Source organism: Alistipes sp. AF48-12, from assembly GCF_003477565.1.
GTDB lineage: Bacteria > Bacteroidota > Bacteroidia > Bacteroidales > Rikenellaceae > Alistipes_A > Alistipes_A hominis.
Window position 1 is genome coordinate 57,672 of record NZ_QUDJ01000014.1, and the last position, 47,125, is coordinate 104,796.

At 57.6% G+C, this 47,125-nt stretch carries 43 protein-coding genes and 2 pseudogenes (1 of these 45 running past the window's edge); 19 read left to right on the top strand and 26 right to left on the bottom strand.

The window, feature by feature from the left end:
* The 5 genes and pseudogenes from DW082_RS09805 to DW082_RS14725 form a co-directional block, all read right to left on the bottom strand.
* Window positions 1–1,027: the 5' portion of an L-rhamnose isomerase gene (locus tag DW082_RS09805; RefSeq protein WP_055201813.1), read on the bottom strand. 227 nt of this gene lie to the left of the window's left edge; only the first 1,027 of its 1,254 coding nucleotides appear in the window; it begins with the start codon at window positions 1,025–1,027; its stop codon lies beyond the left edge, outside the window.
* A gap of 72 nt (window positions 1,028–1,099) precedes the next feature.
* Window positions 1,100–2,575, bottom strand: a complete 1,476-nt coding sequence (locus DW082_RS09810) for a rhamnulokinase family protein (protein WP_055201811.1) — start codon at window positions 2,573–2,575, stop codon at window positions 1,100–1,102.
* Window positions 2,576–3,053: 478 nt separating this feature from the next.
* Window positions 3,054–4,762: pseudogene (locus tag DW082_RS09815) on the bottom strand (alpha-L-rhamnosidase C-terminal domain-containing protein).
* Window positions 4,763–4,851: 89 nt separating this feature from the next.
* Window positions 4,852–6,474, bottom strand: coding sequence for an alpha-L-rhamnosidase C-terminal domain-containing protein (locus DW082_RS09820; protein WP_220452654.1), 1,623 nt, complete (start codon window positions 6,472–6,474; stop codon window positions 4,852–4,854).
* Window positions 6,420–7,136 (bottom strand): hypothetical protein, encoded by a 717-nt coding sequence (locus tag DW082_RS14725; protein ID WP_220452655.1) that lies wholly within the window; start codon window positions 7,134–7,136, stop codon window positions 6,420–6,422. Before DW082_RS14725 ends, DW082_RS09820 begins: the two co-directional genes overlap by 55 nt.
* Before the next feature lie 208 nt (window positions 7,137–7,344).
* Here DW082_RS14725 and DW082_RS09825 point away from each other — a divergent pair, with 208 nt between their 5' ends.
* The 4 genes from DW082_RS09825 to DW082_RS14545 all read left to right on the top strand — a co-directional run bounded on the left by DW082_RS09825 (window position 7,345) and on the right by DW082_RS14545 (window position 10,200).
* Window positions 7,345–8,157, top strand: a complete 813-nt coding sequence (locus DW082_RS09825) for an SDR family oxidoreductase (RefSeq protein ID WP_055203440.1) — start codon at window positions 7,345–7,347, stop codon at window positions 8,155–8,157.
* A 50-nt stretch (window positions 8,158–8,207) separates the two neighbouring features.
* Window positions 8,208–9,383, top strand: a complete 1,176-nt coding sequence (gene uxuA, locus DW082_RS09830) for a mannonate dehydratase (protein ID WP_101571188.1) — start codon at window positions 8,208–8,210, stop codon at window positions 9,381–9,383.
* 65 nt (window positions 9,384–9,448) lie between these two features.
* Window positions 9,449–10,057 carry a polysaccharide deacetylase family protein gene (locus DW082_RS09835; protein ID WP_118458432.1) on the top strand — a complete coding sequence of 203 codons (609 nt, stop codon included), beginning with the start codon at window positions 9,449–9,451 and terminating at the stop codon, window positions 10,055–10,057.
* The gene (locus DW082_RS14545) at window positions 10,054–10,200 is read left to right on the top strand and encodes a hypothetical protein (RefSeq protein ID WP_182424144.1); all 147 of its coding nucleotides are present in this window, start codon (window positions 10,054–10,056) and stop codon (window positions 10,198–10,200) included. The genes DW082_RS09835 and DW082_RS14545 overlap by 4 nt, the downstream gene beginning before the upstream one ends.
* An 8-nt stretch (window positions 10,201–10,208) precedes the next feature.
* Here DW082_RS14545 and dinB read toward each other — a convergent pair whose 3' ends face one another.
* The 5 genes from dinB to DW082_RS09860 all read right to left on the bottom strand — a co-directional run bounded on the left by dinB (window position 10,209) and on the right by DW082_RS09860 (window position 15,493).
* Window positions 10,209–11,282, bottom strand: coding sequence for a DNA polymerase IV (gene dinB, locus DW082_RS09840; protein WP_118458434.1), 1,074 nt, complete (start codon window positions 11,280–11,282; stop codon window positions 10,209–10,211).
* A 31-nt stretch (window positions 11,283–11,313) separates the two neighbouring features.
* Window positions 11,314–11,910, bottom strand: a complete 597-nt coding sequence (locus DW082_RS09845; protein ID WP_118458436.1) for a hypothetical protein — start codon at window positions 11,908–11,910, stop codon at window positions 11,314–11,316.
* Window positions 11,911–11,924: 14 nt separating this feature from the next.
* Entirely contained in the window at window positions 11,925–12,818 is an 894-nt protein-coding gene (locus DW082_RS09850; RefSeq protein WP_182424145.1) for a BF3164 family lipoprotein, read from the bottom strand.
* 580 nt (window positions 12,819–13,398) lie between these two features.
* A complete protein-coding gene (locus DW082_RS09855; protein WP_055201797.1) occupies window positions 13,399–14,163 on the bottom strand; it encodes an exodeoxyribonuclease III in 765 nt (254 codons plus the stop codon).
* Between the two features lie 4 nt (window positions 14,164–14,167).
* A complete protein-coding gene (locus DW082_RS09860; protein WP_101571177.1) occupies window positions 14,168–15,493 on the bottom strand; it encodes an MATE family efflux transporter in 1,326 nt (441 codons plus the stop codon).
* Window positions 15,494–16,051: 558 nt separating this feature from the next.
* On the opposite strand from DW082_RS09860, the gene DW082_RS09870 reads away from it, so the two are divergent.
* The 3 genes from DW082_RS09870 to DW082_RS09875 all read left to right on the top strand — a co-directional run bounded on the left by DW082_RS09870 (window position 16,052) and on the right by DW082_RS09875 (window position 19,299).
* Entirely contained in the window at window positions 16,052–16,993 is a 942-nt protein-coding gene (locus DW082_RS09870; RefSeq protein ID WP_101571623.1) for a DMT family transporter, read from the top strand.
* Between the two features lie 87 nt (window positions 16,994–17,080).
* Window positions 17,081–17,353, top strand: coding sequence for a hypothetical protein (locus DW082_RS15105; protein ID WP_259335590.1), 273 nt, complete (start codon window positions 17,081–17,083; stop codon window positions 17,351–17,353).
* Window positions 17,350–19,299, top strand: coding sequence for a cation:proton antiporter (locus DW082_RS09875; RefSeq protein WP_259335591.1), 1,950 nt, complete (start codon window positions 17,350–17,352; stop codon window positions 19,297–19,299). Before DW082_RS15105 ends, DW082_RS09875 begins: the two co-directional genes overlap by 4 nt.
* Window positions 19,300–19,342: 43 nt before the next feature.
* Here the strand turns inward: DW082_RS09875 and tpx are convergent, their stop codons facing one another.
* Window positions 19,343–19,852 (bottom strand): thiol peroxidase, encoded by a 510-nt coding sequence (gene tpx, locus DW082_RS09880; protein WP_055201787.1) that lies wholly within the window; start codon window positions 19,850–19,852, stop codon window positions 19,343–19,345.
* A gap of 131 nt (window positions 19,853–19,983) precedes the next feature.
* Here tpx and ybaK point away from each other — a divergent pair, with 131 nt between their 5' ends.
* Genes ybaK through DW082_RS09895 form a run of 3 tightly spaced genes read left to right on the top strand, consistent with a single transcriptional unit; the run spans window position 19,984 to window position 22,314 of the window.
* Entirely contained in the window at window positions 19,984–20,466 is a 483-nt protein-coding gene (gene ybaK, locus DW082_RS09885; RefSeq protein WP_118458439.1) for a Cys-tRNA(Pro) deacylase, read from the top strand.
* Window positions 20,463–21,560, top strand: coding sequence for an A/G-specific adenine glycosylase (gene mutY, locus DW082_RS09890; RefSeq protein WP_055201783.1), 1,098 nt, complete (start codon window positions 20,463–20,465; stop codon window positions 21,558–21,560). The genes ybaK and mutY overlap by 4 nt, the downstream gene beginning before the upstream one ends.
* A gap of 34 nt (window positions 21,561–21,594) precedes the next feature.
* Window positions 21,595–22,314, top strand: a complete 720-nt coding sequence (locus DW082_RS09895; protein ID WP_055201781.1) for a pirin family protein — start codon at window positions 21,595–21,597, stop codon at window positions 22,312–22,314.
* 72 nt (window positions 22,315–22,386) lie between these two features.
* Here the strand turns inward: DW082_RS09895 and DW082_RS09900 are convergent, their stop codons facing one another.
* The 3 genes from DW082_RS09900 to DW082_RS09910 are packed head-to-tail and all read right to left on the bottom strand — an operon-like array spanning window position 22,387 to window position 24,486.
* Window positions 22,387–23,067: an RNA methyltransferase gene (locus DW082_RS09900; protein WP_101571169.1), complete on the bottom strand. Its 681-nt coding sequence runs from the start codon at window positions 23,065–23,067 to the stop codon at window positions 22,387–22,389.
* Window positions 23,045–23,983 carry a ribosome small subunit-dependent GTPase A gene (rsgA, locus tag DW082_RS09905; RefSeq protein ID WP_101571167.1) on the bottom strand — a complete coding sequence of 313 codons (939 nt, stop codon included), beginning with the start codon at window positions 23,981–23,983 and terminating at the stop codon, window positions 23,045–23,047. The genes DW082_RS09900 and rsgA overlap by 23 nt, the downstream gene beginning before the upstream one ends.
* A 5-nt stretch (window positions 23,984–23,988) precedes the next feature.
* Window positions 23,989–24,486: a CvpA family protein gene (locus DW082_RS09910; protein ID WP_101571165.1), complete on the bottom strand. Its 498-nt coding sequence runs from the start codon at window positions 24,484–24,486 to the stop codon at window positions 23,989–23,991.
* Window positions 24,487–24,653: 167 nt separating this feature from the next.
* On the opposite strand from DW082_RS09910, the gene DW082_RS09915 reads away from it, so the two are divergent.
* Window positions 24,654–26,657 carry a glycoside hydrolase family 2 protein gene (locus tag DW082_RS09915; protein WP_118458441.1) on the top strand — a complete coding sequence of 668 codons (2,004 nt, stop codon included), beginning with the start codon at window positions 24,654–24,656 and terminating at the stop codon, window positions 26,655–26,657.
* A 19-nt stretch (window positions 26,658–26,676) separates the two neighbouring features.
* Here DW082_RS09915 and DW082_RS09920 read toward each other — a convergent pair whose 3' ends face one another.
* The 4 genes from DW082_RS09920 to murB all read right to left on the bottom strand — a co-directional run bounded on the left by DW082_RS09920 (window position 26,677) and on the right by murB (window position 30,472).
* On the bottom strand, window positions 26,677–27,300 hold the full coding sequence (locus tag DW082_RS09920; RefSeq protein WP_259335592.1) for a WbqC family protein: 624 nt from the start codon (window positions 27,298–27,300) through the stop codon (window positions 26,677–26,679).
* A gap of 17 nt (window positions 27,301–27,317) precedes the next feature.
* On the bottom strand, window positions 27,318–27,878 hold the full coding sequence (locus DW082_RS09925; protein WP_055201769.1) for a DUF4924 family protein: 561 nt from the start codon (window positions 27,876–27,878) through the stop codon (window positions 27,318–27,320).
* Window positions 27,879–28,118: 240 nt separating this feature from the next.
* Window positions 28,119–29,468, bottom strand: coding sequence for a tRNA lysidine(34) synthetase TilS (tilS, locus tag DW082_RS09930; protein WP_101571161.1), 1,350 nt, complete (start codon window positions 29,466–29,468; stop codon window positions 28,119–28,121).
* 2 nt (window positions 29,469–29,470) lie between these two features.
* On the bottom strand, window positions 29,471–30,472 hold the full coding sequence (gene murB / locus DW082_RS09935) for a UDP-N-acetylmuramate dehydrogenase (protein WP_118458462.1): 1,002 nt from the start codon (window positions 30,470–30,472) through the stop codon (window positions 29,471–29,473).
* Between the two features lie 164 nt (window positions 30,473–30,636).
* Between murB and DW082_RS09940 the strand changes: the two genes are divergently transcribed.
* The 4 genes and pseudogenes from DW082_RS09940 (at window position 30,637) to DW082_RS09955 (ending at window position 34,681) form a co-directional block, all read left to right on the top strand.
* Entirely contained in the window at window positions 30,637–32,103 is a 1,467-nt protein-coding gene (locus DW082_RS09940) for a DUF4301 family protein (RefSeq protein WP_118458443.1), read from the top strand.
* A gap of 65 nt (window positions 32,104–32,168) precedes the next feature.
* Window positions 32,169–33,242, top strand: a complete 1,074-nt coding sequence (gene holA / locus DW082_RS09945) for a DNA polymerase III subunit delta (RefSeq protein WP_055201763.1) — start codon at window positions 32,169–32,171, stop codon at window positions 33,240–33,242.
* A pseudogene (locus DW082_RS09950) lies at window positions 33,239–33,858 on the top strand (rhomboid family intramembrane serine protease). Before holA ends, DW082_RS09950 begins: the two are co-directional and overlap by 4 nt.
* 7 nt (window positions 33,859–33,865) lie before the next feature.
* Complete coding sequence (locus DW082_RS09955; protein ID WP_101571155.1) at window positions 33,866–34,681, top strand: aminotransferase class IV; 816 nt, start codon at window positions 33,866–33,868, stop codon at window positions 34,679–34,681.
* 20 nt (window positions 34,682–34,701) lie between these two features.
* Here DW082_RS09955 and DW082_RS09960 read toward each other — a convergent pair whose 3' ends face one another.
* Window positions 34,702–34,968, bottom strand: a complete 267-nt coding sequence (locus DW082_RS09960; protein ID WP_055201758.1) for a DUF2007 domain-containing protein — start codon at window positions 34,966–34,968, stop codon at window positions 34,702–34,704.
* 176 nt (window positions 34,969–35,144) lie between these two features.
* Here DW082_RS09960 and dnaE point away from each other — a divergent pair, with 176 nt between their 5' ends.
* Complete coding sequence (gene dnaE / locus DW082_RS09965; RefSeq protein ID WP_101571153.1) at window positions 35,145–38,765, top strand: DNA polymerase III subunit alpha; 3,621 nt, start codon at window positions 35,145–35,147, stop codon at window positions 38,763–38,765.
* A gap of 149 nt (window positions 38,766–38,914) precedes the next feature.
* The gene (gene trxA / locus DW082_RS09970) at window positions 38,915–39,229 is read left to right on the top strand and encodes a thioredoxin (protein WP_101571152.1); all 315 of its coding nucleotides are present in this window, start codon (window positions 38,915–38,917) and stop codon (window positions 39,227–39,229) included.
* A 65-nt stretch (window positions 39,230–39,294) separates the two neighbouring features.
* On the opposite strand, the gene DW082_RS14550 is transcribed toward trxA, so the two are convergent.
* From DW082_RS14550 to DW082_RS10000, 6 genes are all read right to left on the bottom strand, one after another.
* The gene (locus tag DW082_RS14550; RefSeq protein ID WP_182424147.1) at window positions 39,295–39,462 is read right to left on the bottom strand and encodes a hypothetical protein; all 168 of its coding nucleotides are present in this window, start codon (window positions 39,460–39,462) and stop codon (window positions 39,295–39,297) included.
* A gap of 416 nt (window positions 39,463–39,878) precedes the next feature.
* Window positions 39,879–40,853, bottom strand: coding sequence for a deoxyhypusine synthase family protein (locus DW082_RS09980; RefSeq protein ID WP_055201750.1), 975 nt, complete (start codon window positions 40,851–40,853; stop codon window positions 39,879–39,881).
* Window positions 40,854–40,989: 136 nt separating this feature from the next.
* Window positions 40,990–41,526, bottom strand: coding sequence for an alpha/beta hydrolase (locus DW082_RS09985; RefSeq protein ID WP_118458447.1), 537 nt, complete (start codon window positions 41,524–41,526; stop codon window positions 40,990–40,992).
* 23 nt (window positions 41,527–41,549) lie between these two features.
* A complete protein-coding gene (locus tag DW082_RS09990; protein ID WP_118458449.1) occupies window positions 41,550–41,864 on the bottom strand; it encodes a hypothetical protein in 315 nt (104 codons plus the stop codon).
* A gap of 36 nt (window positions 41,865–41,900) precedes the next feature.
* Window positions 41,901–42,767 (bottom strand): alpha/beta hydrolase, encoded by an 867-nt coding sequence (locus tag DW082_RS09995; RefSeq protein WP_055201748.1) that lies wholly within the window; start codon window positions 42,765–42,767, stop codon window positions 41,901–41,903.
* A 72-nt stretch (window positions 42,768–42,839) separates the two neighbouring features.
* A complete protein-coding gene (locus tag DW082_RS10000; protein ID WP_182424148.1) occupies window positions 42,840–45,200 on the bottom strand; it encodes a TonB-dependent receptor in 2,361 nt (786 codons plus the stop codon).
* 110 nt (window positions 45,201–45,310) lie between these two features.
* Here DW082_RS10000 and DW082_RS10005 point away from each other — a divergent pair, with 110 nt between their 5' ends.
* Together DW082_RS10005 and DW082_RS10010 are read left to right on the top strand one after the other, a co-directional pair.
* A complete protein-coding gene (locus tag DW082_RS10005; RefSeq protein WP_259335594.1) occupies window positions 45,311–45,763 on the top strand; it encodes a pyrimidine dimer DNA glycosylase/endonuclease V in 453 nt (150 codons plus the stop codon).
* Entirely contained in the window at window positions 45,760–46,623 is an 864-nt protein-coding gene (locus DW082_RS10010; protein WP_118458455.1) for a TIGR01777 family oxidoreductase, read from the top strand. The genes DW082_RS10005 and DW082_RS10010 overlap by 4 nt, the downstream gene beginning before the upstream one ends.
* 91 nt (window positions 46,624–46,714) lie before the next feature.
* On the opposite strand, the gene DW082_RS10015 is transcribed toward DW082_RS10010, so the two are convergent.
* Window positions 46,715–46,891 (bottom strand): histone H1, encoded by a 177-nt coding sequence (locus DW082_RS10015; protein ID WP_055201742.1) that lies wholly within the window; start codon window positions 46,889–46,891, stop codon window positions 46,715–46,717.
* Window positions 46,892–47,125: the final 234 nt, after the last annotated feature.

Here is a 47,125-nt window from a genome sequence, read left to right on the forward strand (position 1 = left end):
CGCGGCTACCTACCACGTATGCGCCGATCCGGTTGATCGAAGCGTCGAAGTAGTCGAGACCGATATTGGTCTTGTTCAGTGCGTTGGCCCATACGATTTCCTGTGCCAGCAATTGTACGCTGTCGTTCAGGATAACCACGTGGTCGCTGTCCCAACGTACCGGACGGCTTACGTGCAGCATGATTTCCGGCGTGAAGAGCAGCAGCGACGAGATCTTGTCGTAAGTCTCTTCGGTCGGGTGGAAGTGACCCATGTCGAGCGTGCACATGATGCCGTTCTGTACGGCGTAACCCATGTAGAACTCGTGCGAACCTACCGTGTAGCTTTCGAGGCCCACGCCGAATACTTTGCTCTCGACGGCGTCTTTCACGTTTGCGAATTTGTGGGCGAAGATCTGATCGAGCGAGTCTTTCAGCAGCGAACGGTACAGGTAGCGATCGACGGTCATATCTTTCGAACCGTCGTGGATCCACAGGTTGTGGCAGGCTTTGTCGCCGAGTTGTTTACCCATTTCGTCGGCGATCTTACGGCTGCGGATGGTGTGTTCGATCCAGAAGTCGCGGATGCCTTTGTCGCGGTTCGACAGCGACTGGTCGCCGCTCTTCGGGTGCGAGAAGCTGGTGCTGTTGAAGTCCAGTTTCATGTTGTTGGCTTTCGCCCAGTCGATCCAACTCTGGAAGTGTTTCGGTTCGATCTGATCGCGGTCTACCTTTTGACCGCCGAAGTCGCCGTAGATGGCGTGGATGTTCAGACGGTGATTACCCGGCAGCAGGCTTTTCACCTTTTCGATGTCTTTGCGCACTTCTTCGATATTGCGGGCTTTGCCGGGATAGTTGCCGGTAGCCTGAATACCGCCCGAAAGCTGTCCGTCCGGGTTTTCGAAACCGGTTACGTCGTCCGTCTGCCAGCAGTGCAGCGACAGGGATACTTTGGCGATCTGTTCCAGTACGGCGTCGGTATCGACACCGATTTCGGCATAGCGTGCTTTGGCGGCCTCGTAGGCTTGCTGGATTTTTGCGTCTTTCATGGTTTTTGTTTTAAGTTAAAGAGTATTGAATGATTGTTGTTTTCTGTCGTTACCGAATCCGGCGGAACGGAATTATTTGATCAGCGATTTGATGCGTTCGTAAGCGGCGTTCCATGCGTCGGTATCTTCCGGCGTGAACGTTTCGATCTCGATGGCTTCGCCGATCATGTCGCGCATCTCCTGCAGCGAATTGACGCAACCTGCGGCGCGCGCCTGCAGCATGATGTTGCCGATGGCCGTGCCTTCCGACGGGCCGGCGACGACGGTTACGCCGGTCGCGTTGGCCGTGAACTGGTTTAGCAGGCGGTTCTTTGCGCCCCCGCCGATAATGTGCAGCCGTTCGATCGGGAACGGAGCCAGCGAACGGAACTTATCGAGCACGTTCTTGTATTTCAGCGCGAGGCTTTCGAAGATGCAGCGGATCAGTTCGGAGTGGTTGCGCGGAACTTTCTGGCCGGTTCTGAGGCAGAAGTCCTTGATCGCCTTGATCATGCTGGGAGGATTGGCAAACGATTCGTCGTCCGGGTCGATGAACGACTGGAACGGAGCGGCGTCGCGCGCCATTTTGACGATTTCGGGGTAAGTGTATTCGATAGCTTCCTTACGCCACTCTTTGATGCACTGTTCGAGAATCCACATGCCGGTGATGTTCTTCAGCAGTCGGGTAGTGCCTTCGACGCCGCCTTCGTTGGTGATGTTCAGGCGCGAAGTTTCTTCGGTGATGATCGGGTCTTTGACTTCGATCCCCATCAACGACCAGGTGCCGGAGCTCAGATAAGCGAATTTTTCGTTTTTGGCCGGAACGGCTGCCACGGCCGAAGCGGTGTCATGACCGGCAACGGCTACCACCGGCAGTTTGCCCAGTCCGGTTTCTGCGGCCAGCGCATCGGTCAGCGTACCGATCACGTAACCCGGCATCACGATGTCGCCGAACAGGTTGGCCTTCACGCCCATTTTTTCGAGCAGGCAAGTTTCGAACTTCTTGGTGCGCGGGTTCAGTATCTGCGACGTGGATGCGATCGTATATTCGACCACTTTCTTGCCGGTCAGCATGTAGCTCAGCGCGTCCGGAATGAACAGCGCTTCTTTAGCGGCGTTCAGCAGCGACGAGTTGTCGCGCTTCATCGCGTAGAGCTGGTACAGGCTGTTGAAGTTCATGATCTGGATGCCGGTGATATCGTATACCTCTTTGCGGGGCAATACCTTCTCGAAATATTCTTCCGGCGCTCCTGCCGTGTGCTGGTCGCGGTAAGCGTGCGGAATACCCAGAATCTGACCGTCTTCGCCGAGGAATACGAAATCGACGCCCCAGGTGTCGATGCCGATCGAGGTGATCTCCACGTCTTCCTTGGCGGCGGCGATCATGCCGGCCTTCAGGTGTTCGTACAGCGAGAAGATGTTCCAGTAAGCGTGTCCGTTCAGTTCGAGGATCTGGTTCGGGAAACGAGTCAGTTCCTTCATCTGGAGTTTGCCTTCGTTCAGCGTCCCCAGAATGGTACGGCCGCTGGTTGCTCCAAGGTCGAACGCCAGAAATGAAATTTGTTTCATCGGTTTTCGGTTTTTAAGTTTATTTAATTTGTTTGGCTTAATAAGCTGTCCGAACAGCCGTCGCAAATCAAATTTCCGAAAACCGAACACGCTGAGATCGTTTTTCGGAGTTTGCAGATTGTGCGGGGGGATCCCCGCGTCCTCGTTGCTCCGGCTTTTCGCGCCGTCCCGACCGTCCCGGTTTCAGCCCCGGTTGCTCGTTCCGTCTGCGATACGATTTCTTTCGTGTCTCTCTGTCGCGTTGCCTCTTTGTAACCTCCATAGTCTTTCGGCGCGCCGTCGTTTTCCGCCGCATGTCCGAAAGCTGCATCCGTATCTTATTGTCCGGCTGTTGCCGACGGATGCCGTGTTTTTGTGAAAGCAAATGTACCTAAAACAAGGGATATGCCTGTGAAAATAATGATATAAAAAATATATTTTTGATACCCTTATTTTCACAGGCTGCCTCCCTGGCGGCCGAATCGCTTCCCGCGGTTCGTTATTTTACCACTTTCACGCCTTTCGGGACTTCGATCTTCGATTTGATCTTCCCGTCGGCCTGTTTCTCATGACGTACCTTGATCACTCCGTACGGCGTCGGAACGGTTCCTTCGACCCATTCGAGACCGCCGAGGTTCGGTTCGATCTTCACGGCTTTGCAACCCGGTTCGACGATCTTCACGCCGAGCACGTATTCGCTGAGCCATGCCGTCGGCCCCGATGCCCATCCGTGCGCCAGGCTGTGACGGTAGCCTTTGTAGCAGTAGTCGCCGTAAGTGCGGTGAACGTCCACTTTGCCGGCCGGGGTCAGCTCGTCGATCCGTGCGGCGTTTTTCTTCCAGTTGATGTCGAAGTCTTCCCAGAAAGTCGTAGCGCCGAGGTCGAGCATACCGCCCCAGTAGTCCTTCATGTTCTGGATCGCATCGGTATAGTCTCCGGCCAGGGCTTGGGCTTTCAGCATGTAATAGCCGTAGAAGGTCGAGAAACCGTGGGCGCCGCCCACTTCGAGCACTTCCTTGTTGGCCGTTTCGGCCGGAACGATGCCGGCCAGGGCGATCAGTGCGGCAGACTGTTTCGACGTTTTGTAGTCGGGCGTTACTTTTTTCATCCGGTCGGCGGTTGTGGTGCATTGTGCGGCCAGTTCTTTGTCGCCCAATGCGTTCAGCATTTCGGCTCCGGCCTCGAAAGTCATCAGCATCAGCGCGTGCAGGCCGGCGTTGACGGCCAACGTGTCTTCGCTGGTCGGCCAGTCGAGGAAGCGTCCGCCGCCGTCGAGGTGTTCACGGCCTTCGGCGTCCACCTTGCTCATCAGGATCTTCATCAGGTCGCTGAGGTATTGTTGCTGCTGTTTCAGGTAATTCAGGTCGCCGCGGTACATGTAGTAGTCGCGGTGGATCAGCACCCACCACAGCGAATAGGAGCACATGCCGTTCATCCAGCCCGGTAGCGGGGTTTCGTCGCGGGCGAAGTCCAGGCCGCGCGAAAGCGCCTCGTTGTCGCCGAATACGGCCAGCGCGGTACGCACTTCGGGATGCAGGTCGCCGAGCCATACCAGGCGGTCGCGCTTTGGGGCCTCTACGAGATATTCCTGCAGGTTCAGGTGCAGCGTGTAGGCGCCGGTCGCCCAGATGCTGTCCACGCGCGGATCGTTCGAACGGAACGAGCGAGGTACGGGATGTCGCGGTATAACAGGCTGGCGCGGATCTCCTTGATCGGTAGTTCGACATCGTCTTCGAGCATGTCGATCCGGACGAAACGGAAGCCGGAGTTCCCGACTTCGCAGACGCCCAGCCACGGCAGTTCGATCGTGTAGTCGCGCATCGCGTGGTCGTTCGTCGCGCCGTTTTCCTTCGTGATCTCGCACATCGCTTCGCCGACCGATTCGCCGAGGCGCACGCGTACCTTGACGGGTTTGGTCGATGCGCGAATGCAGGTTACGAACTGCAGTCCCCCGTGGATTTCACGACCGAAATCCAGCAGGATCGACGGACGCTTACCCTCTTTGGATACGAAAACGGTTTTCGGGGTATTGGCCGTCGTAGCCTGCCCGTTGCCTTGCAACAACAGGTTCTCGGAGCCGGTGATCAGGTCGCCGTTCTGCGTCCACATCACGCGCACGGGCGAAATATACGCACGCGTACGGGTATCGAATTGTGTCTTTTCGGCCACTTCTTTCGGGAATACGGGGGGCAGGTTGCCCTTGCCCATCGGTTGCGCCTGAAGCGAAGCGGCATACACGAGGAATGCACAGATAAAAAGTTTTTTCATTTCGGTTGTTTGTGTTTGGTTTGATTAAGTTATTTAGTGTTCAGAATATATGCGTTTTTTCCGGAACCCTGATCCGCGATCTTTATAAAATTTCCTTCGCGGACGGTCTGTCCTGCAGGCTTCCCGTTGACGGTCACGTCGTAATTTTTGGTGCCGGCGGGCAGCGGCAGGTAGACATCGGCTTTCACGTTGGCCGGTACGACGGTCGTCAGCGTGAAACGGTCGGGCGTGTTTTCGAACGCCGTTTCCACGTCGCCCCGTATCGTGGGTATCCGCAGCGAGGCTTTTTCGAGTCCGGCCGGCTGCGGGCGGATTTCGATGCGCGAAAAACCCGGTTCGGTCGGTACGACGCCCATCAGCCTGCGCGGGATGATGTTGGCTGGGGCCGCGCCCCAAGCGTGGTTCCAGTCCTGATTCGGTTTGTATTTGTCGTCCCAGGCTTCCAGCGAAATGGTCGAGCCGACGCGGATCATGTTGTACCAACTGCGTTCGGCGTCCGACGTGAGCAGTTGCAGCGCATAATCGGCTTCGCCCGCTTCGTACAGCCCGTCCATCAAGAATTGCGAACCGTAGACGCTGCAGGCCATGCCCCGCGTCTTGACGAAATCCGCAACGGACTGCGCCCGTTTTACGTCGGCGAGTCCGAAGCAGAGCGGGAACATGTTGGCGTGCAGCGAGCAGTGGTCGGTGCCGATGCCGTCGCGGTAAGCGCCGGTTTTTTTATTGAACAGTTGTTTGTTGAAATTGTCCGCCAGACGGCCGGCCGCCCGGGCGTATGCGGCGGAATCTTCCGACTCTCCGGCGGCTCCTGCCATGCGGGCCATCAGTTCCAGCGCGCAGTAGTGGTAAGCGTTGACCACCGTGTTGACGTCGCGGAATACGAAACCGTCGGTTTCGCCCCCTTCCGCCTTGCCGAGTCCCAGGATCCCCGTGTGCGGCCAGTCGACGATATTTTTCAGCGTTTGTCCCCGCAGGTTGATCGACGCGTACAGTTCGGGCGTCAGTTTCTCCGGCGTGAGGCTGACGAATCCGTCCGTGCCGGACAGTGCGGTCAGCGTCTTGTTTTTCAGCGTCTCGTAATGCGTTTTTACGGCCCGCAGGTCGCCGGTGTACAGGTAGTCGTACCAGGCGATCAGCACCGATTGCAGGATCCATTCGGTCGGCCAAGTGGCGTTCCCGAGCAGGTATTCGTGGCTACGCCGCGCCATCGTGTATTCGCGGTCGACGCAGTAGTGCGACAGTTGGTTGATCAGCGCGTCGGCTTCGTAAGGGATGCGTTCGCGGTCGCCGTCCACATATAATCCGGCGAAAGAGGTCGCTTTGATCGAGTATTTGCACAGTTCCCATACTTGGTTCAGCGTCGTGTCGGAACTGGCGAATTCCGCCGCGAGATCGTCGAACGGGTAGTTTACGACCTGCCGGCTGATGATACCCGTGCCGTTGCCGATCGCATCGCCTTCGATCTCGCAGTAGCGGAATGGATAGACTTCCCCGATATAGTCCGGCATCCGAACGGCCTGGGGGCCGGTGTTGCGCGCGTCCGCCGGTATTTTTACGGTGTAAGTGCGTATGCCCGGCAGCAGTGCGAGGCGCTGGCTCAGGAAACGGCGGGAGCTCCCGGAGCCGGGTCGATGCGTCCGTCTTTCAGGCATTCGCCGAGGCGGACGGTCACCGTGTCGCCGCCGGCGTGCGAGCAAAGCGTCAGCCGGAGCTGTCCGAACGCGTCGTAACCGAAGTCGGCGAAAACGAGCCGATCGGAGAGTTTTTGGGTCGTTTTCGGTAAGCCGTTGTCCGTTTTTTCGAGCGGGTAGGCCGGCGTGGCGTATTCGGTCAGCGAATCTGCCGTGCGGAACGCCTTGACGGCCGACCACGGCTGCGGATTGCCGTTGTTGAAAGTCATCACTTTCCAGTAGTAGATTTTGCCGGGCTCCAGTGCCTTGCCGGCATACGGGACGGCTACGCTGCGGTCTCCCGGAATTACGCCGCTGTCCCACAGGTCGGCCGAGTCGGTTGCGAGCGTTCCGGGCGACGAAGCCAGCAGGATGCGGCAAGCGGTCTGCATTACGTCGCTGCGCGAATCGTTGACCTGCCAGCCGAACGACGGCCGCCGGCTGCCGATCGTAACGAACCGGGGCGGTTCGACGATCTTGTCCGCCTGTTCCAGCGTCACTTGCGACGGATAACCGCCGATCCAGACTCGGTCGGTATGTTCCGCGAGGTCGGTCGTTAGCCGCGAAGGGGCTTCTCCCCGCAACGACAGGCACAACAATACGCCGACACACAGCGCCGGGACCGGCAACAGGATCTTTTTCATGATACGAAGTCTGGATGAAACGTCACAATTCACAATGTACAAAATAAACAATCATTTGCCAATATTGCAAATCCGGACGGGAAAAGTGTCCGGAAAAACGTTTCGGACAAGGCGTGCGGGTGTCGCGGATACGGAAATTTTGGTATCTTTACCCCTCGGAATATCCGATCATGAAATTCATGCGGTTCATTTTTTAAGGTATTCGATGATGAAAAATTTGTTTTGCGTAAAAGACCGGGTCGTGGCGATTACCGGGGCTACCGGGGTGTTGGGACGCTCGATGGTGCTCCATTTCGCCGAACAGGGCGCCCGGGTCGTGCTGATGGGCCGCAAGGCCGAAACCGGGCTTGCCCTTCAGCGGGAAGCCGCGGCGGCCGGCGGGGACGCGTTGTTCGTGGCGGCCGACGTGCTGAATAAGGAGGACATCGAACGGGCGTATTCGGAAATCATGGAACGTTACGGCCGGATCGACGTGCTGATCAACGGGGCCGGCGGCAATATGCCCGGGGCCACGATCGCGCCGGATAAGACGATCTTCGACCTGGATATGAAGGCATTCCGGGACGTGGTCGATCTGAACCTGTTCGGGACGGTGCTGCCGACGATGGCGTTCGCCCGCGCGATGGTTGCGGCCCGCGGCGGTTCGATCATCAACATCGCGTCCGAATCGGCGATCCGCCCGCTGAGCCGGGTAGCCGGGTACGGAGTGGCTAAGGCGGCGGTAGTCAACTTTACGAAGTACCTGTGCGGCGAACTGGCGCTGAAGTACGGCGACGGCTTCCGGGTGAATGCGATCGCTCCGGGCTTTTTCCTGACCGAACAGAACCGTGCGCTGCTGACCAATCCGGACGGCAGCTTGACGCCGCGTTCCGAGGCGATCCTCGGCCATACGCCGTTCCGCCGCTTCGGCGAACCCGAAGAGTTGCTCGGTACGCTGCAGTGGCTCGCCAGCGATGCCTCGCGTTTCGTCTCGGGCACGGTCACGGTTATCGACGGCGGTTTCGACGCTTTTTCGATTTAGAACGGAAATCGTATTTTTGCGATAGGGAATCCATAAAACGGATAAAGAATATGTATTTGTGTAAACAGGCATGGCGCTGGTACGGGCCGGACGATCCGGTCGGCCTTTGGGATATCCGGCAGGCCGGGGCTACGGACGTGGTAACGGCGTTGCATCATATTCCCAACGGGGAGACATGGAGCGTCGATGAGATCCGCAAACGACAGCGGACGGTTGCCGATGCCGGGTTGGTATGGAGCGTCGTCGAGAGCGTTCCGGTCCATGAGCGGATCAAAACCCGCACCGGGGAATTTCAGCGGTATATCGAAAATTACAAGCAGAGCCTGCGCAACCTGGCCGCCTGCGGCATTCGTACCGTTACCTATAATTTTATGCCGGTGCTGGACTGGACGCGCACCGACCTGGCCTATACGCTGCCGGACGGCTCGAAAGCGCTTCGTTTCGAACGGGCGGCGTTCGTGGCGTTCGACCTGTTTATTCTGCAGCGTCCGGGGGCGGAGGCGGAATATACGTCGCAGGAGCGCGCGAAGGCGAAAGCACGCTTCGACCGGATGGATGCGGTCGAACGCGAGCGGCTGACCCGGAACATGATCGCCGGATTGCCCGGCGCCGAGGAAAGTTTTACGATCGAACAATTCCGCGGGGCGCTCGGCCAGTACAAGGGGATCGACGCCGCCCGGCTGCGCGAACACCTGGTCGCTTTTCTGCGCGAGATCGCTCCGGTGGCCGATGAAGCGGGCGTCGAACTGGTGATCCATCCGGACGATCCGCCTTATCCTATTCTCGGCTTGCCGCGTATTCTGAGCACGGCGGACGATTTTCGTGCATTGATTGCGGCCGTTCCGAACCGTTCGAACGGACTTTGCCTTTGTACCGGATCGTTCGGCGTCCGCAGCGACAACGAACTGGCCGCCATGATGGAAGAGTTCGGCGATCGCGTCGGGTTCGTCCATCTGCGCAGTACCTGCCGCGACGACGAAGGTAATTTTTACGAGGCGAACCATCTCGAAGGCGACGTGGATATGTACGGCGTGATGAAGGCGTTGTTGGCGTTGCAGCAACGTCGCGGCGTATCGATTCCGGTGCGTCCCGATCACGGGCATCAGATGTGCGACGACCTGCGCAAGAAGACCAATCCGGGCTATTCTTGCATCGGCCGCCTGCGCGGCCTGGCCGAACTGAGAGGGCTCGAAATGGGAATCGCGCGCAGCCTGTACGGGAAGTAAGTTCAGAGTAAGGTTCTGGGAAACGGCGGCGCGTTACGTGCCGGGTTTTCCAAAAAATAGCATGGATGATGAAACGATTTTTTTTACTGTTGTTATCGGCAGCCGTCGCACTGACGGCGGTCGCCGAAAAACCGGTCAAACGCCTGAAACCGCTGAAGGGCCGGATCGTCGTGCTGACGTTCGACGACGCGACGGCGGGCCAGCGAGAGGTGGTCGCTCCGTTGCTGCATAAATACGGATTCGGCGCGACGTTCTACGTTTGCGAATTTCCGGGTTTCGAGGACAAAACCAAGTATATGAGCTGGGATCAAATCCGGGAGTTGGACGAAATGGGCTTCGAGATCGGGAACCACAGCCGCAGTCACGGGCAGATGAGTCAAATGACCCGTAAGCAGATCGGTTCGGAAACGGCCTACATCGAAGAGAAATGCGCGTTGTACGGCATTCCGCGCCCGGTGACTTACGCTTATCCCGGTTACGACAACAGTCCGGAGGGGATCGCCGTCCTGAAAGAGCGAGGCTATAAGCTGGCCCGTCACGGCGGGGATAAGCCTTATGTGAAAGGAGTGTCGGATAAAATGCTGATGCCGAGTTACGGCGTGGTCGACGCGCGGTTCGAGACGCCCGAATTTTCGAAAAAGCGCTGGACGAGGCCCGCGACGGGCAGGTCGTGATTTTCTGCCTGCACGGGGTGCCCGACCTCGCGCACGATTTCGTCAGCACTTCGCTCGAGAATTTCGAAAAATTATTGAGCATGTTGAAGGAGCGCAAATGTAAAGTGATTTCGATGCGCGACTTGCTGAAATACGACCTGTAACATGACAGTCAGAGGTCGAGGCTCAACTGCCGGTACAGTTCGTGCTGCACCGGGTGGGTCGGGTTTCCGACCGACAGGCCGAGCAGCCGTACCGGATGTCCTTCGATGCCGGCATCGCGCAGCAGCGCAGTCGCCAGCGGGAAAATTTCGGCCGATGCGAACAGCTCGTATCCCGGGCTCAGGCTACGGGTTTGCAGCCGGAAATCGGCGAATTTGATTTTCAACGTCAGCGTATTGCCGCGAAATCCGGCCCGGTCGAGACGCCCGTTCAGTTTGGCGGCGAGTTTATACAGTTCGTCCGTCATCGCGTCGAACGAGGTCAGGTCGTACGGGAAGGTGGTTTCGCATCCGACCGATTTGCGGACGCGGCTCGCTTCTACCGGTCGCAGGTCGATGCCGTGGGCGAATTCGTAATAAAGGCGTCCTGCTTTTCCGAACCGTCCGGTCAGAAAATCCGGCGGGCACTCTCGCAGCGCAGCGCCGTCGTGGATTCCCATTTCGTGCATCTTGCGCGCCGTGACGCGGCCGATCCCCCAGAACGCTTCGATCGGCAGGCGCGCGATGAAAGCGACGGCGCGGTCGGGATGGATCGTGCAGAGTCCGTCCGGTTTCCGGTAGTCCGAAGCGATCTTGGCGAGAAATTTATTGTAGGATACTCCGGCCGATGCGACCAGTCCCAGTTCGTCGCGGATTTGTCGTTTGACGGCCCGGGCGACGTCCACCGCTAGCGGGATTCCCTTTTTGTTCCGGGTAACGTCCAGAAAAGCTTCGTCGAATGCGATCGGCTCGACCAGGTCGGTGTATTCGCGGAAAATCCGGTGAATCTGCCGCGATACTTCGCGGTAGACTTCCAGCCGTCCGGGAATGAAAATCAATTCGGGACACAGCCTTCGGGCCGTAACGGACGGCATGGCCGAACGGATGCCGTAGCGCCGCGCCTCGTAGCTGGCCGCGGCGACCACGCCGCGGCCTTCGGGACGGCCGACCGCCAACGGACGGCCCCGGTATTCGGGGTGGTCGCGCTGTTCGACCGACGCGTAGAACGCATCCATGTCGATGTGTATGATCTTCCGCTGCTCCATTCAGCGGTAAAAATAGGAAATATATGATTCATTATTCCGCCCGTCCCGGCAGTTGGGTGAAATAGTCGTCGTGCATGTAATCGTTGTGTTTGGAGCAAACCAGCAGATTCTCTGCGCGGAAGTCCGGCGATAATGTGAACATATACGAGCCGATAAAGTTTTTCAGGTCGAGACACAGTTCCAACTCCGGGATATTGAACAAACGGAACCCGCCGAGGTCGTACCTCCGAACGAATTCGGCGACCTCGTCGTCGTCGTGGAATTCGGTGACCAGAATTATATTTGTCGTACCCAACCGGTTTTCGTTTCTTTTCAGGCTTCGGACGAGTTGTGATATGCAGCGTTCGCAGGAAGGGAATTGTATGCGCACGAACAGTTTCGACGAGTCGGCCGAATAGGGGGCCAGCAACGCCCGCGCGTTGTCCGAAATGAAAAACGGGCGGCCTGCATACCGAACGCTCGACAGCGTACTCTCCCTGATGTCCCATTTTTCCATCGCACAGACCGAGGTGTCCGGCAGGGCTGCGCCGGCGATCATCCGTTGTTTTGCGGCCGATCCGGTCCGGATCAATGCATAAAGCAAAAAGCCATTCAGCAATATCATGCCTACGATGAATGCGTTCTTCATGGCGTGTTCGGCATTTAGTAAGAAAACCGGTAAAGTTGCGTATGCTCGATGTCCGGCATATCGAGCAAGCCGTATATTTTTTTACCGGTTTCGTCTACGCAAAACTGCGTGATCGAGCGCGGGCAGTCGTAAGCGGCGGTCAGGCGGCCGTCCCAGTCGAAAGCGAGGATCGTCGGCGTGGCGGTTCCGTTTTTAATATCGTTGTAAGGATTGGCGTAATGCAGCGTATAGATACGTTCCGGCGTGGCGAACATTTCAAGATGATATAGGTTGTGCTCCGGTTCGAGGCAATTTTTTTGAGGATCGAACGGTGGGCATTCGGGTTTCGACAAACAAATGTTTTTAACCAGGCGGCCGTCGAATCCGAAAAGTTGAATCATGTCAATATTTCGGTACGATCGAACAATGATCTGTTTCTTGGTATTGGCGCACAGGGAACCGTAGGTGATCAAATAAGACAACATTTCGCTGCGTTGAGGCATGGTGAATCCCCAATCGGATTCGCTCCAGACGGTTTGATCGTTTTTCGTGTCGTAAATCGCAAGGGGCCCTTGGGGAGCGTCTGCCAAGATCCCGGTATATAACGTATCGTTCAGGCGGTTGATATCTTTGTTGTATCGTAAGGCTTTGTAGGTATGTTCTCCTTGGATATTGAGAACAGCCGTGTCGCGCAGCAGAGAGCGCATATTGATCTCTTTTGTGACGACCAGATGCGCATCGTAGATCCTGAGAACGGAATCTTCGGCGGAACCTGTCGAACGGTCGCGTTGCGGCATCTGGAATTCGTTCGGGCCTTTTCCTTTCGTTCCGAATGAGCATATCGGTTTCAACGACCCCGTTTCGAAAAGACTGAAGAATTTCCGTCCGCAATAATTGACGAGGACGATCGCCGAATCGTATAAAGCCATGTCGTAGGCGCAATTGTTTTCGATTCGTACGGAATCTTCGACCCGTAGTAGTTCTGGTTTTTCGATCGGCAGAATAACGTGTCGATGCCGGTTATTGCATCCGCATAAAAGAACCATCCCCATTATGCCGATAATCGTTTTGAATGATTTCATGGATGAGGCGTAATGTGACAAAGTACTTTAATAAGGTACTTTGTCTTGAATTAAGATTGAAATATTATTGTTTTTTGCAAAGGCCGTCTCCGCCTCTGCTTACGTGGTACATATCACAAGTTCCACAATACAACTACGTATTCAGGTGCCTCCGATCCCCCTCCTACAACACATCCTGTATAACTATCGCCGCTTTCGATTTGTGTCATAGCTTCAGGATTCGAAGCGAAAATAGTTTTTACGTCCGCATTTTTTGTAAAGGTTACAGCGCTGATAGCGACAATACCTGCGAATAATGGAATAAATAATAAAGTCTTTTTTCATGACGATATAGTTCATGGTTTAAAACAAAGCGTATTTTTAAATGTAATAATAAATATAATTAAATGCAAATAATATGAGTTTTTTGGGGATGGTGCTGGGATTTTCAGATCGTAATCTCCAGTACGGCCGGGCAGTGGTCCGAATGGCGCACGTCGGGCAGCAGCCAGGCGTTTTTCAGCAGCGGGCGCGCCGCTTCGGACGCCATCGCGTAGTCGATCCGCCAGCCTTTGTTGTTCGCCCGCGCGTTGGCGCGGAAACTCCACCAGGTGTACTGATTCGGTTCGTGGTTGAACAGCCGGAACGTGTCGATGAAGCCGCTGTCCAGGAAGCGGCTCATCCATTCGCGTTCTTCGGGCAGGAAACCGCTGCTCGAGGCATTGCGCACCGGGTCGTGGATGTCGATCGGCCGGTGGCAGATGTTGTAGTCGCCGCACAGGATCAACTGCGGCCGCTCTTTTACGAGTTCCGATACGTATCGCTGAAAATCTTCGAGCCACTGCATTTTGAACGCCTGGCGTTCGTCGCCTGAAGTTCCGGACGGGTGATAGACGCTGACGACCGACAGCTCGCCGTAGTCGGCGCGCAGGAAACGCCCTTCCGCATCGTATTTTTCGATACCCATGCCCGCCGCCACGCGGTCGGGTTCCCGGCGGGTCAGGATCGCCACGCCGCTGTACCCTTTTTTGACGGCCGAGAAGAAATAGCAACGGTATCCCAGCGCTTCCAGTTCGAGGGTCGGGATCTGCTCCGGCTGCGCCTTGGTCTCCTGCAGGCACAGGATGTCGGGCCGTTCGGCGGCGATCCAGTCGGTCAGTCCTTTCGACAGCGCGCTGCGCAGTCCGTTGACGTTGTAGGTGACGATTTTCATGGCTTTATATTTTTTTGTGCTGCCAGTCGGCTTTTTTCAGGTATCGGCAGGCCAGCAACAACATTACGATCGCGTATACGTGCTCCGTCGTCCAACAGACCGCGACGTCGGCCCGCAGGTAGATCACTACGTAGAGCGTATAGAGGATATAGATCAGCAGCGTCGTCATTTCCAGCGCCAGCGCCGAGCGGGTGTTTCCCGTTCCCGAAACCGTGTTGAACAGGATGATCGCCGGCACGGTCAGCAGGTAAGCCGACAGCATGACCCACAGCGAAGACACCGAGCTGTCGATCAGCGGGATGCTGTCGGTGTAAATACGCAGTACGGCGGTCGGAAACAGCGCGAATAGCAGAGCCGCGGGAGCGATCGTCAGGTAGCACATGCCGACGATCCGACGGACGGTAGGCATTACGAGCGTTTGCTGTCCCGCTCCCATCTGGTTGCTCACGAGCGAACTGGCGGTCGAGGCGAAGGCGCTGACCGCCATGAAGATAATCCCGGATATGCTGCGTACGATGTTGCTGACGGCCAGCGGCCGCTCGCCGAGGTGTTCGACCGCGAGAAAGAACAGGAACCACGTGGCGACCGAGACGAAGGATTGCAGCATCGTCCACACCGAGACGTTCAGCATCCGTCCGAGCAGCCGGGGACGGGGCCGGGCGAACCGGAACAGCCCGTATTTGCGGTGGTCGGTTTTCAGCCACGAGTAGAGGATGAAAAAGAGCGCCGAAGCCAGTTCCGAGGCCGACGATGCGATAGCGGCTCCGGCGATGCCCATGGCCGGAAGTCCGAATTTACCGAAGATCAGCGCGTAATTCAGCGCCACGTTGGTCAGCACCATCGTGACCGAATTGGCCGTGAGTATCTTCGTATTGGTCGTGCCGACGTAGAACGCCCGGAACATAACGGCGACGAACGAGAAGAAAAAGCCGTAAACGCGCCAGTTCGTATAGCTGATCGCCGCGTCGCAGACCGGGCCGGAGTCGATGATCCAGCGCAGCACGACCGGCGTGAACGTCCGCGAGACGACGAACATGACGGCGGCCAGCAGCAACAGGAACAGGATTCCCTGTTGCAGTAGCGGGCCGATATCCGCGTACGCTTTTTCGCCGTTCCGCCGTGCGATCAGAATCTGCGTTCCGATGCTGAACCCGAACCCGATCATGAAAATAGCCATGTAATAGACTCCCGCGAGCGCCGAAGCGCCTAGTTCCACTTCTCCGACGCGGCCCAGGAAAGCGGTGTCGGTCAGTCCGATCAGGTTCTCCATCAGCAGGCTGATCAGGATCGGATAGGTAATGAGCCAAATCTGTTTGTAGGTCGGTTTCATCGGGAAAAGCGATTGTTGTTCGGCAGTCGATTTTTGTGCGAAAAAAAAGCGGATCGCAAAGGTAATGCTTTTTTTGATTTTTTTGAGGATTGCCGTCGAAAAACGAATCTCGAAAAAAGATTGCCTTTGTTCGCTCCGGCAGATTGTGCCGGAACAGGTAAAACGGCGGATAAACGCAAACGATATGACGCGTTTCGAATCCGGAGCCCGGGAAACGGAAAACGACTTGCGGGCGGAAATTAGGGTTGCGAAAAGGCGCGGAAACGGAGTGCGGAACGGTCCGGGAGGGCGACTCGCTGGGAAAGACGTCGGAACGGAGTACGATCGGCTCGATGGGCAGACGGGTATGGAATTCTTTTTGCGGTCGATCCGTCCGGTTTCCCGGAAATTGGCTAAATTTGCAGCGGGATGGCGCTACGGATATTGTAAATCAGACGATTGATGATCCGTTGAGACCGATTCCGTCGGTGCGGAAGCCGGAATGCCGTTGGGAGCGTTCGATTTTCGCCGGTTTCGTCCTACTTTGTTTTTTAATTTTGGTTTCGAATGTCGAATTTAATCGAAGATAAAAATTTCAGGGGACATGCCGCGATGCTCGGGGCGTGCATTACGTTCGGCCTGCTCGCGCCCGTTTCGAAATCGCTGTTCGGGACGGGACTCGTCAGCGCTTATGCGCTGACGATGATGCGGATGGGCGGAGGAACCGTCGTGTTCTGGATCGCGTCGCTGTTTACGCGCCGCGAGCACGTGCCGCCGCGCGACCTGCTGCTGTTTTTCTTCGCGTCGTTGCTCGGGATCGTGCTGAATCAGGGAACTTATGTGCTCGGCGTGTCCAAGACCTCACCGATCGACGCCAGCGTCGTGACCACTACCACGCCGATCTTCGTGATGATCATTGCCGCGTTGTACCTGCGGGAACCGATCACCGGCAAGAAAATCCTGGGTGTCGTCGTCGGCGCCGCCGGCGCGCTGCTGCTGATCCTTTCGGGCGCGCACCTGGTTTCCAGCCGGACGGGCAGCGGTTCCGTTTCCGGCGACCTGCTGTGTCTTTTCGCCCAATTGTCGTTTGCGACCTATTTCGTGGTATTCAAAAAACTAATTAGCCGCTATTCGCCGGTTACGTTGATGAAATGGATGTTTCTCTATGCGACGGCGTGCTGCCTGCCGTTCGGTTACTCCGACCTGAAGGCGGTCGGCTGGGCGGAACTCGGCTGGGCGGATTACGCCCAGATCGCTTACGTCGTGCTGGGCGCCACGTTCCTGGCCTACCTGCTGATGCCGATCGGCCAGAAGAACCTGCGCCCGACGGTGGCCAGTTCCTACAATTACGTGCAGCCGCTGGTCGCCACGCTGGTCGCCGTTTCGCTGGGAATGGATACGTTCGGATGGCTCAAGGGCGTTGCCGTGCTGCTGGTGTTCGCGGGGGTGTATATCGTGACGATCAGCAAGTCGAGGGCGCAGTTGGAAGCCGAGGCCGGACGCGGTTCCGCTTCCCGTTGATTCGTCCGAAAAGGAGTATTTCGCCCTTGTAAAAGTTCCGAAATAAACTTACCTTTGTTGGAACGGGAATCCCGACGGAACAGGTCTATGAAGGCAAAACGCAACTACATAATCTACGGGCTGATGCTTGCCGCGTTTGCGGCGCTGCTGCTGTGGATCGTGCATTTGGGTCATGCTTACGACGGTCTCGGGCCGGGAGCGGCGCCTTCCGGGGAGGATTCGCCGGTCGGCTTGCTGTACGACACGCTGACGATAAACCTGAAGCACCCGCTGTCGCTGTTGCTGCTGCAGGTCATCGCTATTCTGATCACGGTACGTATCTTTTCTTATCTTTTCAAATACCTCGGCAGCCGGGGGTGATCGGCGAGATCGTCGCCGGTATCGTGCTCGGACCGTCCGTACTCGGGCACCTGTCGCCCGAGACGTTCGCTTTTCTGTTCGATCCCGATTCGCTCGTTCCGCTCAATATCATCAGCCAGATCGGCTTGGTGCTCTTTATGTTCGTAATCGGGATGGAGCTTGACCTGGGCGTCATCCGCCGCAAAGCCAGCGAAACGCTGGTCATCAGCCACGCCAGCATCATCGTGCCGTTCCTGATGGGAATGGGGCTCGCCTATGTGGTCTATCCTGAGTTCGGGGCGCGGCACGCTTCGTTCGTGCCTTTCGCGCTGTTCGTGGCCATCTCGGTCAGCATTACGGCGTTTCCGGTGCTGGCGCGGATCGTTCAGGAGCGGAATCTGAGCAAGACGCCGATGGGGATGCTGGCGATCGCCAGCGCCGCCAACAACGACGTGACGGCATGGTGCCTGCTGGCGGCGGTGATCGCCGTGGCCCGGGCCGGCAGCGTGACCAGCGCGTTTTTCACCATCGTGCTGACGGCGCTGTATATTTTGTTCATGTTCTACCTGGTCAAGCCTTTCCTGCGCAAGATCGGGGAGTTTTATAACAAACAGGAGACGGTCAGCAAAACGCTGGTCGCCTTTATTTTTCTGGTGCTGATCATTTCGTCCTACATTACCGAAATCCTCGGGATCCATGCGCTGTTCGGCGCTTTCCTGGCCGGGGTGGTTATGCCGGCGAACCTGAGTTTCCGCCGCGTGATGACCGAGAAGATCGAGGATGTCGCATTAGTGCTTTTTCTGCCTCTGTTTTTCGTCTTTACGGGTTTGCGTACGGAGATCGGCCTGCTGAATACGCCTCACCTGTGGGGAATCTGCGCGCTGTTCATCGTCGTGTCGATCGCCGGTAAGATGATCGGCGCCACGTTCTCGGCCCGGTTGGTCGGCGAGTCGTGGAAGGACAGCCTGTCGATCGGCGTGCTGATGAATACGCGCGGACTGATGGAACTGATTGTGCTGAACATCGGTTACGAGATGGGGATCATCCCGTCGTCGCTGTTCGTGATTTTCGTGATCATGGCGCTGTTCACGACCTTTATGGCTACGCCGCTGCTGGCGCTGATCGAAAAGATCGCGGGGTATAAATCGCGCAAGGTGAGGCCGACCCGCAACGGGCATCCGCGTATCCTGATTTCGTTCGCCAATCCCGAAAGCGGGCCGCTGTTCCTGAAATTGGTGCGCCTGCTGTACGGTCGTGTGCTGAAAGACGCTAAGGTGACGGCGATCCACTATACGATAGGCACCGAGACCAACCCGCTCAATGCGAGCGACTATTCGAAAGAGAGTTTCAGCCTGCTCGAGCCCGAGGCCAAACGTCTCGGGTTGCGGGTGGATATGCGTTACCGCGTTACCGACCACTATACCGAAGACCTTTGCGCGCTGGCCGACGACGAACATTACGATTTCGTGCTGACGGGCGTAGGGCCGGCTTTCCTACGCAGTTATCTCGATCCGCCGCGTCGGCTGAACGCCCTGCTGTCGAAGGGCGGCAAATGGTTGTCGCCGGGACTGACGCAGGACAAGATCCGCGTGTTGTTCCAGAATATGCACTCCGCTTTCGGAGTCTTCGTGAACCGCGACATCGACTCCGTTACCGACGCCGGCGTGATCCTGCGCGACGAGCGCGACCGGAGCCTGCTGTCGCTGGTCGGGTCGATGTCCGACCGGCTGCGGGTGGAACTGAGTTCGGTCAACGGCGACTCCCCGTTCCTGGACAAGGATTCCGCAGGCAAATCCGGTCGTTTTACGATAGGCGATCCGCAGGAACCCCTGGCCGCGCGGCTGAAAGGCAAGCAATTGGTATTGATCAGCTATTCCGCCTGGCAGTACATCCTGCGCAACGAACGGGCGCTGTTGCATGCGCTGCCTTCCTTTATCATCGTAAAACCGCAGGAAGGCGACCGTTGACGGCGACCTTCCCGCGGTTTTTGCACGGAACCGGGAAATCCGGCTATTTCAACTCCCTGACCACTTTCAGCGCGGCTTCGTAATCGGGTTCGTGCGTCACTTCCGGCACGTATTCGATGTAGCGGATCAGCCCTTTCTTATCGATCACGACGACTCCGCGCGACAGCAACCGCAGTTCTTTGATGACGAATCCGTACTTCATGCCGAAGTCCAGGTCGCGGTAGTCCGAATAGACGTACACGTTGTCGATGTTCTCGGCGGCACAGAAACGTTTTTGCGCGAACGGCAGGTCGACCGATAGCGACAGGATCGCCACGTCGCCGTCCAGTTTGGTGGCTTCGCGGTTGAAACGGATGTTTTGCAGGGCGCAGACCGAAGTGTCCACCGACGGGAATACGCTGATGACGACCGTTTTGTCTTTGTATTGCGTCAGCGATACGGGCTGCAGGTTCTGATCGATTACTTCGAAAAGCGGAGCCCGGTCTCCGGCGGCGAGGTGTTTGCCCACGAGCGTCATGGGTTTGCCCCCGAACGTGATTTTCCAATTATCCATAATTTTAAAATTTAAAGGTTTGTACTCGGTGAAAAACACCCTCCAAGATACAACTTTAATACCGGAATCGGTACGCCTGTTTTCGATTTTCGACGAATAAGTTTTACCTTCGTGCGAAAGAGTCGTAAGCCGTGTCCGTAAAAATCAATAAAACCAATGCCGCCCGCCTGCTCGACCGGGCGAAGATCGCCTACGAGTTGATCCCTTACCGGGTGGACGAAGAGAATCTGGCCGCCGCGCACGTCGCCGAAGAGCTCGGCGAGCCGGTCGACCAAGTGTTCAAGACGCTGGTGTTGCGCGGCGATCGCAACGGGATTCTGGTGTGCGTGATTCCCGGCGATGCCGAGGTCGACCTGAAAGCCGCCGCGCAGGCGTCCGGCAACAAACGCGTCGAGATGTTGCACATGAAGGAACTGCTGCCGGTAACGGGATATATCCGCGGCGGATGTTCGCCCGTCGGGATGAAAAAAGGGTTTCCGACGTTTATTCATCGCAGTTGTCTCGATTACGATACGATTTATGTCAGCGCCGGGGTGCGGGGATTGCAGTTGAAGCTGGCTCCCGGCGATCTGATTCGTTTTACGCGGGCCGTGACGGCCGACCTGATCGGATGACGGACGGTTTCGCAGACATACTGATCCGCTGGTATGCGGACAATCACCGCCGATTGCCGTGGCGCGAAACGTCCGATCCGTATCTGATCTGGTTGTCGGAGGTTATCTTACAGCAGACCCGCGTGGCGCAGGGACTGGATTACTTCCGCCGGTTCGTCGCCCGTTTTCCGGACGTGCGCTCGCTGGCCGAAGCTCCGCAGGACGAGGTGCTGAAACTGTGGCAGGGACTCGGCTATTACAGCCGCGCGCGGAGCCTGCATACCGCAGCGAAAGACATCATGGCGCGTTTCGGAGGCCGGTTTCCGGAGGACTACGAGGCGGTGCGTTCGCTGTGCGGGGTGGGGGATTATACCGCTGCCGCGATCTGTTCGTTCGCTTACGAGCTGCCTTATGCGGCGGTCGACGGCAATGTTTATCGGGTGCTTTCCCGCGTGTACGACGTGGATTTGCCGGTGGACGATGCGGCGGGCAAACGCTACTTCGCCGAATTGGCGCAGTCGTTGCTCGATCCGGTACGTCCGGGCCTGCAGAACCAGGCTACGATGGAGTTCGGAGCTCTGCAATGCGTGCCGCAGCGTCCCGATTGCGGGGCGTGTCCGCTGGCCGACCGCTGTCTGGCGCAGGCGCACGGCACGGTTGGCCGGCGTCCGGTGAAACGCGGCAAAGCGGCCGTGCGGCCGCGTTACTTCAATTACTTGTGCATCCGCTGCGACGGGACATTGTTGTTGCGGCAGCGTACCGAGAAGGATATCTGGCGCAACCTGTACGAATTTCCGCTGATCGAGACCGATGCGGAGACCGAGTTCGACGCGTTGCAGCGGACTTCCGCATGGAAAGCGTGGTTCGGCGGCGAACGGCGGATGCGGATCGGGGAACGGACGGCGATGCCGCGGCACGTACTGTCGCACCGGATTATTTACGCTTGCTTTCAGGAGATCGAACTGGAGCGGATTCCGGATTCGCTGTCCGGCTTTCTGAGGGTGCCGGAAGCGGAGCTGGATCGTTATGCCGTTTCGAGGCTGACCGAACGTTACCTGGAGCGGAGGCGTGCGGCCGGCGTGAATGTTAAAGTTGGCAAACTATTTGATAGTTGACAGGTTATATATTGAATATTAATATTTCAGAATTATGAATATACTGTTGCACAAAGCTCCTACGCGGGGTTATTTCGATCACGGATGGCTGAAGACCCACCATACGTTCAGTTTTGCGAGTTATTACAATGCCGCGCGCATCCATTTCGGGGCGTTGCGGGTTTTGAACGACGACGCGGTCGCTCCGGGAATGGGGTTCGACCTGCATCCGCACCGTGAGATGGAGATCGTTTCGATCCCGCTGAGCGGGACGCTCGAACATAAAGACAGCATGGGGAACGTTTCGGCGATCACCACCGGCGAAATCCAGGTGATGAGCGCCGGCACCGGGCTGCACCACAGCGAATACAACCAGAGCCGCGAGCAAAATGTCGAATTTCTTCAGATATGGGTATTCCCCGATCGGGAAGGTGTGAAACCCCGCTACGAAAATGCCGTGATTTCCGACCTGATCCGTCCGAACGAGCTCTGCGTGATCGTCTCGCCTTATCCGGGCGACGGACACGGCGGGCTGTGGATTTACCAGCAGGCTTGGTTCTCGTGGGGAGAGCTCGAAGCTGGTACGCGCGCGGAGTATGCGCTCAAATCGCCCGGCAGTTTCGGGGTTTACGTGTTCGTAATCGACGGGGAAGTCGAGGTGGCCGGACAGTCGCTATCGCCGCGCGACGGGCTCGGCGTCAGCGAAATGGACCGTTTCGAAATTCATGCGAAGGAGAAGGCGCGTGTCTTGTTGATCGAAGTTCCCGAAGCATAATATCCGGAAAGAGTAAAAAGTACGGCCGCGGAAAACGTTCCCGCAGCCGTGCTTTGTTTGTTTTCAGAGAACTCAGAAACCGCCCCGTTTCATGATCCGTTCGGCGTCCCGGACGGTCGTTTTCATCCAACGCAGCAGGATTTCGTCCCGCTCGTCTTCCGGAATCCGCCAGTCGACGGACGACTCCCGGAGCCGCGTCGACAGCGTGTACAGCAGGATCGCCGCCGATGCCGAGACGTTGAGGCTTTCGACGAATCCGCACATCGGGATGCGGATGAATTCGTCGGCACAGCGCATTACTTCGTCGCTGATGCCGGCGTGCTCCGTGCCGAAAAACAGCGCGAACCGTCCGGCGGTCACGTCGAAATTTTCCGGCGTACGGTCGTCGGCATGCGGCGAGGTGGCTACGATACGGTAGCCTTTTGCCCGCAGCGCGGCGATCAGATCGCCGGTGCTTCCCGTTTTGTGGATATCGACCCACTTGTCGGTTCCCCGGACGATGTTGACGTTCGGCGAGAACTTGCACAGCGCTTCGACCGTGTGGATATCCTGTATGCCGAACGCTTCGCAGTTGCGCACCAGCGCGCTGGCGTTCTGCGGATGGAACGTATTCTCCATGCATACGGTCATGTAGCGGGTCCGGCGGGCGAGCGTGGCGCGCAGCACTTCGGCCCGTTCCGGCAGCATGAAACCGGAAATGTATTCGATCTTGCGGGCCAGCAGTCCGTCGTTATTTTCGGTATTTTTGGTCATCGTCCAACAGTTTGAGGTAGCTTTCGTAACGGGAGAGGCCGATCTCTCCGGCGCGCAACGCCTCCCGCACCGCGCAGGCGGGTTCGTGGGTATGCGTGCAGTTGTAGTAGCCGCACCGGGGGGCGTAACGGAACAGATCCGGGAAATAGCGGCATATCTCGTCGTTTTCGATGTCGATCAGTCCGAATCCCTTGATGCCCGGCGTGTCGATCAGGTAGCCGCCTCCGGCGAGCGGGTACATTTCCGAAAAGGTCGTCGTATGTTTTCCTTTGCTGCTGCTGGCCGATACCGCGCCGATGCGGATGTCCAGCGACGGGTCGATCGCCCGGATCAGCGTCGATTTGCCGACGCCCGAATTGCCCGAGAGCAGCGACGTTTTTCCCGGTAACATTTTTTTGAACGCGTCGATGCCGGTCTGCTGCGTCGCCGACAGCTCGATTACTTCGTATCCCGCCGACCGGTAAATTTTCAGAAATTCGGTCTGGGCGTCCTGCAATGCATCGGTCGCGTAGAGGTCGCATTTGTTCAGCAGCAGCGTGACGGGAATGCGGTAGGCTTCCGCCGTGACCAGAAAGCGGTCGATGAACTCGCAGTTGGTGGACGGCAGGAAGAGCGACACGACCAGAAAGGCCTGATCGACGTTCGCGGCGATGATGTGCGACTCTTTCGACAGGTTCGATGCGCGGCGGATGATGTAATTGCGCCGCGGCAGGATTTTCGTGACGACGCCCGTCGCTCCTTCCGGCTGTTCGTATTCGACGCGGTCGCCCACCACGACCGGATTGGTCGTGCGGCTTCCTTTCAGCCTGAGATTCCCGCGGATGCGGCAGGTTACGGTCTGCCCCGACGCGTCGTCGCGCAGCGTGTACCAGCTTCCGGTACTTTTGATTACCAATGCCGAACGTGCGGATTCCATAGGCGTCAGTCGTTATTGCCGGTTATTTTGTTTTTCATCAGGTCGAGGTACGGGAAAAGCAGCGCGGTCGTGCTCCGTACCGGCTTGTAGAGCGCGGCTTCGGTGTAACGGTCGTTTTCGACCCATCGGGTCGTGCTGTTGACGGTTTCGAACGCATATAGCAACAGGCTGAGAATGACGGCCATTTTGAACACGCCCAGCAGAATGCCGCCGATCGCGTCGATCGGGCCGAGTCCGGCGAGTTTGAAAATTCCTTTGATCAGGTGTCCCAACAGCGCCATGACCAACAGTACCGCCAGCAGTATTACGACGAATCCGACGGCTGCGGCGATCGGCGGATCGGTATGCAGCCATTGGCCTACCGCGCTGCTGTGGCGGAATGCGAAATAGACTCCGATGAAGAGTCCCGCGATTCCGCCCAGTTGCACGATGATTCCTTCGCGGAATCCCCTGTATGCGGCGTAGAGCAATGGAATGCCCAGGATGATATCGAATCCGTTCATGCTTGCGTTCTCGTGCGTCCGTGTTCCGTATCCGGCTGCGGGCTGCCCGGCGATCGGCCCGGTTCCCGTATTTCCGGACGGCGCCGGAAGACGGGACGGCCGAATATTTGTACCAAATATAGGGATTTATTCGTTATTTATTAAATTTGCTCTCAAATGCAACGCATATGAAAAGAATCTGGATTTTGATCGCAGGGGTGTTTATGCTGACGCAATTGTCTGCAAGAGACGTGATTAATATAAACAGGGATTGGCGTTTTTTCAGCCATACCGAAGGTTCCAGCGACCGGGCGCAGGGCGTGAACCTGCCGCACATGTGGAACAACGACGCCCTGAGCGGCCGGAACGACTATTTCCGGGGGGTAGGCAATTACATGAAAGATATCGCCGTACCGAAAGAGTGGGCCGGTCGGCGGATTTTCGTCCGCTTCGGCGGGGCCGGAACCGTGGCCGACCTGATCGTCAACGGGCGCTATGTCGGCGAACACCGGGGCGGTTACAGCGCATTTACGTTCGATCTGACCGATTACTTGAAATACGGCGAGAACAACTCGCTGTGGGTGATCGTCAATAACGCTCCGCGGCTCGACGTGCTTCCGACCGCCGGGGACATCAACGTTTACGGGGGATTGTACCGCGATGTCGAACTGATCGTAACCGATCCGTCGCATATCGCCGTGGACGATTACGCGTCTGAGGGCGTTTATGTCCACCAGAAAGAGGTCTCCCGCGAAAAGGCCGATCTGGAGACGGTCGTGAGGGTGCGCGGCGCGGCCGGTAAGACCCTTACGGTCAATCTGGCCGTCGAAACGCCGAACCGCGATACGGTGGTCGTGCAAGGTGCGAAAGTCAAAATCGCGGGGGACGGCCGGGGATCGGCGACCGTACCGGTGATCGTAGGAAATCCGACGTTGTGGGATGGCGTCGAAAATCCGTATATGTATACCGTGCGCGTGCAACTGGCCGACGAGGGACGCGTGTGCGACGAGGTTACGGTGCCGCTCGGACTGCGCTTTTTCAGCGTCGATCCGAAGCAGGGATTCCTGCTGAACGGCCGTCCGTATCGGATTCACGGCGTGGTGCATTACGAAGACCGGGCGTCGGTGGGGATCGCGCTGAAACAGTACCAGATCAAAGAGGATCTGGATCTGATTACCGAGATGGGCGCCAATGCCGTCCGGGCTGCCGGTTATCCGCATCATCCGGGCTTTTACGACGAGTGCGACCGCCGCGGGATCTTGGTCTGGAGCGAAATGCCGTTTATCGGGCCGGCTTATATGACCGATAAGGGGTATATCCATACGGACGATTTCCGCCGCAACGGCGAGCAGCAGCTTTACGAAATGATTTTCCAGCAGTTTAACCACCCTTCGGTCGTATTCTGGGGTATTTTTTCGGATCAGGATCCGCGGGGCGACGATCCGACCGACTACATCAAAGGGCTCAACGCGATGGCGATGCAGGAAGACCCGTCGCGGATGACGACGGCAACAAGCAATCAGGACGGCCCGATCAATTTCGTGACCGACCTGATCGTCTGGGATCTTCCGTTCGGATGGAAGGAGGGGATGCCGGGCGATCTGAAGATATGGCTCGATCAGTTGCAGAAAAAGTGGGGGAGCCTGTGTTCCGGGATCACGTACGGAGCGGGGGCTTCGATCTATCATCAGGAGGATTCGCTCTACCGGCCCAACTACCTCGGCAACTGGCATCCGGAGCGTTGGCAGACCAGTCTGCACGAGCAGTATTTCCCGCTGGTCGACGCGTCGCCGTTTCTATGGGGCTGGTTCGTGGCCAATATGTTCGATTACGGGGCGGCCGGGCGCGACTGGGGCGAGGGCACCGGGATCGACGACCGGGGATTGGTGACTTTCGACCGCAAGTACCGCAAGGATGCGTTCTATTTCTATAAGGCCAACTGGAACAAGGCCGAACCGATGGTTTATATCGCGCAGAAGCGCTGGACGCCGCGCGTGAAAACGACCCAGACGATCCGGGTCTATTCGAATGCTCCGGAAGTGGAACTGCTGGTCAACGGCGCTTCGCTCGGCAGGAAGACGGGGGCCAACGGGGTGTTCCTGTGGGAAAACGTCGAACTCAAACGCGGCGTGAACGCGCTCGAGGCGCGCAGCGACACGAGCATCGACTATGCTGACATTCGGGTGTTGTAGATCGGGACGCAGGAACGGCTTAACGTACGGTCGAGTCCCGCAGAATCCCGGTCGAGTCAGGCCCTTCGCAGAACAACAGGTCGATGATCGACAGGTTCGCCGCGAAAGGATAGCGTTCGGTGAAAACCTGGTAATAAGGTGCGGCCCGGAATGCCGGGTCGGGACGTTGCAGGCGCGGCTTCGGGGATAGCGCGTCTCGGAAATCTTCGGCGGGATCGGGGTTTTGCACGTAACTTTCGGAGTACGCGATGCGCGGTTTCATTCGTAAGAGATCGAGTACCGTTTGTTGCAGTTCCGCATTCAGGTCGACCAGAAAATCGTACCGTCGCCGGTAGAACGGGGCGAACCGCTCTTCGTAATGGACGAAATAGGGCGAACTCCGGTAAGCCGATACGATCGCTTGCCAATGTTGGTGTTGCCATTTTTTCGACGAATCGATCCGGATATCCCGGGTCGGTTTTTTTATACCCGACGGTTGGAGTACCGGTACGATCAGCGGACCCGTCCCGTTGGCCGTCAGGATGTCGCATCGGTTTCGGTAGCTCTGTTTCCGATAATGTTCGTATAGGTCGATTACGGCTTTTCCGCTCATTAGTTTGGCGTAATACTGGACGTTTCCGAGATAAGCGGTCGAAAGGATCACGGTCGGCGGATTTCGGGTTATTTTTTCGGGCCGAACAGGTCGGTCTCGCCGCGTTCGACGGCGTGGAATACGGTGGCCAGTTCGGCGACTGCCGGCGAGATCAGACCGATGACGTTGCGGATGTCGTTCTCCTTGCTTCGATCGCCTTTGATCCGGTACAGCATAACGGCATACAGAGCCCGGAAGAACAGTTCCACGTCGGAGATGTCCTGTTTGCCGAGTTTGCTTTTGAGCGTCGGGATTTCGGGGGCTACCGCGGCGTAGAGCGCACGGTATTTCTCGCCGACGGGCAGCGTCAGCAACTGTTTATGCAGGTTATCCAGATCGGCGATCAGGTGCAGGGTGTGTTCCAGATGGCCGTTTTCCTCCTTGCCTTCTTTGCGCAGCAGGTTTACCAGATCCATGTACCAGAAGAAAACCTCCTGTTTTTTGGCTTCGTCCAGTTCGCTTTTCTGCACCAGTTGCGAATAGATCGCTTCGGGACTGAACTGCAGGGCGCGTAGCAAATCCTCCAACTGCCACAGATAGAGGATGTACTCGGCGATATTCTCTTTGCGTTTGCGTTGTGCGATATACATTTCGGTCGTTTTTCGGTGAACGGATCGTGTTTCCGACCGCTAATATACCGATTCCTTTCGAAAAACGGATGGCGTCGTCCCGTTCGGAATGCGTTATTGCATCCGGATGTGCTCTTCGATCCTCTTTTTCAGGCTCCCCTTGCCGTAATCGAGCCACCGGTCGATCAGGATGCCTTCGGGATCGAACAGCAGGCCGAGCGCCGGGGATAGTTGTCGGTCGCCCCTGTCGGGCGAATGGCGTTAAATCTCCACGTCCGTTTCGCGTACGATCCGGAGCACGTTTTCCGTAGCGGGCGCCACTTTGTAGCGGTCGTCGATGCGCCGTCCGACCACCCATACGATGTCGTTCCCGCTGGTCACGACGAATTGGCGGCGTTTGTCCGGGAGCGATACCTTGTTGTTTATCAGGAAATCGCTGATTTTCTTGCGGCTGTCCATGCCGAACGGAACGAATGCGTCCCCTTCGTTCCAGCGGCGCACCGTCAGCGGATAGGTCAGCTTGTCCGCATCGAGCAGCGCTACGTTTTCGGGCTGGCGGAGCGATTCGACGTCGTCTGCTTCGAGGCGTTCGAAGGTCAGCAACGCGCCGCCGCAGTAGGTGTGGGTCGTTTCGGGAGTCACCTCCGTCGTGCAGCCCTCGTCGTCGGGGATCGGGGTGATCAGGATGCGACCGCGGTCGATGTAAGCTACGCTGTCTTTCGAAAAGAAACGCTTGCCGGAGCCGTGTCCTTCGCAGAATGCCCGGTAAAGGCTGTTGATGACTTCCCCATTGAACCCGAAACCGCGCAGCAGTTCGAAGATGACGAAATCGGCAGGCAGCGACGGATCGATCCGCGACAGATCGACGACGGTGCGCGTTTCGTCGCGTATGAGCGCCTGGCGGCGGATCACTTCCATGCTGCGGTCGATGAAATTCTGGGCCGAGGTCAGCCGTTCGACGTTGGCCGCCATCGTGTCGGTGAATTTCGGAGAGATCTCCTTGATGCGCGGCACGATGCCGAGCCGGAATTTATTGCGTAGGTATTTGGTCGACGCGTTGGTCGAATCTTCGCGGTAGGGGATTTTGTTGGTCAGCGCGTAGTCGATGATCTCTTTGCGCTGCGAAAACAGCAGCGGCCGGATCAGGCGCCCGTTCACGACGCCGATGCCCGTCAGCCCCCGGAGCCCCGTTCCCCGGATCAGGTTGATGAAAAAGGTTTCCACCGAGTCGTCGGCGTGGTGTGCGATTGCGACCCGGTCGTAGCGGCGCTCTTCGCATAGCTTGTCAAACCATTCGTAGCGCAACCGCCGCGCGGCCATTTCGACCGATTCGCCGGTCGCGGCGACTTCCGCCATCGTGTCGAAGCGAACGCCGTAATACGGGATTCCGTAGCGGGTCGCCTCGCGTTCGACCAGTAAGTCGTCTTCGTCGGCTTCGGCTCCGCGAAGCTGGAAATTGCAGTGCGCCACGCCCACTTCGTATCCGCCGCGGACGAACAGCGACAGCATGACCATCGAATCGACGCCGCCGCTTACGGCCAGCAGAATGCGGTTTTCGTGGGTGCACAGACCCCGTTCCCGGATGTAGGCCCGAAATTTATCCTGTAGCATATCTATATCAGATTTACTTCCATGTCGATCGTTACGCCGAACCGTTCGAGCACATCCTGCTGAACGGCACGGGCGAGGCGGACGATATCGGCTCCCGTAGCGCCGCCGTGGTTGACCACTACGAGCGCCTGGCGTTCGTGGATGCCGGCCGGGCCGAGCCTTGAGCCGCGCCATCCGCAGCGGTCGATCAGCCAGCCGGCCGCCAGTTTCACCCGGCCTTCTCCGGTCGCGTAGCGCGGCATGTCCGGGTATTTCTTCGTCAGGAAATCGGCCTGCGCTTGCGACACGACCGGATTTTTGAAAAAGCTGCCGGCATTTCCCAGCACTTTCGGATCGGGTAGCTTGCTGCTCCGGATAGCAATGACCGCCCGACGGATATTTTCCAACGATACGCCGCCGAGCACTTCGACCTGTTGCTCCACGTCTCCGTAGCGCAGCCGGAACTGCGGATCGCGCGCGAGGACGAATTGAACCGCCAGGATTACGGCGCGGCCTTTCAGCTCCCGTTTGAAAATGCTGTCCCGGTAACCGAAACGGCATTCCGCGTTGGACAGCGTCACGGTTTCCCGCGTGTCGGTCAGCAGGCACTCGACGCTTTCGATCGTATCTTTCGCTTCGGCCCCGTACGCTCCGATGTTCTGTACCGGCGCGGCCCCGACATAGCCTGGGATCAGCGACAGGTTTTCGATGCCGCCCAATCCGTTGCGCACCGCCCAGGCGACGAGATCGTCCCATTCGACGCCGGCTCCGGCTCGGACGCGCACCGTCCTGCCGTCGTCCGAGACCTGCGCGATGTCGCGGCACGCGGGATGCAGCACGGTGCCGTCGTAATCGCCCGTGAACAGCACGTTGTTGCCGCCGCCGAGGATCATCCATTTCTCGCCGGGCGGCAAGCTGTCCAGCAGGGCGGTCAGTTCGGCCCGGTCGCTGAATTCGGCGAAACGCCGCGCCGAAACGTCCACCCCGAAACTGTTCAGTCCGCGGAGGGATTTGTTTTCTTCCATCATACACGCTATTGTTAAACAAACATACGACAATAAATCAGATTTTGCAAAACCGACTGCCGACGGAGCGGTTCCGCTACAGACCGACGGCCGGTAAAAATCCCGGATGCGGATATTTGCGGAAAAATGATTACTTTTAATGTGAATTTTAAATCCGACGAAAAATGTTTACCGAACAGGATATCGAACAGATCGGCGCTCACGGCCTGTGCGTCGCCGATGCGGAGCGGCAGATGCTCCGTTTCAGAGAAGGGTTTCCATACCTGGATATTTGCCGTGCGGCAGTGGCCGGCGACGGGATTCTGCAAGCCGACGGGGCTGCTGCGGAGCGTTACGGCGCGGTTTACCGGGAACTCCGTCCGCAGCGCAGGGTAGTGAAATTCGTTCCGGCGTCGGGTGCGGCGACCCGTATGTTCAAGGCGTTATTCGAATTTTTGAACGACGGCGTTCGCAGCCGCGAAGTCGACGAATTGTTGGCCGGTCTCGACCGTTTCGCTTTTGCCGAACGGCTTGCGGAGTTTACCGGAGGCAGCCGCGATCCGCGAACCGTGGTCTCGAATATCCTGACCGAAGGGCTCGGTTACGGGACGCTGCCGAAAGCGCTGATCCTTTTTCACCGTTATCCCGACCGCAACCGGACGGCCTTTGAAGAACATCTGGCCGAAGGGGCGCTGTATGCGGCCGGAGCAGGGAGCGAAGTATGCATTCATTTTACCGTATCTGCGGAGCACCGGGAGCAGTTCGAACGCCTGGCCGCCGAAACGGTTCCGTTTTACGAAGCCCGTTTCGGGGTGAAGTATCGGATCGGTTATTCCTGCCAGAAGCCTTCGACCGATACGCTGGCCGTCAATCCCGACGATACGCCGCTGCGCGACGGGCAGGGGCGCCTGCTTTTCCGTCCTGCGGGGCACGGGGCGCTGATCGAGAACCTGAACGAGATCGATGCCGACCTGGTTTTCATCAAAACGGTCGACAACGTGGCGCCCGACCGTCTGAAATCCGATACGGTGATCTATAAAGAGATGCTCGCCGGGTTGCTGCTCGATTTGCAGCGGCAGGCGTTCGGGTATTTGCGCCGGCTGGATGCCGGGGAACGGGTGTCTGCGGAGGAGATGGCGTCATTCGTTTCCGGCAGGCTGTGCCGTCGGCTGCCGGCGTCGTTCGCTGCGTTGGAACCGCAGCGGCAGGTCGGTTTGCTGCGCGAATTGCTGGATCGTCCGATCCGGGTGTGCGGTATGGTGAAGAACGAAGGCGAGCCGGGCGGCGGGCCGTTTTGGGTGCGGGAGGCCGACGGCGGCGAGTCGTTGCAGATCGCCGAATCGTCCCAGATCGCGCCGCAGCAAAAGGGTCTGATGACCGCGGCGACGCATTTCAACCCGGTAGATCTCGTCTGCGGGGTGCGGGATTATCTCGGCCGTAAGTTCGATCTGACGCGTTACGTCGATCCGCAGACCGGTTTTATTTCGTCGAAATCGCAGCAGGGGCGGCCGCTGAAGGCGCTCGAATTGCCGGGGCTGTGGAACGGAGCGATGGCGCGGTGGAACACCGTGTTCGTCGAGGTTCCCATATCGACTTTCAGTCCGGTGAAAGTTGTGGGCGATCTGCTGCGGCCGCAGCATCGGAACGGATAGTCCGGGTTTTGAAAGCCCCGTTTTATTCGTTACCTTTGCGTAAAAGATCAGATTCCGTACGAGCGATGGCGAAAAGCAGTAAAAAGAGCTTTAAGGAGAGTGTGGCCGATTATGCGGCGTTGTCCGAACGGATCGGCCGGAGGCAGTTCGCGCCGGTCTATCTGCTGATGGGCGAGGAGCCCTATTTTATCGATATGCTGGCCGAACGGCTCGGCGAGACGATCCTGTCGCCCGAGGAGCGGGCCTTCGACCAGACGGTCGTTTACGGCAGGGATACCGAAGCCGGGGCGATCGTCAATTTTTGCCGTCAGATGCCGATGATGGGGGCTTTTCAGGTGGTGATCGTCCGCGAAGCGCAGACGTTGCGCCGGATCGACCAGTTGTCGCTGTATACGTCGGCGCCCTCCCCGACTACGATCCTCGTGCTGTGTCATAAAGAAAAAGGACTCGATAAACGTAGTCAGCTCTACAAGCAGATCGAGGCTAAAGGAGCGGTTTTCGAATCGGTCGCTCCGCGCGATTACGAGATCGCCGGTTGGCTCGGCGATTTCGTCCGCAGTAAAGGATGTTCGATCGACCCGAAAGCGGCAGCCATGTTGACCGACCACCTCGGCGCCGATATTTCGAAGATCAGCAACGAACTGGGCAAACTGCTCACCTATCTGCCCGAAGGAACGAAGCAGATCACGGCCGCGCACATCGAACAGAATATCGGCATCAGCAAAGATTTCAATAATTTCGAGCTGACGCGGGCGATGTCCGAGCGGAACGTGGCCCGGGCGATGCTGATTGCCGATCATTTCGCCCGCAATCCGAAGGAGAATCCGTTGCTGGTGACCGTCAGCGCGCTGTTTACGCATTTTCAGCGGATTTTTATACTGAATTACCAAAAGTGGTATTGCCGCCGCAAAGGCGCGCCGATGCCGCCGGATGCGGAATTGGCAAGGATGTTGAAGCTGCCCACGGCGTTCTTTCTGAAGGAGTACCAGCAGGCGGCTGCGCTCTATCCGAACAACAAGGTTTTTGCGATTCTCGGCCTGTTGCGCGAGTATGACCTGAAAAGCAAAGGCATGAATACCGGGCAGGCCGACGGCGGCGAGTTGCTGAAGGAGTTGCTGTTAAAAATATTTTTACTCTGATGACCTATATCCTGATTTTCATAACGGCGATCGTTTCGATAGCGGCGTTCAACAATCGGCAATTGTTCGACCGGCTCGCGTTCGTCCCCTACCGTGTCGTGCATCGGCGCGAATGGTACCGGGCCGTGTCGTACGGTTTCGTGCACGGCGATTACATGCACCTGATCGTCAATATGCTCGTGTTGCTGTCGTTCGGGCAGTTCCTTGAGCAACTGTTTAAGGCTTACCAGCAGGCAGGGACCATTTTCAGCGGCTACCTGAGCTACGGACTGCTCTATTTCGGCGGGTTGCTGTTCTCCGTGCTTCCCGACCTCGTGCGTCGCGCGACGATCCGCAGTATGCGTCGATCGGGGCTTCGGGAGCGGTGTCGGCCGTAATCTTCACCTCCATTTTTTTCAATCCGTGGAGTAAGATTTATTTCTTCGGTATCCTGCCGATCCCGGGGATTCTGTTCGGAATCCTTTATGTAGGCTACGAGCAGTACATGAGCCGTCGTCCGGGCGATCATATCAACCACAACGCCCACCTGTTCGGGGCGCTTTTCGGATTCGTGTTCCCGCTGCTGATGGAGCCGTCGCTGTGGCACGTATTCGTTAAGAACCTGACGTCGTTCTGATCCTGCGATGGATACGGTTTGTTACAACGGGGCGTTCGTCGTTCCCGGAGAGCGGGGATTCGCGCCGGAACGGTTGCTTTCGACGAATTACGTCTATCAGCAGATGCATGCCTTCGATCGCCGGATTCTTTTCCCGGATGCGCATTTGGAAATTCTCGGGCAGGCCGTGGAGCGGGTTTGCGGCGTGCCGTTCGTCCTCCCCGAACCGACGTTGCGACAGGCGGTCGGGGCGTTGCTCGACGCCAATCGTTATCCGCACGGCAGCAGTCGGATTACGTTGCGCGTTTTTCCGCACGGGCTGGAATCCGATGCCGAAGAACCGTCTTGGCTGCTGGAGACCGCTGCTCCGCTCTATTATCCGCGTTACGTGCTGTGGCATAAGCGTCCGCTGCTGGACGTGTTTCCGTGCGATTGCGCCTGGCCGGGATATCCGACTTCCGTTTCGCTGCTTTCGGCGGCATTCGGACGCGATGCGGCTGCCCGAGCCGGAGCGGAACTCGCCGTTCTCGAGAACCGGGACGGGACGCTGACCCACGTCGACGACGAGCCGTTGTTCCTCGTCTCCGCCGGCGAGGTGTTTACGACGCCGCTGGCAGCCGGGGCGACCGATTCGGTGATGCGGCGGCTGGTGCTTGCCGTCTGCCGCGCCGAAAAGATCGCGGTGTGCGAATGCCCGCTGACACGGGGTATGCTGACCCATTGCGAAGAAGCCTTTACCGTTTCGGTGCAGGGAATCGTGTCGCTGCTCGGTTACGGGGATTACCGCTACTTCAACCTGATGGCCGTGAAACTCGCCGAACGGATCAACGACGTGCGGCTCTGAAGCGTTTCGTCCCGTTCCGGCTACGGCTTTTTCCGCCGTTTGGCGCTCTCCTTATCGAATTCTTCCTGATCGAACTTCGCCCCGAGGATCTCTTCGGCCCGGCGGGCGTCCGCCTCGTTGACGACCAGCCGGACGGGCATCATCTCGTTGCGGATCGGCAACACCTCGGCCGTCAGTTCGTTCAGCAGTTCGCACGGTACTCCGCTGCTTTCCAGCAGGCTTTTGTAAATGGAGGCTTCCCCTACCGAGGAGAAGCTCCGGATTACTACCAGTTTCGAATCGTCCATCGCATTCGGTTTTTAGTACGACATTGATAATCAGGCGGAAATATCGGATCGTCGCCGGTTGTTCCGCATGTTCTAAATATAGGGATAATTTGTGAATAAATTCCCGCCGGGGATGCCGCGGGACAACTATTTTTTCGTTATTTTTGTCGGGATACATCATTAAAAGCGAATCTGAAATGGCTCAATTTACACATCTGCACGTACATACCCAATATTCGATCCTGGACGGGGCGGCTGCGATCAAACCGTTGCTCAAACGCGCCAAAGAACTGGGCATGACGTCGCTGGCGATTACCGATCACGGCAACATGTTCGGCGTGAAGGAGTTTCACGATGCGGCCGAAAAAGAGGGGATCAAACCGATCCTCGGATGCGAGGTGTACGTTGCGGGCGGCAGCCGTTTCGACAAAAGCGGCAAGGACGACCGCGGCGACCACCTGATCCTGCTGGCCAAGAACCTGGAAGGGTATCATAACTTGGCGCGTATCGTTTCGTACGCCTTTATCGAGGGATTCTATTACCGTCCGCGTGTGGATAAAGAGTTGTTGAGGCTGTACCATGACGGGATTATCTGCTGCTCGGCCTGTCTCGGCGGGGAGCTTCCGCAGGCGATCATGCACGGGAATATCGACGAGGCGCACCGCGTCGTCGAGGAGTTTAAGTCGATTTTCGGAGAGGATTACTACCTCGAACTGCAACTGCATCCGAGCGGTAACGCGCGGATCGACGCGCAGGTGTACGAGAACCAGAAAAAGGTCAACGAAGTGATCCTGCGGCTGGCGGCCGAACACGGCGTCAAGTACATCGCGTCGAACGACGTGCATTTCATCATGGCCGACGACGCGCCGGCGCACGACCGGCTGATCTGCCTGAACACGGGCCGCGACCTGGACGATCCGAATCGGATGCGGTACACGTTCCAGGAGTATCTGAAGAGCGAAGAGGAGATGGCCGCGCTGTTCCCGGATCATCCCGAAGCGCTCGCTACGACGGCCGAGATCGCCGCTAAAGTGGAGTCTTATTCGCTGGAACACAAGCCGCTGATGCCGAACTTTCCGATCCCGGACGATTTCGAAATACCGCTCGACAAACTGAAAGAAACCTTCCTGAAAAAGCTGGAAGACGAGGCGCTGCGCGCGGAAGTGAACGATTGCGCGTCGCTCGACGACGTGATCGCGCGTCATCCGGAACTGTCCGAACGGTTGATGATCTCGAAACAGTTCCGCTACCTGGAATACCTGACCTACCTGGGTGCCGAAAAACGTTACGGCACGCTTTCGGAGGCGGTGCGCAAACGGATCGAATACGAATTGTCGACGATCGAGTGGATGGGGTTCCCTGGTTACTTCCTGATCGTGTGGGACTTTATTCGTGCGGCGCGCGAGATGGGCGTGTCGGTCGGGCCGGGTCGTGGGTCGGCGGCCGGGTCGGTGGTTGCCTATGCGCTGAAAATCACCAGCATAGATCCGATGAAATACGACCTGCTGTTCGAACGTTTCCTGAATCCGGATCGTATTTCGCTGCCGGACGTCGACGTCGATTTCGACGAGGACGGCCGCGCCGACGTGCTGCATTACGTGACCGAAAAATACGGCAGCAAGCGCGTCGCGCAGATCATCACGTTCGGGACGATGGCTCCGAAAATGGCCATCAAAGACGTGGCGCGGATTCAGAAGCTGCCGCTTTCGGAAAGCAACCGCCTGGCGAAGCTGGTTCCCGAAAAACCGGGGATGTCGTTCCCGAAAGCCTATAAAGAATCTCCCGAACTGCTGGCCGAGAAGGAATCGCCCGACCCGCTGGTGCGCGATACGATGCGTTATGCCGAGAAGCTCGAAGGGTCGGTGCGCCAGACCGGCGTACATGCCTGCGGCGTGATTATCGGGCAGGATGACCTCGAACTGTTCGCCCCGATCGCGATCGCGAAGGACGCCGAGCTGAACGTGGTGCAGTACGAAGGCAAGCTGGTCGAGAGCGTCGGCCTGATTAAGATGGACTTCCTGGGACTCAAAACGTTGTCGATTATCAAGGATGCGCTCGAAAATATCGAATCGACGACCGGGCGGAAGCTCGATATCGACGCGATCCCGCTGGACGACGGCCCTACGTACGAATTGTACAGCCGCGGCGAGACGACCGGCCTGTTCCAGTTCGAGTCGCCGGGCATGAAAAAGCACCTGCGCAACCTGAAGCCGAACCGGTTCGAAGATTTGATCGCGATGAACGCGCTGTACCGCCCGGGCCCGATGGAGTACATCCCGAACTTCATCGCCCGCAAGCACGGGCTGGAACCGGTGACCTACGAGATTGCCGACATGGAGGAGTACCTGAAGGACACGTACGGGATTACGGTCTATCAGGAACAGGTCATGCTGCTGTCGCAAAAGCTGGCCGGTTTTTCGGGCGGCGAGGCCGATACGCTGCGCAAGGCGATGGGGAAGAAAAAACGGGACGTGCTGGATAAGATGAAGCCCAAGTTCATCGAAGGGGCTAAAAAGAACGGTCACGACCCGAAAATCTGCGAAAAGATATGGGGCGATTGGGAGGCGTTCGCATCGTATGCGTTCAACAAGTCGCACTCGACCTGCTACGCCTACGTTTCGTACCAGACGGCCTACCTGAAAGCGCATTATCCGGCCGAATTCATGGCGGCGCTGCTGAGCCGCAACCTGTCGGATATCAAGAAGATCAGCTTCTTTATGGACGAGTGCAAGCGGATGGGGCTGTCGGTACTGGGCCCGGACGTCAATTACAGTAAGTCGCGCTTCTCGGTCGATGAGGACGGCAACGTGCGTTTCGGCATGGCGGCGATCAAAGGCGTGGGCGAGGCCGCCGTCCAGAATATCATCGAGGTGCGCAAAGAGGGCGGTAAGTTCACGTCGATCTATGATTTCGTCGAACGGGTGAACCTGCAGGCCGTCAATAAGAAAACGCTCGAAAACCTCGTGCTCGGCGGAGCGTTCGACACGATCAGTTCGTTCCCGCGGAGCGCTTACCTGGCCAAGGACGACCACGATATGACGATGCTCGACGCGCTGATCCGTTACGGAAACCGCATCCAGAACGACAAAAACAACGTGCAGCAAAGCCTGTTCGGCGAAACGGCCGCCGAGTCTTCGGTGCAGAAGCCGGAGCCGCCGCAGCATACGCCGTGGTCGAAGCTGGAAATGTTGAACCGCGAACGCGAGGTAATCGGTATCTACTTGTCGTCGCATCCGCTGGACGATTTCTCGGTTATTATCCGTCACTATTGCAACTGCTCGCTCGGCGACCTGTCCGACCTGTCGTCGATGAACGGGCGCGACTTCATGGTCGCCGGCATGGTGACATCGGTGATGCACCTGACGACCAAAACCGGCAAGCCTTACGGACGGTTCACGATCGAGGATTACAACGGTTCGCACGAATTCGTGCTCTTTTCGAAGGAATACGAGAATTTCCGCCGCTATATGTTCGAAGGATATTACCTGTTCATCCGGGGGAAGGTGGGTCCTCGCATCTACAATCCGAGTGAGCTCGAAGCGAAAATCACGTCGATGATGATGCTTTCCGAAGCGCAGGAAACGCTGATGAAAGAGGTTACCGTAATGGTACCGGTGAACGATCTGACCGAAGAGTTGATCGGGAAGCTTTCCTGTACGGTGAAGGACAACCGCGGTAAGGTGATGCTCCGCGTCAAGGTGTACGATCCGGCAGCCGATGTGGCAGTAAATTTGTATTCGAAGAGCGTGAAGGTCGATATGACCGGCGACATGGTGCGGTTTCTGGAAGACTATGCGTTGCAGTATACGCTGATGTAACTATTTGATCCGTAAGTGTGTATTCGTCTGCCAGTCGGAATGTTGAATAAGTTGTTGATTACTTTTGCCGTCGCCGCGTGCTTTTGTCGGATGTTATTATGACCTTTGTACGACCACAGTGAAACATAAACTTTAAAAATACCGAAATTATGGCACTTACTATCACATCCGAAAATCTGCAGGGATTGCTCGATTCGGGCAAGCCGCTGGTAATCGATTTCTGGGCCGAATGGTGCGGCCCCTGCCGGATGGTCGCTCCGATCATCGACGAACTGGCCGGCGAATACGAAGGCAGAGTGACGATCGGCAAATGCGACGTCGATTCGAACAATGCGATCGCCGTGCAGTATGCCGTCCGCAACATCCCGACGATTTTGTTCATCAAGAACGGGCAGATCGTCGACAAGCAGATCGGCGCGGCTCCGAAAAACGTATTCGCGGAGAAAATCGCAAAACTTCTGTAAACTCGTATTCTGTTTTCATGGCGATAGGGGGGCGACTCTCCCTATCGTTTGTTTTGTGCGATCTCCTATCCGCCGAACATATTTTCTCCGTAGTATTTTTGAGCCGTACGTGCGACGATGTCCGCATCGTATTTCCATTCGTCGTTGCGGTACCATATCTTTTTGCGCAGCGAACGGAGATAGCGGGATTCCTTTTTCTTTCCGCTGTCGGTAAAGTACATCTTCAATGCCATGCCGACACGGTCTTTTTTGGTGATAACCACACCCGTACAATACACATAACCTTTCTTGTATGGGTCGTCTACCGGCAAAGTATAGATACACTGTACCGGCATTGAACCACCTACGGGCTTTGTTTCTGGAAACGGTCGTAACGTAGTCGTCGAAACGAAATTCTTTATCCGACGCCGAATCGAAGCCCCCGTCCTTTTCTTCTTGTGACCGTAAACCGTCGTCTTCAATTCCCCCGATTTATACAGGTAGCGAGGCGCTCCGCTGATTGTTGTCGGGAGAAGATGGTTGATATCGGATGATGGAACAGGGGGGGATATACGACGACAAAGCCTGGAGACCGTATTTACAATGTCTCCAGGCTTCTGTGTATTGCCGGCAGGTTCCGGCCGCTTTGTGAAATCGATTGCGCGCGGAATTACCAGCCCAGCACGTATGCGAAAATCAGCGGGGCCACGATCGTAGCGTCCGATTCGACGATGAATTTCGGGGTGTCCGGAGCGAGTTTGCCCCAGGTGATCTTTTCGTTCGGAACGGCGCCCGAATATGATCCGTACGAGGTCGTCGAGTCCGAAATCTGGCAGAAGTAGGCCCAGAACGGCACGTCTTCCCATTCGAGATCCTGGTACATCATCGGCACTACGCAGATCGGGAAATCGCCCGAAATGCCGCCGGCGATTTGGAAGAATCCGACGCCTTTGCCGCCGCTGTTGGCGCGGTACCATTCGGTCAGGAAGATCATCGTTTCGATGCCGCCCTTGACGGTCGAGGCTTTCAGTTCGCCTTTGATGACGTACGACGTGAAAATGTTGCCCATCGTGCTGTCTTCCCATCCCGGAACGATGATCGGAATGTTCTTTTCGCAGGCGGCCAGCATCCAACTGTTCTTCGGGTCGATTTCGTAGTACTGCTCCAGTACGCCGCTGCGCAGCAGCTTGTACATGAATTCGTACGGCAGGTAGCGTTCGCCTTTGTCGTCGGCGTCTTTCCATATCTTGAAGATATGTTGTTGCAGGCGGCGGAACGCTTCCTCTTCCGGGATGCAGGTATCCGTCACGCGGTTCATGTGGTTTTCGAGCAATTCCCATTCGTCCTGCGGCGTCAGGTCGCGGTAGTGCGGCACGCGTTTGTAGTGCGAGTGGGCGACGAGGTTCATGATGTCTTCTTCGAGGTTGGCGCCGGTGCAGGTGATGATCTGCACTTTGTCCTGGCGGATCATTTCGGCCAGCGAGATGCCGAGTTCGGCGGTACTCATCGCACCGCCGAGGGTGATCATCATTTTACCCCCTGCCTGCATGTGGGCTTCGTATCCTTTGGCGGCGTCGATCAGCGCAGCCGCGTTGAAGTGGCGGTAGTGGTGCGTAATGAATTGAGAAATAGGTCCCTTTTCCATTTTTTTTGATTGAGTTTAATATGTAATCGTATTATTTAGGTCGTCTCGAACACAAGTTTCCGCTGTTGTTGCAGCGGACCTCCGCAAAGGTAGGAAATTCCGCCGTGAATTATTCCTTAATTATAAGGGAAACTCTTTATTTGCGGATTTCTTCGAGCCAGCGGCCGAGCGCGGCGCGCAGTTCGTCCTTGTAGCGGAACGATTCGCTCCAGCCCCAGCCGTGACCGCCGGTCGGGAAAATGTGCAGTTCGGCCGGAACGTTGCGGCTTTTCAGCGCCGTGTAGTAGCGGGTGCTGTTGCCCGGCAGGACGTTGTCGTCGTCGTCGCTGAGGGCGATGAATGCCTGCGGCGTTCGGTCCGTCACTTGTTTTTCGCAGGAATAACGGAACGTCTCCGGTGCGGAAGCGTCCGGGCCGATCAGGTTGCCGAAGGTCTCCTTGTCGATGATGTCCGGATCGTCCGAGGTGGCCGCGTAGCACAGGATCGTGAAATCGGGACGGTTGTCCGCTCCGGTGAACAGCGTCGAGGCGGCTGCGGCAAGGTGTCCTCCGGCCGAGAATCCGATGATGCCGACCCGGTGCGGATCGACGCGCCATTTCGGGGCCTGTTTGCGTACCAATTCCAGCATTTGCTGCGCGTCTTTCAGCGGGATTTCGGGGTGGCCGTTCGGCATCCGGTAACGCAGTACAATGGCCGTTACGCCCTGCGTATTAAACCATCGGGCGACCTGTAAGCTTCGTGATCGAAGCAGACGGCTCCGTATCCTCCGCCGGGACAGATGACGACGGCCTGGCCGGTCGCCTGCGTCGGATCGGCCGGCAGCACCAGGTAGTCGGCGTCGACCGCCCCGAAAATCACGTCGGGTAATACTTTGACGCTGTCCGCCGACAGGCCGTTACTCTCCGGCGCGCCTTTCGGGTAGAGCGGCAACGCTTCGGGCGTCGGTTCGGTTCGGGTGTCCGGCCCGGGCTTTCGGCGGCGGACAACAGCAGCGGAAGGACTGCCAGCCATGCCATTTTTTTCATCGTAACGGGCTTTCGGCGATTCTTATTTGCGGATTTCTTCGAGCCAGCGGCCGAGCGAAGCGCGCAGTTCGTCGTGGTATTCGAACGAATCGCGCCAGCCCCATCCGTGTCCGCCGCTCGGATAAACGTGCAGTTCGGCCGGCACGTTGTGCTTTTTGAGCGCGGAATAGTAACCGATGCTGTTGGCGGGCGGTACGCCGTTGTCGTCGTCGCTGAGCGCGATAAATGCCCGCGGCGTTTGGTCGGTAACCTGTTTTTCGTTCGAATAGCGCTCGGCCAGCTCCGCCGGGGCGTTCGTGCCCAACAGGTTGTCCTTCGATCCCTGATGCGTGATCGAATCCATCGAGATGACCGGGTAGATCAGGATCGAGAAATCGGGCCGGTCTTCCGGGCCGGTGAAGTGGGTGGCTGCGGTCGCGGCGAGGTGCCCTCCGGCCGAAAATCCCATGATGCCGACCCGGTTCGGGTCGACGTGCCAGTCGGCGGCCTTCTGCCGCACCAGTTTCAGGGCCGTCTGCGCGTCTTTCAATGGAATTTCGGGATGCCCGTTCGGCATCCGGTAACGCAGTACGACGGCGGTTATCCCGTGCTCGTTCATCCATTCGGCCACGTCGAGTCCTTCGTGACCGTAAGCCAGCGAGATATACCCTCCTCCGGGACAGATGACGACGGCCTGTCCGGTCGCTTGCGCCGGATCGGCCGGAAAAACGAAATAATCGGCTTCCGCGCATTTGTCGAGGTTCGTGGCGGTCAGCCGGACGTCGGCTGCGGAGAATCCGTTGCTTTCCACGGCCCCGTCGGGGTACAGCGGCAGCGCCTGCGGTGTTTGGGCGAATCCGCCCGGAGCGCACAGCAGCGCGCCGACGGCGGTCAATAGTTGTTTTTTCATAGTATCTAAAAATCCGATTTTAACAAAGGTAGCTAATTTGTACGGTTCGTCAAAGCGCTTGCGTGCGGTACGTTAAAATTCGACGGTGATGCCAAGCGTCGGCAGTACGGTGCCGCCGATGTCGTGCGCGACGGTCTTCATTTTGTAGTGTCCGGGGCGCTGCGGATCGGGGACGTATTGCCCCGAAGCGTCGGTCTCGGGCATCAGGATATCCTGCCCGGCCGCTTTGAAGTTGTAGAGATTCTGAATGTCGACGTAGAATCCGAGCCGCCATTTCGCGAAGTACCATACTTTGTCCGCCCGCACGTCGAGCTGGTGGAAAGCCTGCAGTCGCCGCGAATTGTACAGCGCGTAATCGTAGTAGGGCCTCTGTCGGGCGTCCCAGGCTCCGGTTTGCGACGAGAGGCCGAAATCGTAGGGCGTGAAGGGGCTGCCGCCGGTCAGATACCATTTGGCGCCGAGCGTCCAGTTGCGCCCGAACTTGTGGATCGCCGAGACGTTCAGGATGTGCCGCACGTCCCAATCGGAGGAGACGTACTCGTCCGTCGGGCGCAGGTCTGCGCCGGGACGGTTGAACTGCGAGTGCAGGAACGTGTACGAAACGTTGACGACCGTGTTCGCGAGGTTCGTGTTGCGGTACGAGAGTTCGACCCCGTAGGCGCGTCCTTTGCCGACCGACCGCACCGGAACGTCCCCGATCGTATAGTCGGCGAAGTCGCCGGTCGATACCGGCAGCGAATCGATCAGCGATACCGGATAGTCCGAGTAGCGCTTGTAGAAGCCTTCGACCGAAATGCGCGAGTGCGCGTCGGGCGTAAAGGCGATTCCCGCGATGAAATGGTCGGAGGCGATGTATCGCAGTCCGTTCGCTTTGTTGATCAGTACGCCGGTGCTGTCCCTGTATCCCATCGACGTGTAGGGCGGTTCCTGGTAATATCGCGCGACCGAAGCGCTGAACGTCCACTGCGGCCGGAAGTTGTAAGAGAGGCTCAGCCGCGGCGAAAGTTGTCGCAGCGGGTTGTGCATTTCGGAGGAATAGGTCGTTCCGTCGGCCCGTAGCCCGAGCAGCACTGAAAAGCGTTCCCCGAAAAATTCCCGGCTCAGCGTGGCGAACAGTTCGTAGCGTCCGAACGAGAGCCGGCTGTCGAACCGTTCCGTGCGGAGCTGGCCACCGGTGTAAGTCGGCCGCCGGGTCGTATTGTCGTAGTGCCCGCTGCCGCCTCCGACGCCGCCCGTAAAGCGGAAGCCGCCGACCGACCGCAATTCGATTTCGGCCCGCACCCGGTTGTCCGATTGCTCGGTATTGTAATCGATCGTGCGCGGCAGCGACTTGTCGTTGCGTTCGTGCTTGTAGAGTTTGTTCGTAAAAGCGTTACGACTGACCACGACGCGCAGTTGCCCGGCCCGGAAACGGTGCACGTATCCCGCGCCGAACACGTAGCTTGACTGCCTGTTTTCGGGCAGGTAGCCGAGGATGTACTTTTGATCGTCGTCGGGGTCTTTCAGTCCGGTATTCAGCCGGTTGTAGTCGAACGATCCGAGTCCGATCAGGTAAAATTCGTCCGACGCGCCGAGTTTCGAGGTCAGTTTGAACTGGTAGTCGTTATAGGTCGGCAGGAAGGGCAAGCCGAGTACGCTGAACAGCATTTGCAGGTAGCTGCGACGATAGGAGGCCAGCAGCGTGGTCTTGCCGTTTTTCGAAACCGGCGTATCGAAGTTGATCCCGAAATCCGACGCTCCGAGGATCAGTTTGCCTTTGAACCGCGTCGGGTTGCCGTCGCGCATCCGCATGTCCATCACCGAACTGAGGCCGTTGCCGAACGCGGCCGGGAACGCCCCGGTGTAGAAGTTGACCGAACGCAGCAGGTCGGTGTTGACCAGCGAGGCGTTGCCGCCCGATCCGCCCTGCACGGCGAAGTGGTTCAGCACCGGGATTTCGATGCCGTCGAGGTAATATTTGTTTTCGTTGGCTCCGCCGCCGCGCACGAGCACGTCGTTGCGCTGGATGGCCGTGGCGATGACCCCGGGGGCTGATTGCACCACTTTCGAGATGTCGCGGTTCGCGCCGGGCGTCATATCGATCTCTTCGGTTCCGATCCGCCGCATCGACACGGGGGATTCGGTCGTCGCCGCGAGCGGCGAAACCGCCACGACGACTTCCGACAGCGCTACCTGCATCGTGTCGAGGGCGATGTTTACCACGGCGGTGTCCGATGCCGTGACCAGGAACGATTCGGTGGTGACCGCGTGGAATCCTTCGGCGGCGACATACAATGTGTTGTATCCCACCGGGACGCGGCGGATCAGGAACAACCCGTCGCCGTTCGACGTTCCCGCGAGAGTGTCGCCCGCGAGCCGCACGGTGATGCCTGCGATCGGCCGGTCGTCGCCGCTGCCGGTCACGCGGCCCTTGACGGTGCCCGTTTTCGGCATCGGTTTTGTCTGGGCATAAGTTGTGGCGCATAAAACGATCGGAAACAGCCATAAAAGGCCGTAAAGGCAAAGCTTTTTCATTGCGGCGTGCGAAGTTTCCGGCAAAGATAATGTCTAATTCCGATAAAGCGATGCGATTGTGGTCGATACATCCGAAGTATCTGGATCCGGCTGGTCTGACGGCCTGCTGGCGCGAAGGGTTGCTGGCGCGGGAGGTGCTTTGCGGCCGGACGTCCGGTTACCGGAACCATCCGCAACTGGCGCGTTTCAAGGAGGCGGAAGACCCGGTGCGGGCGATCGACCGCTATCTCGAAGCCGTCTGGGAAGAATCCGTGCGCAGGGGGTACCGGTTCGATGCGACGAAGGTCGTGCTCGGCATTGCCGTCGTCCGTCTGACGGTCTCCTGCGGACAGCTCGATTATGAATTCGAACATTTAAAAAGAAAGCTGGAACTCCGTTCCCCGAAAAACTATATGCGGCTGATTGCCGTGCGCAGCATCGAGCCGCATCCGTTGTTCCGGGTTACGACGGGGGGAGTGGCCGTTTGGGAGATCATCCGATGAAAATTGCGATTTCGGGAGCAACCGGGTTTATCGGTACGCATCTGACGGCCCATCTGACGGGATTGGGGCATCGGGCCGTTCCGCTGGGACGTTCGGCTTTCCGGTCGCAGGAGTCGCTCGCGGCGGCGCTTGCGGGCTGCGGGGCCGTGGTCAATCTGGCCGGCGCGCCGATCGACCGGCGGTGGAGCGACGCCTATAAAAAGCAACTGTACGACAGCCGGATCGGGACGACCCGTAAGCTGGTGGCCGCAATCAACGAAATGAATCCCGCGCCGAAGGTTTTCGTTTCGGCGTCCGCCGTCGGTTATTACCCCGATCAGGGTTGTTACGACGAATACACGGCGGTCAAGGGAACGAGCTTCCTGTCCGACCTCTGCGAAAGCTGGGAGCGGGAAGCGAGCCGGGTGGTTCCGGGGATACGGTTGGCGGTCGCCCGTTTCGGCGTAGTGCTCGCCCCGGACGAAGGCGCTTTCGCAAAAATGGCTTTCCCGTTTCGCAAAGGGATCGCCGTCCGCATTGCGTCGGGCGCGCAGATTTTTGCATGGATCGACATTGGCGATCTGGTGCGTGCGCTGACTTTTATCCTTTCGTCGGATATGCTGGCCGGGGCGATCAACCTGACGGCTCCCGAACGGCTGACCAATGCGGCGTTCGCCCGAGCCGCCGCCCGCCATTACGCCGCCCGTCTACACGTGGCGGTTCCCGGTTGGGCGCTCCGGCTGCTTTATGGAGAGGCTTCCGGTATGCTGGTTTCGGGCCCGTGCGCGATTCCCCGGAAACTGCTGGATGCCGGATTCGTTTTCAATGCGCCGGAGATCGCCGCGTTTATGTCGAAACTCGGCAAAACGGCCGAGAAGTGAGCGTCCGTGTCGGGTCCCGTCCGGGGGGAGCGAAAGCAAACGGAGCATCCCTTTTTGAGGACGCTCCGTTTGTCGAATTTGTTGTCGAAAACTATTTTTTTGCTTCTTCAACAGATACTTTACGAAAATCTTTCAGCAGTTTGGACAGTTCCAGCGCTGCTTTGCGCGCACGGGTTCCGGCTGCTTTGTTGTTTTTTTCAACCTGCAGATCTGCATTGGCCATAAAGACGTCAATTTGTTCTTTGATCTGGTTAACCAACTCTTTCATAAGCTTTTACGATTAATAGTTAGACATTCGGAAATACATGGAGGCAACCGGAATTCGACTTTTTTGAAGCAAAGCGACGACAAGGCAGTTCCCTCTGTGCTGAGTTTCCGTTTGATTTTCACCTGCAAATATACAAAGAACTCGCAAAAAAACGGCAAAATTTGGATAAATAAAGTAAGTGTTTGGTATTGAGGAGAGTTAAGCCAAATTCTTCTATACCTTTCCAAATCGCTA

What these genes read in the sequence shown, in the direction of transcription:
- DW082_RS09810 (WP_055201811.1), bottom strand. Translation starts at nt 2,575, where the DNA reads ATGAAACAAATTTCATTTCTGGCGTTCGACCTTGGAGCAACCAGCGGC.
- DW082_RS09820 (WP_220452654.1), bottom strand. Translation starts at nt 6,474, where the DNA reads ATGCCTGAAAGACGGACGCATCGACCCGGCTCCGGGAGCTCCCGCCGT.
- DW082_RS14725 (WP_220452655.1), bottom strand. Translation starts at nt 7,136, where the DNA reads ATGAAAAAGATCCTGTTGCCGGTCCCGGCGCTGTGTGTCGGCGTATTG.
- DW082_RS09825 (WP_055203440.1), top strand. Translation starts at nt 7,345, where the DNA reads ATGAAAAATTTGTTTTGCGTAAAAGACCGGGTCGTGGCGATTACCGGG.
- uxuA (WP_101571188.1), top strand. Translation starts at nt 8,208, where the DNA reads ATGTATTTGTGTAAACAGGCATGGCGCTGGTACGGGCCGGACGATCCG.
- DW082_RS09835 (WP_118458432.1), top strand. Translation starts at nt 9,449, where the DNA reads ATGATGAAACGATTTTTTTTACTGTTGTTATCGGCAGCCGTCGCACTG.
- dinB (WP_118458434.1), bottom strand. Translation starts at nt 11,282, where the DNA reads ATGGAGCAGCGGAAGATCATACACATCGACATGGATGCGTTCTACGCG.
- DW082_RS09845 (WP_118458436.1), bottom strand. Translation starts at nt 11,910, where the DNA reads ATGAAGAACGCATTCATCGTAGGCATGATATTGCTGAATGGCTTTTTG.
- DW082_RS09850 (WP_182424145.1), bottom strand. Translation starts at nt 12,818, where the DNA reads ATGGCTTTATACGATTCGGCGATCGTCCTCGTCAATTATTGCGGACGG.
- DW082_RS09855 (WP_055201797.1), bottom strand. Translation starts at nt 14,163, where the DNA reads ATGAAAATCGTCACCTACAACGTCAACGGACTGCGCAGCGCGCTGTCG.
- DW082_RS09860 (WP_101571177.1), bottom strand. Translation starts at nt 15,493, where the DNA reads ATGAAACCGACCTACAAACAGATTTGGCTCATTACCTATCCGATCCTG.
- DW082_RS15105 (WP_259335590.1), top strand. Translation starts at nt 17,081, where the DNA reads ATGAAGGCAAAACGCAACTACATAATCTACGGGCTGATGCTTGCCGCG.
- tpx (WP_055201787.1), bottom strand. Translation starts at nt 19,852, where the DNA reads ATGGATAATTGGAAAATCACGTTCGGGGGCAAACCCATGACGCTCGTG.
- mutY (WP_055201783.1), top strand. Translation starts at nt 20,463, where the DNA reads ATGACGGACGGTTTCGCAGACATACTGATCCGCTGGTATGCGGACAAT.
- DW082_RS09895 (WP_055201781.1), top strand. Translation starts at nt 21,595, where the DNA reads ATGAATATACTGTTGCACAAAGCTCCTACGCGGGGTTATTTCGATCAC.
- DW082_RS09900 (WP_101571169.1), bottom strand. Translation starts at nt 23,067, where the DNA reads ATGACCAAAAATACCGAAAATAACGACGGACTGCTGGCCCGCAAGATC.
- rsgA (WP_101571167.1), bottom strand. Translation starts at nt 23,983, where the DNA reads ATGGAATCCGCACGTTCGGCATTGGTAATCAAAAGTACCGGAAGCTGG.
- DW082_RS09910 (WP_101571165.1), bottom strand. Translation starts at nt 24,486, where the DNA reads ATGAACGGATTCGATATCATCCTGGGCATTCCATTGCTCTACGCCGCA.
- DW082_RS09915 (WP_118458441.1), top strand. Translation starts at nt 24,654, where the DNA reads ATGAAAAGAATCTGGATTTTGATCGCAGGGGTGTTTATGCTGACGCAA.
- DW082_RS09925 (WP_055201769.1), bottom strand. Translation starts at nt 27,878, where the DNA reads ATGTATATCGCACAACGCAAACGCAAAGAGAATATCGCCGAGTACATC.
- tilS (WP_101571161.1), bottom strand. Translation starts at nt 29,468, where the DNA reads ATGCTACAGGATAAATTTCGGGCCTACATCCGGGAACGGGGTCTGTGC.
- murB (WP_118458462.1), bottom strand. Translation starts at nt 30,472, where the DNA reads ATGGAAGAAAACAAATCCCTCCGCGGACTGAACAGTTTCGGGGTGGAC.
- DW082_RS09940 (WP_118458443.1), top strand. Translation starts at nt 30,637, where the DNA reads ATGTTTACCGAACAGGATATCGAACAGATCGGCGCTCACGGCCTGTGC.
- holA (WP_055201763.1), top strand. Translation starts at nt 32,169, where the DNA reads ATGGCGAAAAGCAGTAAAAAGAGCTTTAAGGAGAGTGTGGCCGATTAT.
- DW082_RS09955 (WP_101571155.1), top strand. Translation starts at nt 33,866, where the DNA reads ATGGATACGGTTTGTTACAACGGGGCGTTCGTCGTTCCCGGAGAGCGG.
- DW082_RS09960 (WP_055201758.1), bottom strand. Translation starts at nt 34,968, where the DNA reads ATGGACGATTCGAAACTGGTAGTAATCCGGAGCTTCTCCTCGGTAGGG.
- dnaE (WP_101571153.1), top strand. Translation starts at nt 35,145, where the DNA reads ATGGCTCAATTTACACATCTGCACGTACATACCCAATATTCGATCCTG.
- trxA (WP_101571152.1), top strand. Translation starts at nt 38,915, where the DNA reads ATGGCACTTACTATCACATCCGAAAATCTGCAGGGATTGCTCGATTCG.
- DW082_RS14550 (WP_182424147.1), bottom strand. Translation starts at nt 39,462, where the DNA reads ATGGCATTGAAGATGTACTTTACCGACAGCGGAAAGAAAAAGGAATCC.
- DW082_RS09980 (WP_055201750.1), bottom strand. Translation starts at nt 40,853, where the DNA reads ATGGAAAAGGGACCTATTTCTCAATTCATTACGCACCACTACCGCCAC.
- DW082_RS09985 (WP_118458447.1), bottom strand. Translation starts at nt 41,526, where the DNA reads ATGCCGAACGGCCACCCCGAAATCCCGCTGAAAGACGCGCAGCAAATG.
- DW082_RS09990 (WP_118458449.1), bottom strand. Translation starts at nt 41,864, where the DNA reads ATGGCTGGCAGTCCTTCCGCTGCTGTTGTCCGCCGCCGAAAGCCCGGG.
- DW082_RS09995 (WP_055201748.1), bottom strand. Translation starts at nt 42,767, where the DNA reads ATGAAAAAACAACTATTGACCGCCGTCGGCGCGCTGCTGTGCGCTCCG.
- DW082_RS10000 (WP_182424148.1), bottom strand. Translation starts at nt 45,200, where the DNA reads ATGCCGAAAACGGGCACCGTCAAGGGCCGCGTGACCGGCAGCGGCGAC.
- DW082_RS10005 (WP_259335594.1), top strand. Translation starts at nt 45,311, where the DNA reads ATGTCTAATTCCGATAAAGCGATGCGATTGTGGTCGATACATCCGAAG.
- DW082_RS10010 (WP_118458455.1), top strand. Translation starts at nt 45,760, where the DNA reads ATGAAAATTGCGATTTCGGGAGCAACCGGGTTTATCGGTACGCATCTG.
- DW082_RS10015 (WP_055201742.1), bottom strand. Translation starts at nt 46,891, where the DNA reads ATGAAAGAGTTGGTTAACCAGATCAAAGAACAAATTGACGTCTTTATG.